The organism is Bacillus sp. NPDC060175, from assembly GCF_042728695.1.
Classification (GTDB): domain Bacteria; phylum Bacillota; class Bacilli; order Bacillales; family Bacillaceae_G; genus Bacillus_A.
In genome coordinates this window covers 1-55,911 of the sequence record NZ_JBHWYR010000031.1, presented here as the reverse complement: position 1 = coordinate 55,911, position 55,911 = coordinate 1, and the positions used below count along the sequence as shown (strand labels likewise).

Below are 55,911 nucleotides of genomic sequence, written 5' to 3'. Positions count from 1 at the left end.
GTCACACCCGTTCCCATACCGAACACGGAAGTTAAGCTCTCTAGCGCCGATGGTAGTTGGGACCTTGTCCCTGTGAGAGTAGGACGTTGCCAGGCAATTCGGAGGATTAGCTCAGCTGGGAGAGCACCTGCCTTACAAGCAGGGGGTCGGCGGTTCGATCCCGTCATCCTCCACCATTCTAGCCGACTTAGCTCAATTGGTAGAGCAACTGACTTGTAATCAGTAGGTTGGGGGTTCAAGTCCTCTAGTCGGCACCAGAAAATCATGGCGGTTGTGGCGAAGTGGTTAACGCACCGGATTGTGGCTCCGGCATTCGTGGGTTCAATTCCCATCAGTCGCCCCATTTTTTCTTTTAAAATCATAATATGCGGGTGTGGCGGAATTGGCAGACGCACTAGACTTAGGATCTAGCGCCTTTGGCGTGGGGGTTCGACTCCCTTCACCCGCACTTTTAATAAAATAACTCATACATGTCTTGCGGAAGTAGTTCAGTGGTAGAATACAACCTTGCCAAGGTTGGGGTCGCGGGTTCGAATCCCGTCTTCCGCTCCAATTTTCAATATGACATGCCGGGGTGGCGGAACAGGCAGACGCACAGGACTTAAAATCCTGCGGTGGGTGACCACCGTGCGGGTTCGACCCCCGCCCTCGGCACCATATGCGCCCGTAGCTCAATTGGATAGAGCGTTTGACTACGGATCAAGAGGTTAGGGGTTCGACTCCTCTCGGGCGCGTTTTTTATTAACGGGAAGTGGCTCAGCTTGGTAGAGCACCTGGTTTGGGACCAGGGGGTCGCAGGTTCAAATCCTGTCTTCCCGATATTTCAACATATGGGGCCTTAGCTCAGCTGGGAGAGCGCCTGCCTTGCACGCAGGAGGTCAGCGGTTCGATCCCGCTAGGCTCCACTTATTTGAATATCACTTATGGCGGTGTAGCTCAGCTGGCTAGAGCGTACGGTTCATACCCGTGAGGTCGGGGGTTCGATCCCCTCCGCCGCTACCATAAGGACCTTTAGCTCAGCTGGTTAGAGCAGACGGCTCATAACCGTCCGGTCGTAGGTTCGAGTCCTACAAGGTCCACCACTCAAAGTTCATATCTCGGAGGTATACCCAAGTTCGGCTGAAGGGATCGGTCTTGAAAACCGACAGGCGGCGAGAGTCGCGCGGGGGTTCGAATCCCTCTACCTCCTCCATTTTTTCTAAATTAAATATTATATCATCGCGGGGTGGAGCAGTACGGTAGCTCGTCGGGCTCATAACCCGAAGGTCGCAGGTTCAAATCCTGTCCCCGCAACCAAATGGTCCCGTGGTGTAGTGGTTAACATGCCTGCCTGTCACGCAGGAGATCGCCGGTTCGACCCCGGTCGGGACCGCCATTTTTTTACATAAAGGCTCGGTAGCTCAGTCGGTAGAGCAGAGGACTGAAAATCCTCGTGTCGGCGGTTCGATTCCGTCCCGAGCCACCATTTTGAAATCGCAAGCCGGCTTAGCTCAATTGGTAGAGCAACTGACTTGTAATCAGTAGGTTGGGGGTTCAAGTCCTCTAGCCGGCACCACTTTCAAAATGAGCCATTAGCTCAGTTGGTAGAGCATCTGACTTTTAATCAGAGGGTCGAAGGTTCGAATCCTTCATGGCTCACCATTTTTAATTTAATGCGGGTGTAGTTTAGTGGTAAAACAAGAGCCTTCCAAGCTCTGGTCGAGAGTTCGATTCTCTTCACCCGCTTTTTATGGGCCTATAGCTCAGCTGGTTAGAGCGCACGCCTGATAAGCGTGAGGTCGATGGTTCGAGTCCATTTAGGCCCACCATAATTATTCCGCAGTAGCTCAGTGGTAGAGCTATCGGCTGTTAACCGATCGGTCGTAGGTTCGAGTCCTACCTGCGGAGCCATATTATAGAGAAGTACCCAAGTGGCTCAAGGGGCTCCCCTGCTAAGGGAGTAGATCGCGAACGCGGTGCGAGGGTTCGAATCCCTTCTTCTCTGCCAGATTTTGGCCCGTTGGTCAAGTGGTTAAGACACCGCCCTTTCACGGCGGTAACACGGGTTCGAATCCCGTACGGGTCATACTAAAAGAGATAGCATAATCTGCTATCTCTTTTTTGTTGTGTAAAAGCGGACTTTGGATAGTCCGCTTTTTTTATGAAATGTTGTATACTTTTTTCTATTTCAATCGTCTAACTAATAGAAAGGAGAGAGCGATGGAGTATGAAAAGATCATTATAGAAACATCAAAAAGTATTTATAGATATTTGCTTAAAATTGGAGTAACACCAGCAGAAGCAGAGGATATCGTTCAAGATACGATACAAAAAAGTTATATTAATTTAAATAGGATTACCTCTTCTTATACATAAGAAGAGGTAATCCTATTTTTTGAATATGTTTTAACTCTCTGCTGAATGCCCATCCGGTTTCATAACAGCATGACTATATGCGGAGTGGAGAGTTTTGTATCCTAAAAGTGCAATAGTTAAGGCAAGGCCTCCTGCAATAATAGCCACACTAAATCCTGCGCGAGCTCCAAAGGTATCAATAACTAAACCAGCTACCGCTGATCCTAGAGAGACTCCAATACCAAGTCCTGTAATTGCCCAGGTCATTCCTTCGGTTATTTTTGATTCAGGTACGATTTTTTCCACCAGTCCCATAGTAATAATCATAGTAGGGGCAACAGATAAGCCTGCAAAGAAAACAATAACTACTAGCCAAGCAATAGTGTTTACGAAAACTAGTGGCAGCATTGTTACCATTGATAGTGTGACTGCTATTAAAAATTGATTATATGGTGGAGTACTGAGTTTAAGAGTACCGAAAATAAGACCTGCCAGGCATGAACCGATTGCATAGACGGAAAGCACAAAGCTAGCAGCTACTGTGTTTCCTTGATGCTCAGCAAAAGCCACACTAACTACATCTATTGTGCCAAATATAGTACCTATAGCGATGAGTGTGAATACAAGCACTCGTAATGTACCAATTTTAAATACTGTTCCTTTGTTTGTAATGTCGTGGGGATGTACATGTGGTTCTGTGCTTTTTTGCATGGTGAATAGGCATACCCCGATTGTAAGAAAAACACATGATAAAAGTGGTCCTGCTTCTGGGAAGAACATAACACTTAAACTGACGGATAATACAGGACCAATGATGAAGCAAATTTCATCGACGACCGATTCGAAGGAAAATGCTGTATGCAATTTATGAGATCCACGGTATAGTTTAGTCCAACGTGCACGTACCATGGCCGACATGTTTGGCATACAACCCGCACATAAGGCGGATAGAAATAGCGTCCAATAAGGAGCCTCATATTTCGTACATAGAAGTAAGAGAATCGTAAAGAAAACACTGATACCTGTAGTCGGAAGAAGTATACGAGATTGCCCTAATTGATCAGCCATACGAGAAATATGAGGAGCTAGTAAAGCTGATGATAATGTGAAGGTGGCTGCAACGGCTCCGGCAAGCCAATAGTCACCACGTAACTGAGATAACATTGTAACAATACCAATCCCCATCATTGATATGGGCATCCGAGCTATAAAGCCTGCTAATGAGAATCCTTTTGTACCAGAAGCACTGAAAATCTCACGGTAGGAATTAAACATAATAATCACCAAAGTATTTGACGTTTACATATACATTCTTCATTCTTGTAACTCCTCCTCTGTGTCGTTAATACCTTCTATAAAAAGGGACAGTGAGTCAATTTAGGGTATAAGTAAGAAGTTATATTATCTTGTAAGCTAGAAAAAATTGACATACGCACCGTATGCCAATATCATATTAACATACGGTGCGTATATCAATTGAAATATTTTATCTCTGGATGGAGAGCTAACGTTAAAAGGAGTTATTCTTTTATATAGAGAACGATACTATAATGGGATTCATTTTGAATAAAGGGAATGAATAGAAGTAGGAGGAAAAGATGGTTAAAAAAACAAGAGCAGAAATGATCATTGAAACACGCGCTAAATTGCTGAGTGCAGCAAGAGAGGCTTTCGGTACAGTTGGATATGTAAACACATCTATGGATGATTTTACTGCATCTGTCGGTTTAACGCGTGGTGCAATTTATCATCATTTTGGCGATAAAAAAGGATTGTTAGAAGCAGTTGTAAAAGAAATTGATATGGAAATGGATAATAAATTACGGAAAGTATCAGATGAGGCGGAAGGAAATTGGGAAGGATTTGTTGGGCGCTGTCGAGCTTATTTAACGATGGCACTTGATCCAGAAATTCAGAGAATCGTACTTCGGGATGCACCAGCAGTATTAGGAACTAGCTATTATCAATCATCGCAATCACAATGTTTAGCAACAATGGGTAATATGCTTCTGCAATTGATGCAGGAGCATATTATTGAAAAAACAGACTGTGAAGCTTTAGCACGGCTCATAAATGGGGGATTAGTGGACCTCGCTTGTTGGATTGCGAATTCTGAAGATGCCGAGGCACAGTTGTCTAAAGCTTTGCATAGCCTATCACTTATATTGAATAGTTTGGTGTTAGAAAAGAATGAGCGATCGTAACGGATATTTTTATTGATATGCAATAATGGTTAGAGTGGAAGTGTACCGTGTGAGGAGTAGTTGAGGCTACTCTTTATTTTTTTCTATTGACGAAAGAGTATTATCTGCTCGTTGCTAAAAATGGTGAGGAATAAAAACATTTTTAAAGTGGTAATTAAACTTGTTTATTTCGATTCACAATCTTTATAAAACATCTTCATTGGTATTGATTCCACACTTGATCTAATCATTTTACACTCTATGTGAAAAAGTTCACAAATAGGTCATAATTTGTGAAGGAATTCACAATAATCCGTGCTACAATATGTATGTAAAGAAGTTAAACAACATTAAATTAGTATTTTAATTAATTACTTAAACAATAATATAAAATATATGTGAACAATAGAGAGGGGAAATTATCATGAAAAAAGGTATCAATCGTGTAGTATTAGTAGGAACAGGAGCTGTAGGTTGTAGTTATGCTTACTCAATGATCAACCAAGGTGTAGCTGAAGAATTCGTACTTGTAGATGTAAATGAAGCAAAAGCAGAAGGGGAAGCAATGGACTTAAGCCATGCGGTACCATTCTCTCCAGCACCAACAAAAGTTTGGAGCGGTAGCTATGCAGATTGTAAAGATGCAGATCTAGTTGTTATCACTGCTGGATTACCACAAAAGCCAGGCGAAACTCGTTTAGACTTAGTTGAAAAAAATACAAAAATCTTTAAACAAATCGTTCGCGGTATTATGGATAGCGGATTCGATGGAATCTTCTTAATCGCAACTAACCCAGTTGATATTTTAACTTACGTAACTTGGAAAGAATCTGGCCTACCAAAAGAGCGCGTAATTGGTTCTGGTACAACTTTAGACTCTGCTCGTTTCCGTTACATGTTAGGCGACTACTTAGATGTAGATCCACGTAACGTTCATGCTTATATCGTTGGTGAGCACGGTGACACTGAACTTCCAGTATGGAGCCACGCTACTGTAGGTGTACAAAAACTAGAAACAATCTTAGCGAACAACGAACAGTATAGCCAAGAAGATTTAGATAAAATCTTTGAAAATGTACGCGATGCAGCTTACCACATTATCGAGCGTAAAGGCGCAACTTACTACGGAATCGGTATGTCATTACTTCGTGTAACTAAAGCGATCTTAAGCAACGAGAACAGCGTATTAACTGTATCTGCATACCTTGAAGGTCAATATGGTGAGAAAGATGCTTACGTAGGTGTTCCAGCTGTTATTAACCGCGAAGGTGTACGTGAAATCGTAGAACTTGAATTAAACGAAGAAGAAAAAGCGAAATTCGCTCATTCTGTAAAAGTGTTAAAAGAAACAATGGCACCAGTACTATAATAATTGTTAAATAATTCAGAGGCGGGAAACTGCTTCCTACCTCTGAATTAATATAAATTAATATAAATTCCTTTTCCGGTTTCCCTTGTATATCCCCAATATACCCCTTTTGCTGGATAAGGGTCGTTTATAGAAAAAGCACTCTATTTTTGAATAGAGTGCTTTTGTGCGTTATCCCACTATTTGCGAGCAGAATTTCACTTTATTCTTTAGGAGTTAACCTTGTGGCAATTTTTCCTAAACGCCATTCATCTCCTGCATACTCATTAGACCATGTCCTACCTATTCCTTGAGGTGGGAGTTTTCGTCGGGAAATGATAAAATTTGTGACGAAAAATGTTGAGAAATATTTTTAAACAATAGATTATTTCGCTTGTATTTTACGTGAGAAATAGCGTGAAAAATGGAGAGAAACCAATAAAATAAATATTGAGCAACAATGAAGGGCGAGAAATAGTAAGGAAAATGAAGCGTTTACAATGAATATTCGTCAAAATTCGATATTTTACACGATAAATGTAAACATTTTAAGTGAAATTTAAGAAAAAAACGAATATTTTTTAAAAAACAACAAGGATATTTCAGTTTTTTGCAGAAATGATAAAGAGTAAAAAATTTCTGTCATCTTAGTGAGGTGAACATATTGGATGTAATAAATTGTGAAGAAGTGAAACGAGATGAGTTTCATACAGAAAAGTACTATGACAGTTATAACATCTTTGGGGCACATATTGTGACGGAAGATGGGATGCGAGGTGTACGATTCACAGTATGGGCTCCTCATGCGAAAGCAATGAGTGTTGTTGGGAATTTTAATGAATGGGATTATGAGCAACATAAGATGCTACAAGTGACAGAAGAGGGGATTTGGTCCTTGTTTGTACCGCATATTGAAGAGAATGAGATATACAAGTATGCAATTGAAACGATGGGCGATGACGTTATTTTAAAAGCAGATCCTTACGCAGTATATGCAGAAGTAAGACCAAATACGGCATCTGTAGTTTTTGATATAGAGGGATATGAATGGAATGATAAAAACTGGATTCGTAAGAGAAAGAAAAAATCGATTTATAAAGAAGCGATGACAGTTTATGAATTACATTTCGGTTCTTGGAAAAAGAAAGAAGATGGCGCTCTGTATTCTTACAGAGAAATGGCCGAGGAGCTCATTCCGTATGTGGTGGAACATCAATTTACACATATTGAAATTATGCCGCTTGTTGAGCATCCATATGATCGTTCTTGGGGATATCAAGGAACGGGATATTATGCAGCTACAAGTAGATTCGGCACGCCACATGATTTGATGTATTTTGTCGATGAATGTCATAAATATGGAATCGGTGTCATTTTAGATTGGGTGCCGGGGCATTTTTGTAAAGATGCTCACGGTTTATATTTGTTTGATGGGACACCGACTTATGAATATAAAGATAGAGATGTACAAGAAAACCTTGTATGGGGAACTGTTAATTTTGATTTAGGGAAGAGGGAAGTACGTAATTTCTTAATTTCAAATGCGTTATTTTGGATGAGGTATTTCCATATTGATGGTTTCAGGGTAGATGCAGTTGCGAATATGCTGTACTGGAATAAAGAAGGAAAAGAGCAAAGCAATGAACACGCTGTCTCTTTCTTACGAGAGTTAAATGAAGCTGTGTTTGCAGAAGATGAAGAGTTTCTTATGACAGCGGAAGATTCAACAGCTTGGCCACTTGTAACAGCTCCAACATACGAGGGTGGACTTGGATTCAATTATAAATGGAATATGGGTTGGATGAATGATGTGCTGAAATATATGGAATGTGCGCCAGAGTACCGGAAATACATTCATGAGAAAATGACTTTCTCTTTAATATATGCTCACTCTGAAAACTTCATATTGCCGCTTTCTCATGATGAAGTCGTTCATGGGAAAAAGTCGTTATTAAATAAAATGCCGGGAGATTACTGGGATAAGTTCGCCCAACTTCGTTTATTATATGGATATTTCTTTACTCATCCAGGTAAGAAATTACTCTTTATGGGTGGAGAATTCGGTCAATTTGATGAGTGGAAAGACCTTGAAGATTTAGATTGGAATTTACATGATTTTGAAATGCATCGTTACATGCATGATTACTTTAAAGAGCTCATAGCATTGTATAAGCGCTCAAAACCACTTTGGCAGTTAGATCACTCGCCTGAAGGATTTCAGTGGATTGATGCTAATAATAATGAGCAAAGTATTTTCTCGTTTATCCGCCAAGGGGATAAGCAGGAAGATGCGTTAGTTATCGTATGTAATTTTACGAAAGCTACATATGAAAAATATAAAGTAGGTGTACCAGATTTCGAGTATTATAACGAAATTTTAAACAGTGACTCGGCGCAATATGGCGGATCGGGGCAAGTTAATAAGAAACGTCTCAAGATGATTCTAGAGCCATATCATAATCAAGCGGGACATATAGAAATTACAATTCCACCATTTGGCGTATCCATATTACGACCAGTGAAGACGAGAAAGGGGAGCAAAAAACAAGATGGCTCAAAAACAAAAGTGCGTAGCAATGTTACTAGCAGGGGGAAAAGGTAGTCGTTTAAGTGCATTAACAAAAAATTTAGCCAAGCCAGCTGTTCCATTTGGTGGTAAATATCGCATTATTGATTTTACGTTAAGTAACTGTGCAAACTCCGGTATTGAAACGGTGGGGATTTTGACGCAATATCAACCGTTAGAACTTCATAATTATATTGGAATCGGAAATGCTTGGGATCTTGATCGTGTAAACGGTGGAGTCACTGTGTTACCTCCTTATGCGGAGTCTTCAGGTGTGAAGTGGTATACAGGTACGGCAAGTGCTATTTATCAAAATTTAAACTATTTAAGTCAGTACGAACCAGAATATGTCCTTATTTTATCAGGTGACCATATTTATAAAATGGATTACAGTAAAATGCTAGATTACCATATTGAAAAAGAAGCAGATGTTTCGATTTCTGTTATTGAAGTCCCGTGGGATGAAGCAAGTCGCTTTGGCATCATGAATACAAATGAAGAGATGGAAGTTGTTGAATTTGAGGAGAAACCGCAATTTCCAAGAAGTAATCTTGCATCAATGGGAATTTATATTTTTAACTGGGCCATTTTAAAAGAATATTTAGAGATGGATGCAAGAAATCCTGAATCTAGTAATGATTTCGGAAAAGATGTACTTCCGCTTTTATTAGATGAAGGGAAGAAGTTGATGGCGTATCCGTTTGAAGGATATTGGAAAGATGTTGGAACGGTGAAAAGCTTATGGGAAGCGAATATGGATTTACTTCGCGATGAAACATCGTTGAACTTGAACGATCGTAATTGGCGCATTTATTCTGTGAATCCAAACGAGCCGCCTCAATATATTGCAGAACAGGCAAAAGTAGAAGAATCACTTATTAATGAAGGATGCGTCATTGAAGGGGACGTGAAGCATTCTGTTTTATTCCAAGGAGTGACGGTGGAAGAAGGTAGTATGGTAATCGATTCTGTCGTTATGCCGGGGGCAAAGATTGGTAAAAACGTTGTGATTGAAAGAGCGATCGTTGGATCGGAAATGGTTATTGAAGATGGGACAATAATTCGTCCAGAAAAAAATGTTGATGATGTAGTACTAATTGCTGAAGGAAAATAGAAAAGGGGGATGAAATGAATGGGAGAAAAAATGTTAGGAATTATTAATGCAACGGGAAGTTTTCCTTCCTTAAAGAAAGTAACAGGGCATCGTTCATTAGCGGCATTACCGTTTGGAGGCCGTTACCGCCTCATTGATTTCATGCTTTCAAATATGGTGAATTCTAATATTCATAGCGTGGCGGTTTTTACAAGTCATAAAAATCGTTCTTTAATGGATCATGTCGGTTCAGGAAAACAGTGGGATTTAGATAGAAAGCGTGATGGACTGTTTTTATTCCCACCGAACTGCCAATGTGATCATGACGAATTTGGATCTTTTGCACATTTTAGAAGACATATTGATTATTTTCTAAGAAGCAGAGAAGAATATGTTGTTATTACGAATAGCCATCTTGTAACAGCGTTAAACTTTCAAGCGGTGTTAGAGCGACATATACATACGTCTGCAGATATTACTGAAGTTTGTTATGAAGGGGTTTCGCTTCAAACATATGTGTTAAAGAAACAATTATTGCTAGACTTATTTGAGACATATAAAGATGTGGAGCAATACAGTTTATTTGATGTAGTGAGAGAAAAGAGCGGGAAATCACTGCATATTGCTACGTATGAGCATACAGGATATGTAGCTATCATTGATTCGATTGAAAGTTACTATAAGCATAGTCTAGAAATTTTGCAGCCTACTATTTGGAAGCAATTATTTAAGAAAGAAACACCAATCTTTACGAAAGTAAAAGATGAGCCGCCAACTCGTTATATGAAGGGTGCAGTAGTGAAAAATACGATGATTGCAAACGGTAGTATTATTGAAGGTGAAGTGGAAAATAGTGTTATCTCCCGTTCTGTTAAAATTGGAAAAGGATCAATTGTTCGTAATAGTATTATTATGCAAAAGAGCAAAATTGGAGATAATTGCATAATAGACGGTGTTATTATTGATAAAGATGTGAAACTTGGCGACGGCGTAGTGTTAAAAGGAAGTGCTGATGAGCCATATGTTGTAGAAAAAGGTAGTGTACAAAATAGTACAATCAACAGTTATTCGTAAATAGCAGGTGCATAATTAGTGGGGGATTTAGAAAACCCCCACTAATTAAGGTTTTACTCTATATGAAAACTTGAAGGGAGGAAGCTGTAAGAAGAGCGATTTATGATGTATACGCTTTTCGTGCAGTGGAACAACAGGTGAATATTTTATTTGCAGTATCAGAATGTGTACCGTTTATTAAATCCGGAGGTCTAGCTGATGTAGCAGGCGCGCTCCCAAAAGAATTAAAAAAATTAGGAGTGAATGTTCGCATTATACTTCCAAACTACAGTCTTATCCCGAAAGAGTTAAGAGAAGGATGTACGCTTCATAAAGTAATTAACGTTCCTCTTGGATGGAGAAACCAATATTGCGGGATTTTAAAAGGTGAGCAGGATGGGATTACGTATTACTTAATAGATAATGAATATTATTTTAAGAGAGATTCTCTCTATGGCCATTATGATGATGGAGAGCGTTTTTCTTATTTTTCAAAAGCAGTTTTAGAGTGTATTCCGCATCTTGATTTCGAAGTAGATGTTCTTCATAGCCATGATTGGCATACAGCTATGGTTAATTTCTTACTTCGTGAAAAGTATCAAGATAACCCGTTATATGAGCATATTAAAACGGTATATACGATTCATAATTTGCAGTTCCAAGGTGTATTTCCTCCTGAAGTGATGTACGACTTACTGGAGCTTGGTCATGAATATTTTCATAGTGAACAGCTTGAGTTTTATGGAAACGTGAACTTTATGAAAGGCGGTATTATCGCATCTGACCAAATTACAGCGGTTAGCCCGACATATAAAGAAGAGATTCAATATGAGTTTTTCGGTGAGAAGTTAGATGGATTGCTACGAAAGCATAACGATAAGCTTAGTGGCATTGTAAATGGAATTGATACGAGTGTATATAATCCAGAAACAGATCCATATATTCCGGCTCAGTATAGTGCAGAGTCATTAGAGGAAAAGAGTGAAAATAAACGCGCATTGCAGCGTTATTTTGGTTTACCAGAAAAAGAAGATACACCAGTTATTTCGATGGTAACACGATTAACGAAGCAAAAGGGGCTTGATCTAGTACGTACTGTATTCCGTGAAATAATGGAAGAAGATGTACAATGTATTATTTTGGGGTCAGGCGATTCTGAATACGAGCAGTTCTTTGAATGGATGGCATACGAATATCCAGAAAAGGTAAAAGTATATATTGGATTTAATGAAGCGTTAGCGCACCAAGTGTACGCGGGAAGCGATCTGTTTTTAATGCCATCGCTGTTTGAACCGTGTGGACTTGGACAACTTATTGCGCTAGCATATGGCACGATTCCAATTGTAAGAGAAACAGGCGGATTAAATGATACTGTACATTCTTACGATGAGGAAACTGGAATTGGGAATGGCTTTAGCTTTACGAATTTTAATGCGCATGACATGTTACATACAATTCTTCGTGCAATTGAGTTTTATCAAGATAAACCGGTATGGGATAAGCTTGTAAAGCAAGCGATGACTGAAGATTATAGCTGGGGGAAATCTGCTCTTGCATATAAGAAATTGTATAAAAGTCTCATGGAATAACATTGAGGTGGTGAAAAAATGTTTACTCATGTTGAAAGCTTTAAATCCGCTTTTCTAGAAAAATTAGAAATGATGTATGGGAAAAGTTTCAAAGATTCTACAACTCGTGATCAGTATAATACGCTTGGTCATATGGTACGTGAGTATATGAATAGTCAATGGATTGCAACGAATGAAAGTTATCGTTCTGGAGATCAAAAGCAAATGTATTATTTATCCATTGAGTTTTTACTTGGGCGTTTGCTAGGCAGTAACATATTAAATTTAGGTATTCGAGATGTATGTGAAAAGGGGCTTTCTGAACTTGGAATTTCTTTGCAAGAGTTAGAAGAGATTGAAGCAGATGCTGGCCTTGGTAATGGTGGCCTTGGACGTTTAGCAGCCTGTTTCCTCGATTCACTCGCTTCTTTAAACTTACCAGGACATGGCTGTGGTATTCGTTATAAGCATGGCTTGTTTGATCAAAAAATTGTTGACGGCTATCAAGTAGAATTTCCAGAACAGTGGCTTCTTCATGAAAACGTTTGGGAAGTAAGAAGGTATGACCAAGCCGTAGAAGTAAGTTATTTTGGAAACGTTGAACCACTAGAAATTGATGGACGTTTAGAGTTCAGGCATACAAATGCAGAGGTTATTATGGCAGTACCATATGACGTTCCAGTTATAGGGTATGAAACAAGTACTGTAAATACGCTTCGGCTTTGGAATGCGGAGCCAGTTCCTTTCCCGCAAAATTGTAAAGATATTTTGAAATATAAGCGTGAAACAGAGGCCGTATCGGAGTTTTTATATCCAGATGATACGCATGATGAGGGGAAAATACTTCGTTTAAAACAACAGTATTTCCTCGTATCAGCAAGTTTGCAAAATATCGTTCGTATGCATAGGGAGAGGCACGGTAGTCTTCGTCAGTTACATGAAAAAATTGCGATTCATATAAACGATACACATCCGGTTCTAGCAATTCCAGAACTTATGCGTATTTTATTAGACGAAGAAAAATTGACATGGGAAGAAGCTTGGCACATAACAACGCAGACGATTTCCTATACGAATCATACAACGTTATCAGAAGCGCTTGAGAAATGGCCAATTCACATTTTTAAACCGTTATTACCGAGAATTTATATGATTATTGAAGAAATTAATGAACGTTTCTGTCATGAGCTTTGGGACCGTTATTCGTACGATTGGAAGCGCATTGAGGACATGGCCATTATTGCGCATGACCTTGTGAAAATGGCTCATTTAGCGATTGTTGGTAGCCATAGCGTTAACGGTGTGGCGAAAATTCATACAGAAATTTTAAAGCAGCGTGAAATGCGATTGTTCTATGAATTTTATCCAGATAAGTTTAATAATAAAACGAATGGAATTGCTCATAGGCGCTGGCTAATGAAGGCGAATCCGCAGCTGACGAATCTTATTTCGGAAGCGATTGGTGAAGAGTGGAAGAAAGAGCCAATTAAGCTGCAAGCACTGCAAAACTTCATATATGATACTAGTTTTCAAGAAAAGCTTGCAGGGGTAAAACAAGAGCGTAAAATTATTTTAGCGGAGCGCATTCATAATAAAATGGGGATCACTATTGATCCAAATTCTATTTTTGATGTGCAAGTGAAAAGGCTACATGCCTATAAACGACAGTTATTAAATGTTCTTCATATTTTGTACTTGTATAACCGTTTAAAAGAGGATACTAGTTTTTCATTTTACCCGCGTACTTTTATTTTTGGAGCGAAAGCATCACCTGGCTATTATTATGCGAAGAAAATTATTAAATTAATAAATGAGCTTGCAAGAAAGGTGAATACCGATCCGTACGTAAGTCAATTTATGAAAGTTATCTTTCTAGAAAACTACCGAGTTTCTTTAGCGGAAGATATATTCCCGGCGGCAGATGTAAGTGAACAAATTTCAACTGCGAGTAAAGAAGCATCGGGAACAGGTAACATGAAATTCATGATGAATGGTGCAATTACACTCGGAACGTTAGATGGAGCTAACATTGAAATAAAAGACCGGGTCGGTGATGATGCCTGCTTCATTTTCGGCTTAACAGCGGATGAGGTTCTTCATTATTACCAAAATGGTGGATATCGTGCAAGTGACTATTATCACCACAATATGCACATTAAAAAAGTAGTAGATCAGTTAACGAATGGTTTCTTTGCACAGTCGGGAGCTGAATTTGAAGCGATTTATGATTCTCTCGTTATTCAAAATGATGAATACTTCGTTCTTCGAGATTTTAGCCCATATGCTGAAAGACAAGAAGTTATCGGAAGGGCCTATGAAAATAGGAAGAAATGGCTGGAAATGTCGATTTTGAACATTGCACAATCTGGGCATTTTGCGAGTGATCGAACAATTTTGCAGTACAGTAATGAAATTTGGGGTATTGGTAATACTGTTAAACTTTTTTAGATGAAAGCCTCTTTTGAAGGGGCTTTTATTTATTCACTTTTAAAGCAGGGATACGCTTACTTAGAAAAATAAAACGAGCTTAAGGATATTAAGCTCGTTTTACTTATTTTGCTTAAGAAAGAAATGGGATAGTGGTATATATTATACCTGTTCCACCGTATTCTCCTGTCGCAAAGTATGAAAATGTAAAGAAACCTGTAACCGAAAAAATTACAATGAGAAAAAGTGCAAAGATAAATTTTAACATGTAAGGTCCCCTCATCCAAAAGTAAATTCATATATTATTATAGTATACGAATGTTTAATTTCCAATTGTTTACTGGTTAAAAATGAGAGGTCAGACATGTTTTGTATGTTGTAATGGAATGATTATTCGTAATGGATTTTGTATTTTTCGTAAATGTCATGTTGTGATGGACGTGTGCATATTCCCAATCCTTCTCATTAAAATGGACATTTCTTGGAGGGAGAAGAGGAACGACATCGAATAAATTGACAAAACGAAAGCTACTAGCTACTTGCAGTTTATAATAATTTCGAAAAGCGATATCTCCAACTTTTGGAGAGGCAAATGTATAAAGACCGTACTGTGCGAAGGCAGTATTTATACGGGCATCTAGTATGTGTAGTGTAGCGAGTGCACCGCCTAAGCTATGGCCTGTTGCAAGAAGTTTCTTATGGGCTGGTAATGACACGAGCATATCCATAATAGGATCCCGGCAAGATTCATAAATTGAAAGAAAGCCGTTATGGACATTTCCGCTATTTAAAGCGTATGGGTATGGCCTTTGGTTGACGAGTGAATCGATAATCCAATCTGTATCTGTTTGTGTGCCCCTAAAAGCTACAATAATCGTATCCTCAGATTCTAATATGAACCCAAACCATTCCATCGTTTGAATTGCTTTTCCTTGAAAGCCTTGTACATATTGGAATCCATCAGGTATTTCAAAAATCCCATTTTGTTTATATTGTTCATACGTTAGATCGCAGCAAGAAGCTAACAATATGGCAGTATCTTTATCAAAGGATAAAGGAGTACGCATCAAGAAAGCCCTCCTTAAGAAAAGGTATAGTTCAATATATGCAGTGAGGGACTTGATTCATTCTTTTGAAAAAAGGCTTGAACCTACAGTTACGCGAGGGAGTATGATTTTTGTAAACATATTGTTAGGAGGAGTGTAGGATGAGCAAAAAGGAAGGCTATTCAATTGGTGAGTTTTCAAAGAGAACAGGCACATCAATACGGACACTACAGTATTACGATGGAATTGGATTGCTTAAACCTGAAAAAAATATGAGTTCAGGACACCGTGTATATAAAAATAGAGATATATTAGCGCTCCAAAAAATAGTGAGTCTTAAAGTATTAGGATATAGTTTAGAAGAAATTCGTGTCATGCTCAATGTGAAAAGTTTGAATATAAGCTTAAAAGAAACATTACAAAATCAAAGAGTAGCTTTTGAAGAAAAGAAAAAACAAATTGAAGTTTCGATAACAGCAATTGAAAGAACGATAATATGTCTTGAAGAAGAAGAGCAGGTAGATAGTGACATATTAATGAGTCTAATTAACAGTATTCAAAAAGAAAACGAACAACGCTTATGGCTGGAAGAATATATACCGAAGGAAATGGTTGATGGATTATATAATAAGCCTGAAGAAGAGATGATAGAACTAGATAAAGAGTTTGTACGCTTATCAAAAGAAGTAAAAAGGCTATTTGGAAAACATGTTGATGATCCAGAAGTACAAAAGCTTGCCAATCAGCATATGAAGGCAACCCTTAAGTATGTCGGAGAAGAAACGATGTATTCTTTAAGTGAAGAAATAGAGGATATAGAAGAACAATATAATAAGATAATGCCCTCTCCTTATACAGTGGAGGAAGAGTTATGGCTTAATGAAGTGATGGAATATTATATGATTAAAAATGATTTATACAGTCCAAAAGAAACAGATAGTTCCCTATGAAGGGGACTATCTGTTTTTAGTGTTTTACTCTTTCCCATCTAAAAGGCGACCAAGTCCACCTAATACACTACCTTCACCAGTACTTTGCGCTGCTGGGCTTGTAAGGCGTGCTGCTAAGCGGCTAAGTGTTAAGGACTGAATCCAAACAGTTCCAGGACCTTCTAACGTTGCGAAGAATAAACCTTCGCCGCCAAATAGAGCTGTTTTTACTTTTCCAACGAATTCAACATCATAGTTAACGTCTTTTGTCATTGCAACGAGACAACCTGTATCAATGCGAAGTTTCTCGCCAGGTTTTAATTCGCGCTTATATACTGTTCCGCCTGCGTGCATGAAAGCTAGTCCGTCACCTTCAAGTTTCTGCATGATGAAACCTTCACCACCGAAGAAACCAGTTCCAATTTTCTTTGTAAATTCGATTCCGATAGAAACACCTTTTGCTGCACAAAGAAATGCATCTTTTTGGCAGACTACTTTTCCTTGATATTCTGTTAAATCAACAGGAATAATTTTTCCAGGATAAGGAGCGGCGAATGATACGTGTCGTTTGCCATGACCTGTATTTGTAAATACAGTCATAAACATACTTTCACCTGTAACGAGACGTTTACCTGCGCCCATTAATTTACCGAATAGACCACTAGATGGTCCAGAACCATCACCGAAAATCGTTTCCATTTCTATATGATCTTCCATCATCATCATTGCGCCAGCCTCTGCGATAACGCTTTCTTCTGGATCCAACTCAATTTCAACAAACTGCATATCATCGCCATATAATTTATACTCGATTTCATGTGCTTGCATTTTTTCACCTCATCATATGTAGTAATTATATTGTACAGAAATCAAAGGAATTAGAATACTGTAGTTTTGTTAATTTTTGAATAAAAGTAGAATGGAAGTTTAAGGTTATACTAGAATTATAAAAAACGATGGGACGAAAGTGTTCTCATTTGACGTTTTTGATATAGCATGATATAGTGAAAACACTATTGAGCTACATAATGTGGTACGGAAATAAAGCACGTTGTATTAAAGGCTGTAAGCTTGTTATACATTCATGTCCTTTATATCCACCTTTTCATGTGGATTCATAGTTTCATTTTTATTTAGGAGGTACATGACATGCAAACAGGTAAAGTTAAATGGTTTAACGGCGAAAAAGGTTTTGGCTTCATCGAAGTTGAAGGCGGAGAAGACGTATTCGTACATTTCTCAGCTATTCAAGGCGACGGCTTCAAAACTTTAGAAGAAGGTCAAGAAGTTTCTTTCGAAATCGTTGATGGAAACCGCGGACCACAAGCAGCTAACGTTACAAAAAACTAATTAGCTAGCGAAAAAAAGCATTCCGAACTTCGGAATGCTTTTTTTATGCTTTAGAACCAGACTCATCTGAAGATAATTCACCTTTAAAGGTGCGCTCTTCAAAGTCATCAAGCAATTGTTCATATTCTTCATGTTCTTCTGTTGCGAAAACTTGTGGGTTTTTTCCATACATATCTGTTCCGATAAAGTTTTCGAAATCCTCTACATAACCAACATTTTCTTCACTATTTACGTACATTCCATTATAGTTTTTTGAATCCTGTCGTTCTAAATCGGATGGTGTTTCTGATGTTCCGTAATTTGCGACGTCTTGCCAAGCGTCTTCAGCATCGTATTCAACAGAATGATCTTCGTCGTGCTTGTGAAACGAAGGAGCTAGCACCTCTTCTTCAACTGGGCGCGTGTTCATATCTAATTTATTTGTAGTGTGCCGAATACACGTTGTAGCAGTTGGCATTGCTTCTAATCTTTCAAATGGAATTTCCTCACCAGACACTTCGCAAATTCCGTACGTACCAGCTTCAATTTTTTGCAGAGCATGTTTCGTATCTTCTAACTGTTTATGCCAAAATTCGATGAGTCCGAAATCTTTCTCACGTTCGTACAATTCTGTAGCCATATCACCTGGATGGTTGTCATAGCTAGACAATTCTCCTACTGAATCACGTTCAGATGCACGGTTTTCATTTTCATGAGTTTGTATTGTTTGTTCAACTTCTTGCTGTTGTTTTTCTAAAATAGATTTAAATTGATTTATTTGTTGTGGAGTTAACATAGTCGTCCACCTTCCTACAATTCAGTTTCTTTACATAGTATGAGCGTTGAGAGTAGGAATTATGAGATGAATTTCAGCTGGGAAGTTGGTATATGAAAAAAGGAGCTGCGTAAGCAGCTCCTTTCTATCCCGCTATTTGCCGGGCAGTAAAACTCCCACCTTAAAATTTGGCTGGAGCAAAGAAGTTAGGTGGGAGTCGGGCTGCCCGTAAACGCCCGATTAGTGCGGGCTAATAATCAGTGGGGATGAACAAAATCCCCACTGATTAAAGTTTCACTTTATAGGAAGTATCCAAGTAATAATCCGATTCCCATTAGGAGACCGAAAATTGTATTTGTTTTTGCTGTTGAAATCATCGCAGGTACCATTTCCATTGGAATGCTTTTGCCGATAAAGCCTTTCGTCGCTTTAAATGCTTTCGGTGCACTTAAGAATACGATAAGCATCCATGGTGATACGATGTTAACGATGATTAAAGCGATTGTCCAAATGTAGGAAACGATGAACATAGAAGCAAGTACACCAACTGCTCTTTCGCGTCCAACGAGAATCGCCAATGTTTTACGGCCATTTTCTTTATCACCATCTAAATCACGAATGTTGTTAGATAGTAAAATCGCACCAATTAAAATGGAGCTTGGGATAGATAGTAAAATCACTTCTGATGTTACTGCTCCTGTTTGGATAAAGAATGAAATACCGATAATAATGACACCCATAAATAATCCTGCTGTTAGCTCTCCAAATGGTGTGTACGCAATTGGAATGGGGCCACCAGTGTAAAGGTAAGCAACGGCCATACAAACAAGACCGATTGCGGCAAGCCACCAGCTAGAGTTCATACAAATATAAACACCTAATAGCGTTGCGATGCCTAAAAATCCGAATGCTAAGTTAAGCACGGTTTTTGGTTTAATGCCATCGCGGACGATAGCACCGCCAATTCCAACTGAACCTTCATGATCGAGTCCTCTTTTATAATCAAAGTATTCATTAAACATGTTCGTTGCTGCTTGAATGAGAAGGCAAGCAAGAAGCATCATAAAGAAAAGAGGAAGATGTATTTGATTTATACCTCCGACCTGCATTGCATAAGCTGTTCCGATGAAAACAGGAACGAAAGCTGCTGTTAATGTATGGGGACGTAATAAACTCCACCAAATGCGCCAGCCTGTTTGTTTACTTGGCTTTTGCGCTGTAGGAGAGGAATTCGTTGCGACGTTCATTTCCATGTTGAATCCTCCTTAGGTCACATATTGTACACAATTAAGTGTAGAAAAAGCATCATTTAGTGTCAACGTTTATTTTCTAGGAAGAGAAGGCGAATTTCTCAGAAATGCTAAACGTTGACAGGCCTTTCCTTTGAGGTGTATCTTAAAATCAAGCGTAATTATGACTATTTTTCGCCCATAGGGGGGAGACAATTGTGATTCAAACGAAACAAAAAGGCTTACAAGAAGTTCTTGTTACAGCTATTAAGCGTGCGACTGATGAAAAAACATTAGTTAGTTTTGTAAAACAAATAGATTGGGTGGATCCACTTCTGTTTTATGCAGCAGGAAAAAGGGTCTCATTCGAGAATAGATGTTATTTTGCAGACCCAGCTCAGCATGTAATATTTGCTGGAATTGGCTCTGTTTTCACTATAGCAAATTCTTCTCATAAACGCTTTCAAACTGCTCGTGACGAGTGGGATAAAGTAAAAGAGAAAGCATTCGTACAAAGAGAAGGATACGAATTTGGAACAGGTCCTCTTTTATTTGGTGGATTTTCATTTGACCAAGAAAAAGAAAAAACGGATCTTTGGAAAGAATTTGATGATACCACATTTTCACTACCAGCATTTTTATTAACGGTAAAAAATGAAAAAGCGTGGTTAACGATTAATCAGTTCGTTTCAGCTGAAGATTGTGCAGAAACTCTTTATAACGAAATTATTTCTGTAGAAGAGGGAATTTTACAAGAGAGTAAATGTGCACTAGAAGGATCAAAATTAACAGTTACTTCTAAAGTAGAAGTTGATCCGAGTGGCTGGATGAACGCGATTGGAAAAGTGCAAGATGAAATGAAGCAAGGGAACGTGCAGAAGGTTGTATTAGCAAGGGAGCTAAAAGTAACGATGGATCAGCATATTGATTCCGTTCTTGTTTTAGAAGCGCTTCGCATTGGGCAACCGGATTGTTACGTATTTTCTTTTGATTATAAAGGAGCATGCTTCTTAGGGGCGACACCTGAGCGATTGATTCGAAAAGAAGGCGAGAAGTTTACATCGATGTGCCTTGCTGGTTCAATTGGTCATGGCAATTCTATAGAAGAAAGTAAACAAAATGGTGAGACGCTTCTTCATGATGAAAAGAATTTGGCTGAACACGGTTATGTAGTTAACATGATTCGAGGTGTGTTAAGTGAGCATTGCGAATCTGTTAATATTCCGGAGAGCCCAGGCTTATTAACGACGAAAAATTTAATCCATTTATATACGCCAGTAGAAGCAAAAGGTGATGCAAGTCTTTTAACGATGGTAGAAGAATTACATCCAACACCAGCTCTTGGTGGTACACCTCGTCATGAGGCGTTGAAATTAATCCGTGATGTAGAGCTTTTAGATAGAGGATTATATGGCGCACCAATTGGCTTTATAGATGATGAAGGAAATGGTGAATTTGCGGTTGCACTTCGCTGCGGATTATTAAATGGCGAGAGGGCATCCTTATTTGCCGGCTGTGGTATCGTAATTGATTCAGTAGCTCAGCTTGAATATGAAGAAACAAGTTTGAAGTTTAGACCGATGCTTGGTGCTTTGGAGGAATTAATGAAATGAACAATCATATAGAAGCATTATCATATTATTTAGGCGCGTTCGTGGACGAACTGACGCGTTTAAATGTATGTGATGTTGTCATTAGTCCTGGTTCACGGTCAACGCCGATTGCCTTACTAATGGAACAACATGAAGGAATGAAAACATATTTACATGTAGACGAAAGATCAGCAGGATTCTTTGCGCTCGGTATTGCGAAAGTAAAAAAACGTCCTGTTGCGCTATTATGTACGTCAGGAACGGCAGCAGCGAACTATTATCCTGCTGTATGTGAAGCGTTTCATTCACGAGTGCCGCTTATCGTATTAACAGCGGATAGACCGCATGAATTAAGAGATGTGGGTGCACCACAGGCGATGAATCAATTTAATTTATACGGTACTTTTGTAAAGCAATTTACAGAGATGGCACTTCCTGAAGCGAGTGAAGCAATGTATCATTACGCTCGAATGACAACTCAGCGTACGATAGCAAGTGCCTGTTTAGCGCCGCAAGGACCTGTTCATCTTAATTTTCCAGTTCGCGAGCCGCTTATACCGGATTTCTCATTAGAAAGTTTATGGGATAAAGGGCGTGGTGAATATACAGGAGTAGTTCAGCAAGGGAACGTGACGATGCCGAGTGAATATGTAGATTCTCTTGTAGGGCGCCTTTCACATATGGAAAAGGGGCTTATTATTTGTGGAGACGGCAGTCATCCAGAAATCACAGAAGTTGTTATGAAAGTAGCTGAGAAAACAGGGTATCCAATTTTAGCAGATCCACTTTCTAACCTCCGTAGTGGTAATCATGATAAAACGATGGTTATAGATTGTTACGATACATTTTTACGAAATGAATTGTTAAAAGAAACGTGGAAGCCGAATGTTTTAATTCGTTTCGGCGGAATGCCTGTCTCTAAAGCATTAACGCAGTTCATCAAAAAACAAACGAAAGCTGTTCATATCGTTGTTGATGAATCTGGACAATGGAGAGATCCAGCTCTAGTTGCGACAGAAGTTGTACAAGCTAGTGACATTGAATTTTGCAGAGCATTATTAGAGAAAATGCCAGTTATGAAAAAGAATGATTGGTTTGGAATGTGGAAACATATAAACAAGAAAACGAGAGAAACACTTCGTGAAATGGAAACATATGAAACGGCATTTGAAGGAAAAGTAATTACGGATATTGTACGTGTATTACCAGAAGGGGCAACGTTATTTGCGAGTAATAGTATGCCAATTCGCGATACCGATTCATTTTTCTTCACATCGGATAAAAACATTCAAGTAATGGCGAACCGCGGTGTAAATGGTATTGATGGAATTATTTCAACAGCTTTAGGAGCGAGCGTTATTTGTGATCCGCTCGTATTAGTAATCGGTGATTTATCATTTTATCACGATTTAAACGGATTATTAGCTGCAAAATTACATGAATTAAATATAACGATTGTTGTTGTGAATAATGATGGTGGAGGTATTTTCTCATTCTTACCACAATATGAGAAAAAGGAACATTTCGAATCATTATTTGGGACACCAATTGGGCTTGATTATGAACATGTTGTCAAAATGTATGGTGGTTCATTTAGCCGTGTGAATGGATGGGAAAACTTCCGAGAAGAAGTACAAACTGGAACGAAAACGAATGGATTACACGTTGTGGAAATTTGTACGAATCGCGAAGAAAACCTGAAATTACATCGTGAATTATGGGCAAAAACAATGGACGTTATTACTACATTTTTGCAAGGTGAATCAAAATGAGAGTAACATTGCAAGGTGTATCGTATGAATATGAAGTAGCCGGAAGCGGGGAACCACTTCTACTTCTTCATGGTTTTACGGGAAGCATGGAAACATGGCGTTCTTTTATCCCTTCATGGAGCGCGCGGTTTCAAGTAATTGTAGTGGATCTTGTTGGGCACGGAAAGACAGAGAGGCCTGAAGATGTCACGCACTATGATATCCGAAATGCGGCGCTGCAAATGAAAGAACTACTAGATCATCTTCATATTGAAAAAGCACATATACTTGGTTATTCAATGGGCGGTAGACTGGCGATTACGATGGCATGCTTATATCCAGAGTATATACATTCTCTTTTATTAGAAAATTGTACAGCTGGGATTGAAAGTGAAGAGGCTAGAAAGGAACGTCGTGAAAAAGATGAGCGACTTGCCGATAAAATTGAGCGAGAAGGCACCCGAAGTTTTGTATCGATGTGGGAAAATATTTCGCTTTTTGAAACGCAAAAACGTTTAGCAAAAAACGTGCAAGAAGCGGTGCGAAAAGAACGACTTGCTAACAATCCAAAAGGACTTGCTAATAGTCTTCGCGGCATGGGAACAGGGGCTCAGCCTTCATGGTGGAAAGAATTGCACAACTTGCAAATGCCGGTTCTTTTAATGAATGGGGAATATGATGAAAAGTTCTTTCGCCTATTAAAAAACATAGAAAAATGCATCCCTCGCGCGAATTTTGTCAAAATTGATGGTGCTGGCCATGCAATTCATGTGGAACAACCGGAAAAGTTTGATACAATAGTAAAGGGATTTCTAAAAACTATGCAGTGATGCTTTTTTCAGCAAGAAGGAAGTTGCACTTATAGAGGAGATCAGAAATATAAAAGGAGGTAATAGTAATGACTATTGAATGGGTAAAAGAAGGCAATTACGAAGATATTATTTATTCAACATACAATGGCATCGCAAAGATTTCGATTAACCGCCCTGAAGTACATAATGCATTCCGTCCTAAAACGGTAATGGAGTTAATCAATGCTTTTGCGCACGCTCGTGATGATGCAAATGTTGGCGTTATCATTTTAACAGGTGAAGGTGGACGTGCATTCTGTTCTGGCGGCGATCAAAAAGTTCGCGGTCATGGTGGCTATGTAGGTGACGACCAAATCCCACGTTTAAACGTATTAGACTTACAACGTCTAATTCGCGCAATTCCTAAACCGGTTATCGCAATGGTAGCAGGTTATGCAATCGGTGGTGGACACGTACTTCATATCGTATGTGACTTAACAATCGCTGCAGACAACGCTGTATTCGGACAAACTGGTCCTAAAGTAGGAAGCTTTGACGGTGGATACGGAGCTGGTTATTTAGCTCGTATGGTAGGCCATAAGAAAGCTCGTGAAATTTGGTACCTATGCCGTCAATACAACGCACAAGAAGCGCTTGATATGGGCTTAGTAAACACAGTAGTACCATTAGAAGAACTTGAAGCAGAAACAGTGCAATGGTCACAAGAAATTTTAGCAAACAGCCCAATGGCACTTCGTTTCTTAAAAGCTGCATTCAACGCAGACACAGACGGTTTAGCTGGTATACAACAACTAGCTGGAGACGCAACGTTATTGTACTACACAACTGACGAAGCAAAAGAAGGCCGCGACGCGTTCAAAGAAAAACGTACTCCGGACTTCGGTCAATTCCCTCGTTTCCCGTGATCAAACCAAAAGCGGAAGCGGCTCGCTTAGAACAAGAGGGCGTTGGAACGCCTGACGTAGAGGCGCTTTTTGCCTCATAGGAAGGCGTGAAACGACCGACTGTTCTAGCCGCTGTAGCTAGATGAGATCAAAACCGGAAACAAAACAACTAAGAGACTTGATGTCACATCAAGTCTCTTTCTTTCATGAAAGGAGAATGAATAATGGAGACGATGCCGAATTGGTTAATGCAACGTGCATTTTTAACACCAGATCGCACTGCAATTGAAATAGAGGATGAAAAGGTTACTTTTATGCAGCTGCATGAAAAAGTAGTATCTGTTTGTGAACAACTTTCACATGTAGGAGTGAAGCGGGCGCAAAAGGTGGCTGTTCTGATGAAAAATGGTATGGAGATGATTACAGTTATTCACGCCTTATCTTACGTAGGTGCAGTAGCTGTGCTTTTAAATACGCGTCTTTCAAGAGAAGAGCTACTTTGGCAAATGGATGATGCTGAAGTTGTTTGTTTAGTGACGGATCAAGATTTTGGGGCTAAAGATGTTCCTGTATATTCATTTGCTGAAGTGATGAATGGACCGAAGGCGGAAGCATCTATTCAAGAAGAATTTTCTTTAGAAGAAGCGATGACAATTATTTATACGTCTGGGACGACAGGGAAGCCGAAAGGCGTTATTTTAACGTACGGTAATCATTGGGCAAGCGCAGTCGGTTCTTCGCTTAATTTAGGGCTTCGTGATGATGATTGCTGGTTAGCTTGTATGCCGATGTTCCACGTTGGCGGGCTATCTCTTTTAATGAAAAATATTATGTACGGTATGCGCATTTTACTCGTTCCGAAATATGATGCTAATTTTATTCATAAAGCACTTCAAACGAGAGGCGTTACGATTATTTCTGTCGTTTCTAAAATGTTAACAGATCTTTTAGAGCGACTTGGGGAAGGGACATATCCATCTTCTTTACGATGCATGTTACTAGGCGGAGGGCCAGCGCCGAAACCGTTATTAGAAACATGTGTAGAAAAAGGAATTCCTGTGTATCAAACGTACGGTATGACAGAAACGTCTTCGCAAATTTGTACGTTATCAGCAGATTACATGTTAACGAAGGTAGGATCAGCTGGAAAACCACTATTTCAATGTCAGCTTCGTATTGAAAAAGACGACGTAGTAATGCCGCCATATGCTGAAGGAGAAATTGTTGTAAAAGGACCGAACGTAACAGGTGGCTATTTTAATCGTGAAGATGCGACGCATGGGGCGATCAGAAATGGCTGGCTTCATACGGGTGACCTCGGTTATTTAGATGAAGAAGGATTTTTATACGTGTTAGATCGCCGCAGTGATTTAATTATTTCTGGCGGAGAAAATATATATCCAGCTCAAATTGAAGAAGTATTACTTTTTCATCCGGCGGTAGTGGAAGTGGGTGTTGTCGGTATGAAGGATGAAAGTTGGGGACAAGTGCCAGCTGCTTTTGTTGTAAAAAGCGGAGAGGTAACAGAAGAAGAAATTCTTCGTTTTTGCGAGGAGAAATTAGCGAAATATAAAGTGCCGAAGAAGGTATGTTTCTTAGAGGAATTACCACGAAATGCTTCAAAGAAATTGTTAAGACGAGAGTTAAGACAATTAGTGGAGGAGATGTAGGTGGAAATAAAAAAAGCGACATTTTATATAACGGAAATGCCACTCGTCATTCCGTTTGCCGCAAGCTACGGGACTTACGAAAAACGTGAAAGCATCGTCATTGAATTAGAAGATACGGATGGATACGTTGGTTTTGGTGAAGTCGTTGCATTTTCTGAACCGTGGTATACGGAAGAAACGGTGAAGACAGCGCTACATGTACTTCAGGATTTTTTAATACCTGATTTATTGAAAGCTGAAATTTCTCATCCGAATGAGGTACCTGATTTGTTCCAGCATATAAAGAGAAACCGAATGGCAAAGGCGGGAATTGAAGGAGCTGTTTGGGATTTATATGCGAAGCGTAAAAACAAATCTTTAGCGACATTACTTGGTGGAACTAGACCTGAAATTGAAGTCGGAGTTGTGATTGGGATCAATACGATTCCGGTTATGTTAAAACAAATCGAGAAGTACGCGGAAGAAGGATACGAGCGCTTTAAAGTGAAAATAAAGCCAGAACATGACTACGAGTTATTGAAAGAGATTCGTAAAGAGTTTCCGCACATCCCGTTAATGGCTGATGCAAATTCAGCGTACACGTTAGCTGATGTAGAGAAGTTAAAACGGTTAGATAAATTTCAATTGATGATGATTGAACAACCGTTAGCGGATTACGATTTTCTTGATCATGCACAGTTGCAAAAGAAAATTGAAACACCGATTTGTTTAGATGAAAGTATCCATAGTTTAGAAGATGCACGTGTTGCGATTACGCTTGGCAGTTGCCAAATCGTTAATATTAAACCAGGGCGAGTGGGCGGATTAACAGAATCGGTGCAAATCCATAATTATTGTATGGAGCATAACATAGCAGTTTGGTGCGGCGGTATGGTAGAGATGGGGATATCACGCGCACAAAATGTTGCCCTCGCTTCATTGCCGAACTTTACGATTCCTGGAGATATATCTGCTTCTAGTAGACATTGGGAAAAGGATATTATTTCGCCGGAAGTGATGCTTAAAGATGGGAAAGTGATTGTACCGCAAAGCATTGATGCTGAGTATGAAGTTGACCGCGGAAGATTGGAAGAAATAACGAAGCAGCGGATTGTGTTTGAAAGATGAAATAACAAAGGTTACTCTTATGAGTAGCCTTTTCTTATTGTACAAATTGGATAGACTAGTTTAAAATCGAGCGTATGAAAACGGAATGAAGTAGGGGGAGTAAAATGAAGCGCATTTCAATTTTAATAGCGGATGATGAGGCAGAAATTGCTGATTTAATTGAGATACATTTAGAAAAAGAAGGTTACCACGTCGTGAAAGCAGCCGATGGGGAAGAAGCGGTGCATATTATTAAAACGCAGCCGATTGACTTAGTGGTTTTAGATATTATGATGCCGAAAATGGATGGATATGAAGTGACGAGACAGATTCGTGCCAAATATCATATGCCGATTATTTTCTTAAGCGCGAAAACATCTGACTTCGATAAGGTGACAGGTCTTGTACTGGGTGCAGATGATTACATGACAAAGCCTTTCACGCCGATTGAATTAGTCGCGCGCGTAAATGCACAGCTGCGTAGGTTTCTTACGTTAAATCAGCCGAAAGTAGAAGAGAGTAAATCTGCTTTAGAGATTGGCGGAGTTGCTATTGATCCTGAGCGCCGAACGGTAAATGTATATGGAGAGCAAATTGAGTTAACACCGAAAGAGTTTGACATTTTATATTTATTAGCGAGTCATCCGAAGAAAGTGTACAATGTGGAAAATATTTTTCAGCAAGTATGGGCAGATGATTATTATGAAGGTGGAAATACAGTAATGGTACATATTCGTACACTGCGGAAAAAGCTTGGGGAAGATAAACGAAAGGATAAGTTGATAAAAACAGTATGGGGAGTAGGGTATACTTTCAATGGCTAAAAAGATGAGAAGTTTTCGTTCGAAGATGGTTATGCTATTTGCGTTAAGTATGATATTAGCTGGTGGGGTAACGTATTTGATGTATGAGGGATTACGGCTCTATTATAAATTAGCAGTTCGTTATGAGGATCCTTTAGCTCAATTTCGTTCAATGGTAAGACAAATTGGGGATATTAATTTCTTTTTAATTATATTTATCCCTCTATCCATTATGTTTTTCTTCTTCCTTACTAGACCATACTTAAAATATTTTGATGAGATTTCGAATGGGATTCATCATTTGGCGAACGGTGATTTTACAAATCAAGTTCGCGTTTCATCAAATGACGAGTTTGGATATATTGCTCGTGAAATAAATGTAGCGAGTGAGAAATTAAAAGAAGCAGTTGAACGAGGAGACTTTGCGGAAAGTAGTAAGGATCAGCTCATTGTTAACTTAGCTCATGATTTAAGAACACCATTAACTTCTGTTTTAGGTTATTTAGATTTAATTCTTAAAGATGAGAATTTGACGAAGGAACAAATTAAACATTTTTCCACAATTGCTTTTACGAAATCGGAAAGGCTTGAAAGCTTAATTGATGAATTATTTGAAATAACGAGAATGAATTATGGCATGTTGCAGCTGGAGAAAAGACCAATTGATATAAGTGAATTACTCATACAGTTAGAGGAAGAATTGTATCCGTCATTAGAAAAAAAGGATTTAGAAGCGAGATTGAATATTGCGCCCCACTTACATATTAATGGTGATGGGAAATTATTAGCTCGAGTCTTTGAAAATCTTTTAACGAATGCGATTCGTTACGGATATGATGGGAATTTTGTTGATATGAACGGATATATTGATCATGAAGAGGTAGTTGTACAAATTATTAATTACGGAGATAGCATTCCAGAAGAGGATTTACCATATTTATTTGATATGTTTTATACAGGTGATAAGGCAAGATCAGAGCAGCAAGGTAGTACAGGCCTTGGGTTATTTATTGCGAAAAATATTGTCGAGCAGCATAACGGTACCATTTCTGCTGAAAGTAATGTAATTAGAACGATATTTGAAGTGAGATTACCAAAAGAAGAGAATCAGGCGATTTAATAAAAATTTAAACTTTACCCCACTTTTTATTTTAATAGTTTTTTCTATTCTATACGTAAGTTACGTTAAGGAGGAACTAGAAATGAAAAAGTGGGTATTTATTTCTCTTTTTATATTATGTACAGTCTGTGTAGGCTTTTATATATCACCATTATTTCAAAAGGATATCGATGTTAAAATTGCAGAAAAAGATAATAAGGTAAAATCGGCGAATATTGAAAAGGTAGAGGTTACAAAAGAAGAGATTTATAAGGGAAATCTATTATTAGTTAATAAAGATTACCCAGTTAAAAAAGATAGCATTAGGTCCGACATTATAAATGTAAATCACAATAGTGAATTAGTAAGAGGATATGTTGTATTTGATAGAAATCTTCGCTTATCAAAGGATATTGTAAAAAAGTTTTTAAACGTTGTCGATGCAGCTGGCAAAGATGGAGTACAGCATTTCTTAATGAGTAGCGGTTACCGAGATTTTCAAGAACAAAGTAAATTATATAAAGAAATGGGATCCGATTATGCACTTCCAGCAGGATATAGTGAACATAATTTAGGGTTATCACTCGACGTTGGGTCTACTCAAAAGAAAATGGAGAAAGCTCCTGAAGGAAAATGGATTGAAGAGAACGTATGGAAGCACGGATTTGTTTTACGTTATCCGAAAAATAAAAGTGATATTACGGGCATTCAATATGAGCCGTGGCACATACGTTATGTCGGCTTACCACATAGCGCAATTATGCAAAAAAAGAAAATTACTTTAGAGGAATATTTGGACTTCTTAAAAGAGGAAAAAGAAATTTCGACTGATGTTGAAGGGAAGAAATACACGGTTTCTTATTATAAAGTTTCAGGTCGTATGAACGTAAATGTCCCAGTAAATAAGCAGTATGAAATTTCGGGGAATAATATGGATGGGGTTATTGTGACGGTTCAAGAATAGAGAAGAAAGCTATCTGAAGTAGATAGCTTTTTTAATTATTTGTTTTCAAACATTATAACGTTATATTTACTTTTCGTTTTTTTCGTGATACTCTAAATATGTGAAAGAGATATAAAAATGAAATTTTAATGTAAGCGTATTCTTGTGGCTTCTTATAGAAAAGGGTGGAAATACAATGACAGAACGATTCGTGCTACGTAATGTGAAACGTGTGAACGGGGAAGAGATTGACATTGTAATTGAAAATAATAAAATCGCTGAGGTGACGAAAGCTGGTGTTGGCGAAGGTGGAAAGGTTCTTGATTACTCAGGTACTTACGTATCGAGTGGCTGGATTGATTTGCACGTTCATGCTTTTCCAGAGTTTGATCCGTATGGCGATGAGGTGGATGAAATTGGCGTTAAGCAAGGGGTAACGACAATTGTTGATGCGGGTAGCTGCGGGGCTGATCGTATTGCAGATTTAGTATTAAGTAGAGAACAGGCAAAAACAAATTTATTTGCCTTTTTAAATATTTCTCGCATCGGTTTGAAACGAATTGATGAACTATCCAATATGGAATGGATAGATAAAGAGAAAGTAATAGAAGCAGTAGAAAAGTATAAAGATGTAATCGTTGGGTTAAAAGCGAGAATGAGTAAAAGTGTCGTGTGTGATAGCGGAATTGAACCGCTGCATGTAGCGCGCTCTTTATCTCGCGAAACATCATTACCGATTATGGTACATATCGGCTCAGCACCTCCTCGTATAGAGGAAGTTGTACCTCTTTTAGAAAAAGCTGATGTCATTACACATTATTTAAACGGGAAAGAAAATAATTTATTTGATGAAGAAGGAAAACCGCTACCTGTGTTATTAGATGCAGTGAAACGTGGTGTCCATTTAGATGTTGGGCATGGTAATGCTAGCTTTTCTTTTAAAGTAGCAGAAGCAGCGAAGCGTTACGGCATTGCTCTTAATACGATTAGTACAGATATTTACCGGAAGAATCGTATACATGGTCCAGTTTACAGTATGGCTAACGTTCTTTCTAAATTCCTTTACTTAGGTTATACACTCGAAGAAGTAATTGATGCGGTTACGAAAAATGCAGCGGATTGGTTAAAGAAACCAGAGCTTGGTCGCATTCAAGAAGGGGATATTGCCAACTTAACTTTGTTTACGGTTAAAGATGAGCCGATTACGTTAATTGATTCAGAAGGGGATCAGCGCATTGCTGAAAGAAGAATTGATACGAAAGGGGTTGTAATCAATGGGTCATTCATTGAATGCTAAGTACGGATTAAAAAGAGTTATTAATGCGAGTGGAAGAATGAGTATTTTAGGTGTATCCGCTCCTACAGATACGGTAATGGATGCGATGAAGCATGGTGGACAAAATTATGTGGAAATTGCGGATTTAGTAGATAAAGCGGGGGACCATATTGCGAGAATTCTAGATTCAGAAGCGGCAGTTGTTGTGAACTCAGCATCGAGTGGAATTGCGCTTTCTATCGCTGGTATCGTTACAGAAGGAAATCGCCGTAAAAGTGAAAGACTTCATCAAGAAGTAATCGCGAAAAACGAAGTGATTATGCTGAAAGGTCATAACGTTCAATACGGTGCTCCAGTTGAAACGATGATTTATTTAGGCGGCGGCAAACTAGTGGAAGTGGGTTACGCAAATGAAGGGAAAGCAGAACATATTGAAGATGCAATTGGTGAAAATACAGCAGCGATTCTTTATGTGAAATCCCATCATGCAGTGCAAAAAAATATGATTTCTGTTGAAGAAGCGTGGGAAGTAGCGCAGCGAAATAAGATCCCACTTATCGTCGATGCGGCAGCTGAAGAAGATATTCAAAAATATGTGAAGTATGCAGACCTTGCCATTTATAGCGGTTCAAAGGCAATTGAAGGACCTACTTCTGGTATTGTCGGTGGTAAACGAAAATATATTGAATGGCTGAAAGTGCAATTACATTGCATCGGAAGAAGTATGAAAGTTGGGAAAGAGACGACTTTCGGTTTACTTCAAGCGCTTGATGAATACGGAGTAAAAGAAGATAAGAGTGAACAAGAAAAAGACTTGTTACAAGTACTTATGCCGCTGAAAGAATTAAATGGTGTAAATGTAACAATCGTTCAAGATGAAGCAGGAAGAGCAATTTTTAGAGCGCGTATTCATATTAACGAGAAAGAATTAAATAAATCAGCAAAAGATGTTGTGACAGCATTACGCGAAGGGGAAATCGCAATTTACACACGTGATTACGGAGTAAGACAAGGCTTCTTTGATATCGATCCACGTCCACTTCAAGGTGATGATATACATGTTATTGAAGAAAAAATGAGAGAAATTGTAGGGGGAAACTAAAATGACAAACATTCAAAAACGTTTTTATAAGGGGCGCGTAGCATTAAATGTATTAGCGAACAATATCCGAAATGCGAAAGATATTTTTGAAGCAGCAGAAGGTTATGTAGTAGTCGGCGTTTTATCAAAAGATTATCCGACAGTAGAAGAAGCAGTAACTGCGATGAAAGCATACGGAAAAGAAATTGATGATGCTGTATCAATCGGACTAGGAGCAGGAGATAATCGCCAAGCAGCAGTTGTAGCTGAAATTGCGAAGCATTATCCTGGTAGTCACATTAACCAAGTGTTCCCTTCAGTTGGAGCAACGCGCGCAAATCTAGATGGAAAAGATAGCTGGATTAATAGTTTAGTATCGCCAACAGGAAAAGTAGGCTACGTAAATATTTCTACTGGTCCAATTAGTGCAGCTGGGGAAGAAAAAGCAATCGTTCCAATTAAAACAGCAATCGCACTTGTACGTGATATGGGCGGAAATTCATTAAAATACTTCCCGATGAAAGGCTTGGCTCATGAAGAAGAATATCGCGCAGTTGCGAAAGCATGTGCGGAAGAAGGATTTGCATTAGAGCCAACAGGTGGAATTGATAAAGAAAACTTTGAAACAATTGTACGTATTGCGTTAGAAGCAAACGTAGAGCAAGTTATCCCGCACGTATACTCTTCTATTATTGATAAAGAAACTGGCAATACGAAAGTAGAAGATGTACGCGAATTATTAGCAGTAGTGAAGAAGTTAGTTGATCAATATGCGTAAGAAAATTGCAGCGTTCGGTGAAGTAATGATGCGCCTGCAAGTGCCAGGATATGAATTGTTGTCGCAAGCTAACACACTAAATTACTCATTTTCTGGTACAGGTGTGAACGTTGCAGCAGCACTTTCTCATCTAGGGCACGAAGGATTTCTTATTTCAACTTTACCGGAAAACTCAGTTGGAGATGCTGCGGTAGCGCATATTCAAAAATTAGGCATTCAGGCACCGTTTATTTCAAGAGGCGGTAAATATGTCGGCATGTACTTTTTAGAAAATGGATTTGGAGCACGTGCAAGCCGAGTTACATATTCGAATCGACTAGAAAGTAGTTTCAATACGGCATCTGAAGAGATGTACCAATTTGAAGAAATCGCAAAAGAAATTGATATCGTTCATTTTTGCGGTATTACACTTGCGATGAATGATACTGTTCGCCATCATATGAAATCTTTAGCGAAAGCAATTAAAGAAAATGGAGGCACTGTCGTTTTTGATTGCAACTATCGTCCATCGCTTTGGGGAGAAGATGGATATGAACAGGCGAAGCCGCATTATGAAGAGATGCTTGGGCTAGCTGATATTGTAATGATGAATGAAAAAGATGCAATGTTTATTCTAGGAATGAAAACAGAAGGGACGGAGCGAAAGGCACAACTGATGGATCTCATTCCAAAGGTCGCTGAAACGTATCATATCACTACAATTGCTGGTACACATCGCTCTATTAATAGTGATAATACACACTCACTTCGCGGATTCATATGTAAAAATGGAGCGTTCACTTTTGCAAAAACACTTACGTTTTCTGTGTATGATAGAATAGGTGCTGGAGATGCTTATACGAGCGGAATTATTCATGGCGAGATAGAAGAGTTTGCACCAGAGAAAGCTGTTTCATTTGCGTCAGCAGCTGGAATGCTTGCACATACAATCGTCGGTGATACGCCAATGTCATCAGAGAAGGATATACTTCGGGCAATGACGGCATCAGTAGGTGATGTAGAAAGGTAGTGGGTGTAACAGTGAACGTAACGAGAAAAAAAGGACCATTATATTTACAAATAAAAAATATTATTCGCGATCGAATATTGCATGGTGTATATGCGATTCATACGAATATTCCTTCTGAACCACAATTAGAGGAAGAGTTCAAAGTGAGTAAAATTACAGTGCGAAACGCAATTAAAGAACTCGCTCAAGAAGGATATTTAGAAAAGAAAAGTGGTAAAGGAACGAAAGTCATTCGTAATACTTCTGCGACAAAACTTTCAAAAGGTAAAAAATTTACAGAAGTGTTAGTGGAAGAAGGCTATAAAGTACAAAAGAAATTGCTAAAGGCAGAAGTAGTTCATAATGAAGAAGGGACAGTGCCATTTCGTTTATTTGGAAAAGAGAGTTTCAGAATCGAGCGTCTATACTCTTTAAATGATGCCCCGTACATTCATTATACGCACTATTTTTCAGCGCGCATGGCAAGTACAGACTTATCGGACTTTGATTTACAATCGCTTTACGATCTAGTCGAGGAACAAGGTATACATTTAGAAAATTTCAGAGATGAATTTGCTGTTGGGGCTGCACCTAGTTTCGTTGCGGAAGCGTTAGGGGAAAAAGAAGAGACAGCATTATTAAAACGTATGCGTTATTCTTACGATGAATTAGGTGAAGTAATTGAATATAGTGAAGGCTACTACAATACGGAAATGCAGCATTATGTAGTTAATTATGATGTGTAAAAAGTGAAGAGGGACTAATTCTCTCTTTTTTTGTAAAAATTTTTCATATCGAAGGGGAATGGGATATGGATATATACTTATTAATCGTCACGTTAATTGCAATCGCAATTGTTATTTTAGGAGTATCGTGGTGGAAGTGGCATGCATTTATTAGTTTAACAGTTGCTAGTTTGTTTTTAGCTATTATGTCTGGATTGAACTTGACCAAAATTGTTACTGCCTATGAAACTGGTGTTGGAAGTGTACTAGGGCATTTAGTCGGTATTTTAGCTCTCGGTACGATTTTGGGTAAAATGATGTCTGATTCAGGGGCTGGCATGCAAGTAGCAGATTTCTTCATTCGATTCTTCGGGGTGAAAAAATTACCTTGGGCAATGTTATTTGCTGGATTTGTAATCGGGATTCCAGTGTTTTTTGAAGTAGGGATCGTCATCTTATTACCACTCGTTATTTCTATTCGAAAAACAACGAAGCAAAATATATTATTAATTGCTTTGCCTGTTATTGCGGGATTATCCATAGTACATGGGCTAGTGCCGCCGCATCCAGGTGCGATGACAGCAATCGGTATTTATAATGCGAATTTAGGGAAGGTACTATTGTATTCATTAATTATCGCGTTACCAACAGCAATTATCGCAGGACCGGTATTTGCAAAGTGGGTACATAAGCGAGTTATACCTGAAAATGAACCAGAACTTGTTCGTGTTACAACAGTATCTACCGATTTACCAAGTCGTAAAGCTTCATTTTTTATCATTTTATTACCAGTAGTCTTAATGATTTTATCAGTAGTCGCACCATATATTTCATTACCGGAAAAAATGACGGAATTTTCAATCTTTATCGGAAGCCCAGTGATTGCTTTACTTATTTCATGTTTCGCAGCGTTTTATTTATTAGGTATACGACAAGGTATTGATAAAAAGATGATTAAAAAATTAACAGATGAAAGTTTATTACCGGTCGGTTCAATTATTTTAATTATCGGTGCAGGTGGTGGATTTAAACAAATATTAATTGAAAGCGGTGTCGGAACAGCAATCGCTCAAATGGCAGAGCATATTTCATTATCACCAATTGTATTAGCTTTCATGGTAGCTGGATTAATTCGAATTGCAACAGGATCAGCTACAGTAGCATTAACGACAGCAGCAGGAATTGTATCACCAGTCATTCAGCATATGTCTGGCGTAAATCTAGAATTGCTCGTTATTGCAACAGGGGCAGGATCATTAATGTTTTCTCATGTAAATGATGCAGGATTTTGGCTTGTAAAAGAGTATTTAGGATTAACAGTGAAGGAAACGTTTAAAACGTGGACTGTACTTGAGACATTATTATCATTTATTGCATTCGGCTTTGCTCTTTTATTAAATATGTTTCTTTAGAAGATACCTTAACAGGTATCTTTTTTTTGTAGCCCTTTTCACGAAACAAGCCCGTTTTTAGGAAAGCCAAGCTTCCGATTCGCCCTGAAAACATAATATAAATGGAATCCCCTCATTTAGAACAAGAAGAACTTGTTATGAATGATACTAAAGGAGGAATAGAATAATGGGCGAAAAGTGTGAACACAGACATGATGATTGCGACCGCAGATGTGATGATTTCGATCGCAGACGTGGCTGCGGAGGCGGTTTTGCGCTTCTAATCGTATTGTTTATTTTATTAATCATTATCGGTGCTAGCTGCTTCGGCGGAGGCGGCGGCGGTGGTTGTGGTTACGGCGGTTATGGTGGATATGGCGGCGGCTATGGTGGATACTGCTAATTATTAAAAACTATTGAAAATGGCCTTGTGCAATACGCACAAGGCCATTTTATTCATGTTCTAATATGCTGTGATAATTTATTGATGTAAAGAGAACGGATTAAGAGGAAGAAAATAATCTCGATGATCCCGAACAAAGTGAGTACGATTAATAACTCTTTTAGTAAGGAGAAAGCAAACATGCTTTGTAAAAACTGAATCGCAAATACTGTATGAATGCCAGCAACGATATAAGGAACGAAAAATAAAATTCCTAATTGAATCGTTGCAGAACGAAACATTTCTGATTCAGTTAATCCAAGTTTGGTAATTGTAATATACTTTTGTTTCTCGCTCGTTAAGTCATTATACATACGGAAATATAAAACGCTAGCGGCTCCAATAAAGAAAATAAAGCCGAGAAATGCCCAAATAAAGAATTGAGCGACCGCATTTTCTTTACTATTAATGAGTTCATCAGTAGCTGTATGAATATGAAATGGCTTGATGAAATTTTCTTCATCCTTATGTGCTTCATACAAGTTTTCTGCATCATGATCTAAGCTTTTTAATATATTTTTTGTTGGGACAATTGCATCTTCCCAATTTTCCACGAAATAGTTATAAACTGTAATTGTTTCAATATGAGGAATCATATTTTCGATGACATTATCTTGCATCACGATTAAATGAGGTAATGCAAAGGTTGGTTCGATTCCTTTATTGATAAAACCTTTAATATGAAATTCCTTTTTATTTGAGCCAAGTGTAATCGTGTCTTGTTTCGCAAATGGGTTTGAGACGAGATTTACCAACTCTGGCGAATAACGAGAAATACTATAAACTTGTACAGAATTAAGGCTGATTTCTGGCCTGTTTAATTGTTTAGCTATCGCGTTATAATCACTCATTTTCATAATGGCAATTTCCTCTTTTAAAGCCGTATCTTTTAAAACGGTAAACTTATATTTGTTAGATTGAAAATTAGCATTTGTAAGTTCAGTTTCAATAGTAGTAATATGCTTTTGTTCAAATGTATTATCACCTTCTGATGTATATGTGAAGGGGATTGGATATCGTTCTAATATCGATGTTTTCGTGTGGTTATTTGCAGCAAATAGTCCGATAATAATCGTAAATGCAAGTGCAGATAGCATAGAAACGATAAAGAGTACATTAATATTACTACGGGTACGAGCAACTAAATCTGAAATCCATAACATATTTATTTGTTTCAAATAAAACTTTCTGCGCTTCTTTAAAATATAGATAAAGAGAAGAAAGGTTTGTGAAAAGAATAAATATGTCCCAACTACTACGAGCGGTAAAATAGATAACATAATAAAGAAGACAGATCCATTTTGTACATTTTTTTCTGTTACGTAGCCTTGTGGGTAACCGGCAATATAATAGCATAGCCCTAAACAAATTAAAGCGAATAAAGAGATGGGTATAGATGGCCTTTTTTCGGCTGTCACTTTTTTGTTACCTTTAATGAGATGGGCTGTTTTACGAGTGCGAATAAACATCGGCGTAAACGTAGAAACGATTAAAAATAAAATGATAAAGGTAACGGTTGTAACGATAATCGCTTCTGTTGGCCAATATAAATAAAGGCCTTTAGCACTTGTTAATTTCGAAGTAACTAATAAGAAAAAGTTAGAGAACACAAGGCCACCTTGAATACCGATAAAGATAGATAACATCCCGATTATCATGTTTTCAGTAAATAAAAGTCTTTTTAACTGTTTCTGTGAGATACCAAGAATAGTGAGTATCCCGAATTGTTGCTTTCGTACATTTAAAAATGTTCCGATTGAATATAAGAGAAAGAAGAACGAGAACAGAACGATAACAAACTGTGCTGTACTCGCTAAATTCATTAGAGGATCCCGTTCTTGAAAGCTTTGTACATTTTGTAAACGCGGGTGATATGCATATACAGTAAATGAAAAGAAAACCATAATGGAAAACGCACTGCTTACAAAATAAGCGAAATATGCTTTAGAATTACGCGTGACATTTTTAAATGCAAATTGCCAAAACGTCATCCACGTCTTCCTCCTAATAATGCTAAAACATCTAATATTTCTTGATAAAACTTCTCGCGATATAGTCCGCGGTGCAGTTCATTGTAAAGTCCACCATCTTTAATGAAGATGACGCGGTTACAATAACTTGCTGCAAACGGATCGTGCGTAACCATTAAAATTGTGGCATCTTCCTCTTTATTTAACTTCGTAAATAACTCCATTACATCAATTGCTGCTTTAGAATCTAAGTTCCCTGTTGGTTCATCCGCGAGTAAAAGTGACGGATGATGAATAACGGCACGTGCTACTGCAGTACGCTGTGCTTGTCCTCCAGAAACTTCAAAAATACGTTTGTCCAAAATATGATCAATTCCAAGCTTCTTTGAAATGTTATCGAGTTTTTCGTCCATTTCTTTTAAAGGAACATTGTCTAGCGTTAAAGGTAATACGATATTTTCACCAATTGTTAGTGTATCTAATAAGTTAAAGTTCTGGAAAACAAAACCTAACTCTTGGCGGCGGAAAATAGCTAACTTTTCTCTACGGAATGTATGCGGTTGTTTTCCGTTAATAACGACTTCTCCAGAAGTAGGTGAATCGATAGTCGAAATAACGTTTAAAAATGTGGATTTCCCACTTCCGGATGGTCCCATAATCGCAACGAATTCACCTTTATCTACGTGTAAATTTATATTTTTTAAAGCAGTATGAGGGACTTTTCCTTCATACACTTTTGAGACGTTTTTTATGTGTAATACCTCTTCCATAATAATCACCTTTCTATTTTTAAAACTTAATATGTTGTGATAATTTTTGCATATAAAAGGAACGAATTAAAAGGAAAAAGAGAATTTCAACCGTTCCAAAAATCATAAGCACGACTGTAATTTCAGCGAAGAACGAGAGATTTAATACATCTTGTAGCATCTTTGTCGCAAACATCGTATGGATGGATGCCATAATGTAAGGGACGAAGAATAAAATAGCAAGCTGAATTGTCGCTGAACGCTTCATCTCGGCTTCTGTTAAGCCGATTTTCGTAATCGTTATATACTTTTCTTGCTCATTTGTTAAATCTGTATACATTCGGAAGTAAAGAACACTGCCAGCACCGATAAAGAAAATAACGCCAAGGAAAGTTCCGATTAAGAAAAAGGAAGATACATTTAGTTTCGTTTCATATAGTGAGTTACTCGCTTCACTTGCATGGAATGGTGGATGCTCTGCTTGAATCGTTGCATTGTCGTTGTTAATTTTAGTTATAAATGATGAGCCAATATTATGTGCCTTTTCCCAATCTAGAACTTTAAAGCTATATACACTCATTTGTTTTGAAATGGTTGATAAGGCTTCTACATGTTCATCAGATAGTACGATTAATTGAGGTACTAAGCCAATTGGGAACGGGCTATAACTTGTATAGTCTTTCACCTGCAATTGTAAAGAGTTTTGAGTAAGTGTAAGAGTGTTTTTCTTTTCCTTATTATGAAGCGTTCCAATGACTTGAGCATCTAAATCTTTAATTAATATATAAGACTCGTCTTTATTCACTGTGAGAGTTTCCCAATTTAACGCCTTAGCCAGTATATTATAGTCACTTTGTTTAATGGCATAATAGAGCTGCGTGTTATCTTCAGCTGAAGATACTTCATATATATCCGTTTTATATTTTTTATAAGTAAAGTGTTCTTCATTAAATTTTTGCTCTAACCAGTTTAAATGCTCATCAGCTAACGTATTTTCAGTATGTGATAAATAAGTAAACGGGAAAGGGTTTTGCCTAATTTCATCAAACTTTGTAAATTTCCCGAATCCATATAAAAATATAATCATTGTAAAAGCGAGCGTCGATAGCATCGCTACAATAAAGAGCATGTTAATATTCGTTCGAATACGAGTTGCTAAATCAGAAACCCAAAGCATATTAATCCGTTTCATATAAAACTTTCTTCGTGTTTTCAATATACGAATGAGCAAGAAGCTAATTTGTGAGAAGAAGAAGTATGTTCCGGCTGCAATGAGAGACGGAATGACAAGTATACTAGAGATGATATATAAAGGCCCAATGATGTCACCTAGCGACATAAAATATAGCGGATTTGCTGCTAATACGTATCCGGATATTAAACATAGCGCACCAAATAAAGAAATAAGCACGGATGCTTTTCTTTCTTTTTGCTGTTTTCCTTCTTTTAAAAGTCGTACAGCTTTTCTCGTACGGATTAGCATCGGAGTAAAGGACGATACGAGAATAAAAAGTCCGAGAAAGATTACCGTTGTTAAAATAATAGCGGCTGTCGGCCAATATAAATATAAACCAGGTACATGTGTAATTTTGGCGGTAACTAATAAAAAGAACTGTGAAAAGACAAGTCCGAGTTGAATGCCAAAAAATATAGAAAGAGTACCAATTAACATATTTTCTAAAAAGACGAGCCTTTTTAATTGTTGTTGAGAGATGCCAAGTACTGTTAAAATTCCAAACTGTTTTTTTCGTACTTTTAAAAACGTACCAATCGAATATAGTAAAAAGAAAAATGAAAAAAACGCAATGACAACTTCTGAAATTGTCATTAATATGTTTAGAAAAAAATTAACGTCTGTCATATGCAATTTAGGATGGAATAAGTAAACTGCAAATGAGAAAAAGATGGCGATAGAAAACGAACTGCTTACAAAATAGGCGAAATAAGCTCTGGCGTTCCGTGTTACGTTTTTAAATGCAAACTGCCAAAATGTCATTCACCTGGACCTCCTAATAGAGTTAACGTGAAAGGAGTACGGGGAGAGGTTCCCTCATACTCTTTTCATAAAGCTCACCTTTTTATTATTTAAAATTTAATATGTTGCGATAGCTTTTGCATATAAAGTGAACGAATTAATAGGAAAAAGATAATCTCAACCGTTCCAAAAATCACAAGTACAACCGTAATTTCAGCAAACAACGATAAATTTATAACATCTTGTAGCATCTTTGTCGCAAACATCGTATGAATGGAAGCCATAATGTACGGAACAAAAAATAAGATTCCAAGTTGAATGGTCGCTGAACGCTTCATTTCTGATTCTGTTAAGCCAATCTTTGTAATCGTTACATACTTTTCTTGTTCGGTTGTTAAATCTGTATACATACGGAAGTATAGTACACTGCCAGCACCAATAAAGAAAATAATCCCAAGGAATGTCCCAATGAGGAAGTAGGAAGCACTTCCAGATTTGATTCTGTATAGGGAATTGCCCGCTTCGAAAACACGAACTAGTACTCCTTCGTGCTCAACACTCGCACGGTCTTTATCAACTCGTTTTACAAACTCATCAGCAATTGCATATGTATTTTCCCAGTTCTCTACGTTGTAATTATAGGCTGTTATATGTTTTGTGTTATTTGGTAAATTGTTAACGACAGCATCAGATAATACTAACGTTTCATACGCGAAAGAAGCAGGGAGCGGATTATTTATTTCGAATCCTTTTACTTGTAGCTTATAATTTGTGCTAGCGAGTGTAATATGTGTTTTAGTGTAATTTTGATCGAATGCACTAAACAATGGGAAATATGCGGCTCCAGATAATATATATGTTTCATTATCATTTATAAATAGTTGTTTTAATTGTACGGACGTAGCAAGTTTATTATAGTCACTTTGTTTTATGGCGTATGTGCCATAATAAATTTCCGTACCGCTTTCCGCTTTTACAGGTGTATCATATAAATCTACTTTTGTTTTTTTATAAGAAAATTTCCCATCTTTTAATTGCTCTTCCAGCCAATTTAAGTGCTGGGAAGTAAACGGGTTCTCATCATATGAGAAATAAGAAAATGCGAATGATGAATTTCGTTCAACATCAAGTTTTGCAAATTTCCCGAAGCTATATAAAAATGTGATCATCGTAAAAGCAAGCGTAGATAACATCGCTACAATGAAAAGCATATTAATATTTGATCGAATGCGGCTAGCCAAGTCTGAAATCCAAAGCATATTAATACGCTTCATATAAAACTTTCGTCTCTTTTTCAAAAGATGAATGAGCAAGAAACTAATTTGTGAAAAGAAGAAATATGTTCCAATTGAAACGAGTACCGGAATGACAAAAATACTCGAAATCATATAGATCATCCCTATTTGCGGGTTTAATGATATGAAATATGTGGGGTTACCAGCTAAAGCGTAGCCACCTAATAAACATATAGCGCCAAATAGAGAAATCAGTATGGAGGGCTTTCGTTCTTTTTGATTCCCGCCATTTGCTTTTAAAAGATGTACCGATTTTTTTGTTCGAATGAGCATTGGTGTAAATGCAGATACAACGATAAAAAGACTAAGAAAAACAATTGTCGTTAAAAGGATAGCGTTAGTAGGCCACCAGTACAAATATATCCCTGGTACGTGCGCAATTTTCGCGGTCACTAATAAGAAAAATTGTGAAAAAACGAGTCCAAATTGCATGCCGAAAAAGATGGATAAAATACCGATTAACATATTTTCTATGAAAACGAGACGGTGTAATTGTTTTCTCGATATTCCTAAAACGGTTAAAACCCCGAATTGTTTTTTTCGAACTTTTAAAAAGGTACCGATAGAATATAGTAAAAAGAAGAAAGAGAAGAATACAATTACTACTTCTGAAAATATCATTAATCCTGAAACTTCAGAGATCATAGTGAAGTTTTGTAATTTCGGATGGAATAAATAAACGGCAAACGAAAAGAAAACAGCAATGGAAAAGGCACTGCTTAAAAAATAGGCAAAATAAGCTCTCGAGTTGCGCGTTATGTTTTTAAATGCAAATTGCCAAAATGTCATAATACATACCTCCCGTTACAAGGGTAATATGTAGTCTTATTGCAAAAAATGTATGAGAGTAAATTCTCATACATTTTGCTAGCATATGTTACGATCATGCTTCGGCCACCTTCTCCGTATTTTCTGCTTGATTGTTTGCAGCGTTGTGGAAGATGATTTTAATCGTCGTTCCTTTACCAACTTCAGAGTCCAGTTTTACAGAATGACCTAAATAATCACAAATTTTACTTACGATATAAAGTCCCATACCAGTAGATTCTCCGAATGTACGACCATTTTTTCCAGTGTAAAACGGTTCAAATACTCTTCGAACATCTTCTTGCGGAATACCAACGCCCTCATCACGAACTTCCAAAATGATATCTTTTCCATTTCGATAAGCTGATAAGAAAACCTTCTTTCCGCGTTCACCAGAATAACGAACAGCATTTGTCATCAACTGATAAATGATGAACTTTAGCCATTTCGCATCAGAAGCAACTTTTAAATCTGAATGAACTTCTAAAACAGGGAAGACCCCGTTTCGAATGAATAGTTCTTTTAATCCGTTAATATTTTTTGTTACAGCATCTTTTAATGAAACCGTCTCAACATGGAAGTCTTCATGGAAGTTGTTTAATCTTGCCATGTATAAAGCCATATCAAGTCCTTGATTTAGTCGCTCTAACTCTTTTTTAAATTGCGGGATTAAATGTTCATCTTCCATTTCAAGCACCATAAGTTGCATAATAGAAACTGGCGTTTTCATTTGATGTACCCAGTGGTTAATAAATAATTGGTGTTCTTGTTGTTTTACTTCAAATGCTTGTAGGTCTTTTTGGAATAGACGATATTGCGTACGAACGAGCTCATTTACACCGTGGGGCATAGGAGCAGTCGCTCTTTCAATAAATGCATCTTCCATTTTCTCTGGTGGTTCACTTAATCTGTGGTACATTCTACGGTTACGAACGTAACGATAAGCGAGGAAACAGATGAATAAGTATAAGCTTAAAACGATGAAGTAAAACTTATTATTTTGAAATCCGTCTACTGCATCATAAAGAACGAAAATGATTCCGAAGTTTAATACATATAGTAGGAAAAATGCAAAATGATCACGTAAAAATAGCTTCATGCTTATTCACTCCAAGTTGCGTTAAAACGATACCCAAGTCCACGTACTGTTTCAATAGCATTTTCAATACCAAGCTCATTGAACTTTTTACGAAGACGCGTGATGTTTACGTTTAATGTATTTTCCTCAACGAAGCTTTCGTCGTCCCAAAGAGCGGCTAGTAAATCTTCACGACTCGCTGTACGAGGGAATTTAGATAATAACATTTCTGCTAAAATAGCTTCTTTCTTCGTTAAAAGAACTTGCTCAGCTCCAAAATGAATTTCTGGACGCTCAGGGAATAGTTTTAGTCCTTCAATCTCAACGATACGCTCAGAAATATTTGGTGCATAATCACCGTAAATACGGCGTAATTGCCCTTTAATTTTTGCCATTACAACGTCATAGTGGAACGGTTTCGTAATATAATCGTCCGCACCGCTTTCAATCGCCATAATTTGCTCCATTTCACCAGCACGTGCTGAAATGAAAATAATCGGACAAGTAGATTCATGACGAATTTGACGGCACCAGTAGAATCCATCAAATTTCGGTAAGTTTACATCAAGTAAAACAAGATGTGGTTTCACGGCATTAAACGATTCCATAATATCATCGAAGTTCTCTGCAACAACAGCATCATAGCCGTATTTTTGAATGTGAGATTGCAGTAATGATGAAATATTTGGATCGTCTTCAACGATTAAAATTTTATACATATGTATATTCCTCCTCAAAAAAACAATTGTAGCTATAGTGTACCATGTGTTTCACGTCTTTTCATTATGTTGAAATATAAGCTAGTAAACAGTATAGGTCAAAAGTGGAAAAAGTAAAAAGGGCCGTATATATAATTGACAATTAACTGAAATCATTTTAACATTTAGATAAATATCTAAATGTCTAATTATCGAAAGGAAGAAAGACATTGAACCAAGCATTCAAAGCATTAGCAGACCCAACAAGGCGAAAAATTTTAGATTTATTAAAAGAAGGCGATTTAACTGCTGGCGAAATTGCTGAACAGTTCAATATGACAAAGCCAAGTATTTCTCATCACCTAAATGCGCTTAAAAATGCTGAACTTATCCAAGATGAAAAAAGAGGGCAATTCGTTATGTATTCTTTGAACACAACTGTATTTCAGGATTTATTGACTTGGGTGTTTACGTTTACGAATAAGGGGGAAGAGGGGAAATGAGGAAGCATCTTTTTGCAATTATATTGATTCTTATAACTGGTTTAGCTTGGGCATATGCTTGGCCGAATTTGCCTGACACGATGGCAATTCATTGGGGGACTGAAGGTGTGAATGGCTTTGCTTCCAAATTTAATGCAATGCTGTTGCTACTTGGGATTATGATTTTCACCTATGTTTTATTAACAATTACTCCTAAAATTGATCCTAAGAAAAAGAACTACGATAAGTTTTCTAGAAGTTATACGATAATGAATTATAGCGTATTAGTAGTATTGTTTTTAGTAAACATGCTCGTGATTGGGGTAGGATTAGGTTATGACATTCCGATGAATAGTACACCATATATTCTTGTTGGTCTGTTATTTATAGTCATCGGCAACTATTTACCACAATGTAAGCCAAACTACTTCGTAGGTATAAAAACACCGTGGACGTTAAGTAACGAAGAAGTGTGGAGAAAGACGCATCGTTTTAGCGGAAAGGTGTTTGTTGTACTAGGAGTTATTATGATTTTAAGTGTTTTTGCACCTGCAGCATGGAAAGCTTTCTTAATGGTTGGAATTATTATTGGGGCGGTAGGATTAACGATGGGATATTCTTATGTGGCTTATAAGAAAGAGATAGGGTCTTAATAGAATAATATAGAATTTGTGTTGGCTGGAGTGATGTGAATATGTACCTTCATACCAACAATAAATTCATATGTTATTTATAAAAAGAAATAGTATAGAATGAGTGAATTAAAAACAGGGGAGTGCAGGAAAGGTGAAAAAACATCTTTTTGCAATTATATTAATTGTTACAACTTGTTTAGCTTGGGCGTTTGCTTGGCCTCATTTGCCGGATACAATCGCGACACATTGGAGTGGTGGTAAGGTAGATGGCTATTCTTCTAAACTTTACGGAATGATTTCTATGGTTGGAATTATGATTGCATTATATGTATTTCTAAATGTGATACCAAAGATTGATCCAAGGAAAGCAAATTACGAGAAATTTGCTAAAGCTTTTATGATGATGAATAACGGGATACTCCTGCTACTATTTGTAGGAAATATAGATATTATTACAAGTGGACTAGGATATAATTTATTCATTAATCGAATTCCAGAATTATTAGTTGGTGTTTTATTTTTAGTGATGGGTAATTATTTACCGCAGTGTAAGCCTAACTTTTTCGTTGGGATGCGTAATCCTTGGACGTTAAGTAATGAAGAAGTATGGCGGAAAACACATCGATTTAGCGGAAAAGTATTTGTGGCTTTAGGACTTATTATGATTATAAGCGTTTTCGCTCCAGCTGATTGGAGATCTTATATGATGCTTGGGATTATAGTAGTTGCTGTTCTCATAACGAATTTATATTCTTACGTTTTATATAAAAAAGAAATGCAATTGTGAGCAATAAGAGATTGAACTACACTAATCAAATTTTATATTTATAGTTTTTATGTGTTAACAGGTTCTAATACTCAGTGAGGATAATAAAAAACTTGCTGAGTAAAATTAAAGGCTTTACAGTCTGAATATTTCGTTTTTTAACCAAAGATAGTTTGGGGGAAATCACATGTTAGAAATTATAAATTTTAGCAAGACATACAAAGGTGGCAAGAAAGCAGTAGATCATTTAAATATTACTGTTCAAGCAGGAGATATCTTTGGATTTATTGGACATAACGGTGCGGGGAAAAGTACAACAATTAAGTCGTTAGTAGGAGTTATAGATTTTGAAGAGGGCGAAATTTTTGTTGATGGACATTCAGTAAAAAAGGATCCGATTGCATGTAAGAGAGTAATGGCGTATATTCCTGATAATCCAGATTTATATGAGCAATTAACAGGAATTCAATATTTAAACTTTGTTGCGGATGTTTTTAAGGTGTCTGCAAAAGATCGGGAAAAGGAGATACAAAAGTATGGAGATGCTTTTGAGATTACACCGTACCTAGGTGATTTAATATCTTCTTATTCACATGGTATGAAACAAAAAGTGGCGATTATATCAGCGGTTTTGCATAAACCGAAATTATTAGTTTTAGATGAACCTTTCGTTGGTCTTGATCCAAAGGCTGCTGTAGTATTGAAAGGTATTATGAAGGAGCTTTGTGAAAAGGGAAGTGCGATTTTCTTTTCTACTCATGTTTTAGATGTGGCGGAGAAGTTATGTAATAAAATAGCGATGATTAATAGAGGGAAATTAGCACTTTCAGGGGAAGTGAATTCTTTAATAAAGGAAGGCTCATTGGAAGAGCTCTTTATGAAGGAGCTTGCTAATGAATACTAATAGTCTAGAGCTTTTAAAAATCCGGTTGATAACGCAGCTCGGTTTAAATACTTTTAAATACGAAAAAGATAAGAAAAAGAAGCAGAATAAGATTTTACTGTCAGCATCTATTGCCTTAGTTGGTGTCATGTTAATGTTATATTGCGGAGCCTCAGCATATGGGTTGGTGAGCTTGGGAATAAGTGAAATTATTCCAGTTTATGCACTAGTTATTAGCAGTGTATTGACGTTGTTTTTCACTATATTTAAGGCAAATGGAGAAATTTTTGCTTTTAAGGACTACGATCTTTTAATGTCATTACCGATTCGTGTAAGTACTGTTATTACAAGTAGGTTTTTGTATTTATATTTGCTGAATACAATCTTTTCAATCATAATCATGCTACCAATGGGAGTTGTTTATGGCATACATGAGAATCCATCAGTTTCTTTTTACTTTATGTGGTTCATCGGTATGTTTATAGCATCTCTAATTCCAACAACAATCGCAGCGATCTTTGGAGCTATGATTACGGCAATCGCTTCTAAATTTAAAAATACGAATAAAATAACTACGGTTTTAAGTTTTATAGTAATTATTACATTCGGCTTCTTTATGCTAAAAAACGGAAATGCTCAATATAGCCTTAATGATATGAATGGGATTGGTGCAATTGTTTCAGAGAAACTAACTAAAGTGTATCCATTAGCTAACATGTTTCAAAAAGCAATTGTTAATGCTGATATTGTAGCTTTCGTCCTATTCGTTGGGATATCGGTTATTTGGTATTATCTTTTTGTAAAAATACTTTCGTTAAAATATAAGCAAATAAATACAGAGATTACCACTTATCATATGCTTTCAAATTATGAGATTAATAGTATGAGAAAAGAAAGTGTATTGGTCGCGTTATATAAAAAAGAACTGAAACGTTTCTTTTCTTCTACAGTGTATGTCATAAATAGTGGAATGGGAGTTGTGATGGCGCTAGCTTTTGCCCTAGCTATAGTTGTAGTAGGACCAAGTCAATTAATAGCGTATCCTGGAATTGAGCCGTTGTTGCAGAAGGTTGCGCCATTTGCTATTGCAGCAGCGATTTCGATGACGTGTACAACATGTGTGTCATTGTCATTAGAAGGAAAAAATGTATGGATTATTAAGTCGTTGCCTATAGCGCCAAAGATGATTTATGACAGTAAAATTCTTATGAATCTTTCATTAAGTATACCTGCATCACTTATCAGTGCCGTATTACTGATAATAGGGTTAAAACTAGATGTTTGGAGTTCTCTTTTAATCGTAATAACACCGATAGCATATTCATTCTTTTCGGCAGTATGGGGGATTTTTATTAATAATCGATTTGGTTATTATGATTGGGTATCAGAAACTCAAATAGTAAAACAAAGTATAGGATCGTTTGTCGGTATGTTTGGTGGCTTAATTACGGCTGTTATACCTGCCTTGTTAATCGGTACTGCTACGATCTCGAATTACAGAGTGTTTACTTTTGTAGTTGTTATAGTACTTACGATTATTACTATTTTCTTGTATAAGAACGAGTCGAGAAGAAGTATAAAGTGAAACTTTAATCAGTGGGGGGGTGTACATCCCCCACTGATTATCAGCCCTCACCAATCGGGCATTAACGGGCAGTTATCTCCCACCTAACTTCCTCGCATTTGCTGAATTTTGAGGTGGGAGTCTTACAGCCCGCAAATAGCGGGATAAAAAGCTGCTTTTCCTGTAAAGAGGAAGAGCAGCTTCTTATTTTGAAACAGTTTAGACCCTTATATTACTTTTTCAAAATAGGTACCCATATCTCGCTTCTGAAATTCGGCGAGGATACGTCTTTACTTTCATTCCATAAAATTTCTGGTCCTTCTGCTAATTCATAGTTTGAAGAAGGAAACCATTCGGAATAAATGCGTCCCCATACATTTTGTAATGCATAAAGAAGTTTTTTTATTTAGTAGCCAATCTTGAAGCTGCCTCTTCAACTTCTTTATATGCTTTTTGTAATACTTCATTTTGATCTAGTAAAGCAGTTCCTTGTGCTCGAATGATTTGAAAATCTTCAATACCAAGGAAGTTAAACATTGATTTCAAATATTTATGAGAATAATCAACTTCTGTATACCAATCATCATCTGTATAGATTGATCCGCTTGCTTGTATGACAAGCATTCTTCTTCCATCGTTAAGTAATCCAACTGATCCAGTTTCAGTATATTTAAATGTTTCACGTGCAATCATGATATTGTCCATATAATCTTTTAATTTTGATGGAATATTAAAATTGTGCAAAGGTAATACGATAATATACGTATTGGCACTTTTAAACTGCTGTAAAATTTCACCCATTCGCTCCGTTACTTTTTTCTCTTCGTTAGTTAATTCTATTTCATTTCGTTGTTTGTCCCATGCACTTAAAACTGTTTGATCTATCATAGGGACTACGTCACTGTATAGATTAATTTGTTCAACTACTTCACTGTTAGAAATTACTTCTTTATATGATTCTAAAAAGTGATTGAAAACTTGTATGCTAACTGATGATGTATCATCTATTTTTGGATGCGCATTTATGATAAGTGTTTTAGTCATTTATATTTCCCCCTAAAAACAATTTGTTTATTTTTAATTAAAGACTAACTTGATCGTCGATTAAGTTAGTCTTTAATATAATCATTATAATTATTTTTGTCAAATGTAGTACACGCGAGACTTGTTTTATTTGACTAAAACTTGAAATACTCCTAAGATACAATTTGATAACCCTTAAAATTAGAAGCAGGTGAGTATATATGCAATATAGTGTTGGGGTTGAATATGCTTTACATTGTTTAGTTTATTTAGTTACTGCTCCTTCAAAAGAAAGCGTTGGAATAAAAGACTTAGCAGAGTTCCAAGGACTTTCGGAAACGTTTCTTTCAAAAGTTTTCGGTAAATTATCTAAGGCTGGTATTGTAAGCTCTGTCCCTGGGGTAAAGGGAGGTTATAGATTAGCTAAATCTCCAGAAGATATTTCTTTTTGGGATGTAATAGAGGCTGTCGAAGGACCAAAACCAATTTTTCAATGCAAAAATATTGTGCAGAACGGTCTACTATATCGAGACAAGACCTGTAATTCTTGTGAATCGAGCAATTCTTCTTGCACAATTAATTTAGTAATGCTTGAGGCGGAAGAGCATATGCGGGAGTTTCTTCGTAAAAAGACCCTTGCGTGGTTAGATAAAGAACTTGATATTGTTTTACCAGAAAAGCTAAGAACAGATACTAGAGAATACTTTACAAAAGAAGGCTCTAACTAACCGATATTGACGAGTTAGTTAGGGCTTTTTTGCTATGCGCCTTGAAATTTTGTCTCTTAATTCTTCTAAATACCTTTGAAACGATGATATTTTTTCACCTTACAAAATTGTAATGTTCCTGTAAGGAGAATGAATGGATGGTATGATATCCCAATGTTATAGTAACAAAGTACTTTAGCTCATTGGGTTAAATTTTGATTTCTCTGCTTATATGCCTTCTTACATAACTGTCATGTTTGTGTAAGAAACATCGATAGTGGCAAGAGTAGAGAGTGTATATAGTGAAAATAGAGAATAGAAGAAATGAGGGATGTCGAGATGAAAACAGTGTTAGAAGCGAAAAATATTGAAAAAGTGTATGACACAGGTGGGAATAAATTTGTAGCTTTAAAAGGTATTAATTTACAAGTAAAAGAGGGAGAGTTCGTTGGAATTATGGGACCTTCTGGTTCTGGTAAGACGACTCTTTTAAATGTTCTTTCCACAATTGATAATGCAACGGACGGTGAAATTTTAATTGATGGAAAAGATATCGTGAAGATGAATGATGATAAGCTGGCGTTGTTCCGCCGTGATCATTTAGGTTTCATCTTCCAAGATTATAACTTATTAGATACATTAACGGTAAAAGAAAATATTGCGTTACCTCTTGCGTTATCAAAGGTGAAAGCGAGTGAAATTGATCGCCGTGTTCTTGAAATCTCAAAGAAATTCGGTATTGATCATATTTTAAGTCAGTTCCCATATCAAGTATCTGGTGGGCAGAAGCAGCGCTGCGCAGCATCGCGTGCGATCGTTACAAGTCCTAGTATGATATTTGGAGACGAGCCGACTGGAGCGCTTGATTCTAAATCAGCGACAGATTTATTAGAAAGTATGAAGTCGTTAAATGAATATGATAACTCAACAATTTTAATGGTAACGCACGATGCATTCGCGGCAAGTTACTGTAAACGAGTTATTTTCATTAAAGATGGTGAGTTATATAAAGAATTGCACCGCGGTGAATTAACACGTAAACAATTCTTCCAAAAAGTCGTTGACGTAATGTCTTCCATTTCTGGAGGTATGGCTGATGACCTTATCTAGCATTGCCCTCCGCAACATACAGCGGAACTTTAAAGACTATTTTGTATATTTTGCATCTATGATTTTTAGTATTGTAATTTACTTTACATTTAAAGCACTACAATATAATTCACAAATGGAAAAAGCTGCGGAAGGTTCTAAAAAAATTAGCGGTGCGTTTCAAGTTTCAAGTGTCATGCTAATCATCTTCGTAGCGGTGTTCATTATATATTCGAACGGTTTCTTTACACGGAAGCGTAAAAAAGAAGTTGGGCTATATTCGTTACTAGGTATTCGAAAAAGACAGATCGGTAAAATGCTCTTTTATGAAAATATGTTAATGGGATTAATGTCTTTAATTATCGGAATTGCGATTGGTAGCGTTCTTTCAAAACTATTCCTTGAACTACTAGTAAGTATGATGGGATTAAATTTAAATGTTCATTTTGAAGTACCGATGGCTGCAATTGTTGATACAGCAATTATTTTCTTTGTGATTATATTGTATACATCACTTCAAGGATATCGTTTAATTTATCGATTCAAGCTAATTGAACTTTTCCGCGCAGAACGCGAAGGAGAAGCAATGCCAAAAGGATCTGTAATTATGGCGTTAATTTCAATTTTCTTAATCGGTTCAGGTTATTTCTTAGCATTAATGTTCATGAAGGCAGTTAAGTATGCAGACTTTATGGCAGTTGCACTTTATATTTTACTTGCGACAGTATTAGGTACGTACTTACTATTTATGTTCTTTACAGTATTCGTATTAAAACGTGCAAGAAATAATAAATCATCGTTTTATAACGGTATGAATATGATAACGACATCACAGCTACTATATCGTATTAAAGGGAATGCAAAGTCACTTGCAACAATTTCTATTTTAAGTGCGGTAACATTAACAGCAGTTGGTACGTCAGTTACGATGTATTACAACACATTTACACAATCAAAAGCATTCGCGCCATACAGCTATTCTTATGAGAAAAAAGATGCAGAACTAGATAAGAAAGTAAATGCGATTTTTGCTGAAGAGGAAGAGAATCATCCTGTAAAAGATCAATTTGAAGTTGAGATGGTTCCTGTAAAAGGAAAGTTTGAAGGAGATAAAGTTGATTTCATCCTTAATATGAACTACAGTATCTCAGAGAAATATCAATTTATGTCTCAATCTGAATTTAATAAACTTGCTAAAAAAATCGATGCAGAAACAGTGAATGTAGCTGCTGGTGAAGCATTTATATATGATAGTTCTTATATGGAAGGGCATGAGTTTAGCCCTCAATATAAAGGAAATAAAGCGGTATTCCAAATTGGAAATGAAACGAAGAAATTAGCGATTCAAGGCGCAAATGATAATGCAATTACGAACCTAGGTGAACTAGTTGTTGTCGTTTCAGATGAAACATATGAACAAGCGAAGCAAGCATTTGGAACACGTGTTGTAAAAAATATTGATGTAAAAGATGAAAGAAACAGTAAAGTATTAACAGAAAAATTAACAAAATTGATGCCAGCTGGTGAATCAGAAATGGTACCATCATTTAGAGATTTCTACACTGGTTTCCAAATGGGGCTTGAAGGAACTGGACTCATGATGTTCATCGGAATGTTCTTAGGACTTGTATTCTTACTAGCAACAGGTTCTATCATTTACTTCAAGCAATTAACAGAAGCAAATGCTGATCGTGAGCGTTATGTTGTACTTCGTAAAGTCGGGGTAACGAAACAGGAAATGAAAAAAGCTATCGCAAAACAAGTAAGCTTTATCTTTGCGATTCCGTTAGTAATCGGAATTTTACACAGCTTGTTTGCATTAAAAGGTTTAGGGAACATATTACCATTTGAAATTATGATTCCGCTCCTAATTAGTATCGGGGTATACGGTGTCATTTATATCGGATATTACTTCTTAACAGTTCGCTCTTATTATAAGATTGTGAGCGCGAAGTAATAGACGGTAGCTGTAAGAGAATAGAAATTAGAAAAATAGCCATTTACCTGATTTTTTATGAGGTGGATGGCTATTTTTTATTTTGCAATATTAGTACTACTAAGAGGAGGACAGAATTAACGTACATCTATTATGTCAATAAAGTTAAAAGTATGTTTACGGTCAAAGGTATCTATGCATATTACAGAACGCTTCAAAGGATTTATTTCAATTACAGTCATACAACTTGTAGGAAAATAATCATCTTTATAATAAGTAATCAATATTTCTTTTTCTGAAATGTATGAGCGTAATAGATGATCTTCAATTCGCTCTCTATCATCGTATGGTGATAGAGAGCGGTCAGCAGGTTGTTTAGACATAATAGTCAGTTGCATCGATTTTGATTTATTTGTACTACTCATGCTTTCTATTCTCCTAACAATATGTTTTCTATATCTTTCTGACTTAGGAAGTTATTAGTTAATCACTATGGAAGTAGCTATTATCAATAATTCAAGTGCCACATTGTATAAACATCCTATTTTAGCTTTCACATGTATATAGCGAAGAAATTATGGATTAGTTGAAAGACTAATTTGCTTAGTACTAAAAAATTACCAAATTCATTAACTTATTTATAGTAATTTATTTGTCATTTTTGTACTTTTTTGAATGTGGTTAAAAATTTATTGAAATCAATTTGGTTGAAGGAGAATAAAGGTATGGAGATATTAGAAGAGTATAAAATCGAGGTACATGTTTATTAAATTAAGAAGAAATAAATCGTGATGGTATTACTAATTGAATGGATGAAGGTGAGCTAGTATTCCATCTATCTCACCTCATGTTAAGAAGGTGTTGTTATATTAAGGTATGATTTTCACGATATTGTCTAGGAGTCATACTAGTGATTTTTTTGAAGACCCTTGTGAAATAACTTTGATCATTGAAATTAAGCCAGGTACAAATATCTGATAATGGATATGTCGTTAATGTTAATAATTTTTTTGCTTCCTCTACTCGTTCTCTTTGAACGTACTCACTTAAAGG

At 37.2% G+C, this 55,911-nt stretch carries 49 protein-coding genes, 22 tRNA genes, 1 rRNA gene and 1 pseudogene; 57 read left to right on the top strand and 16 right to left on the bottom strand.

Annotated features, from left to right (window positions below; genetic code table 11):
• From rrf to ACFWDE_RS16565, 24 genes are all read left to right on the top strand, one after another.
• Nucleotides 1-95 (top strand): 5S ribosomal RNA (rrf, locus tag ACFWDE_RS16680); the annotation flags it as partial.
• Between the two features lie 5 nt (nucleotides 96-100).
• A tRNA-Val gene (locus tag ACFWDE_RS16675) sits at nucleotides 101-176 on the top strand.
• 5 nt (nucleotides 177-181) lie between these two features.
• Nucleotides 182-257, top strand: a tRNA-Thr gene (locus tag ACFWDE_RS16670).
• Nucleotides 258-267: 10 nt separating this feature from the next.
• Nucleotides 268-343 (top strand) — tRNA-His (locus tag ACFWDE_RS16665).
• A 24-nt stretch (nucleotides 344-367) separates the two neighbouring features.
• Nucleotides 368-448, top strand: a tRNA-Leu gene (locus ACFWDE_RS16660).
• A gap of 29 nt (nucleotides 449-477) precedes the next feature.
• Nucleotides 478-552, top strand: a tRNA-Gly gene (locus ACFWDE_RS16655).
• Between the two features lie 16 nt (nucleotides 553-568).
• Nucleotides 569-657 (top strand) — tRNA-Leu (locus ACFWDE_RS16650).
• Between the two features lie 3 nt (nucleotides 658-660).
• Nucleotides 661-734, top strand: a tRNA-Arg gene (locus ACFWDE_RS16645).
• An 11-nt stretch (nucleotides 735-745) separates the two neighbouring features.
• A tRNA-Pro gene (locus ACFWDE_RS16640) sits at nucleotides 746-819 on the top strand.
• A 13-nt stretch (nucleotides 820-832) separates the two neighbouring features.
• Nucleotides 833-905: transfer RNA gene (locus ACFWDE_RS16635), tRNA-Ala, on the top strand.
• Nucleotides 906-925: 20 nt separating this feature from the next.
• Nucleotides 926-1,002: transfer RNA gene (locus ACFWDE_RS16630), tRNA-Met, on the top strand.
• Nucleotides 1,003-1,005: 3 nt separating this feature from the next.
• Nucleotides 1,006-1,082 (top strand) — tRNA-Ile (locus ACFWDE_RS16625).
• Nucleotides 1,083-1,099: 17 nt separating this feature from the next.
• Nucleotides 1,100-1,192 (top strand) — tRNA-Ser (locus tag ACFWDE_RS16620).
• A gap of 27 nt (nucleotides 1,193-1,219) precedes the next feature.
• Nucleotides 1,220-1,296, top strand: a tRNA-Met gene (locus ACFWDE_RS16615).
• Nucleotides 1,297-1,299: 3 nt separating this feature from the next.
• Nucleotides 1,300-1,375 (top strand) — tRNA-Asp (locus ACFWDE_RS16610).
• Between the two features lie 14 nt (nucleotides 1,376-1,389).
• Nucleotides 1,390-1,465, top strand: a tRNA-Phe gene (locus ACFWDE_RS16605).
• A 14-nt stretch (nucleotides 1,466-1,479) separates the two neighbouring features.
• Nucleotides 1,480-1,555, top strand: a tRNA-Thr gene (locus tag ACFWDE_RS16600).
• A 10-nt stretch (nucleotides 1,556-1,565) separates the two neighbouring features.
• Nucleotides 1,566-1,641: transfer RNA gene (locus ACFWDE_RS16595), tRNA-Lys, on the top strand.
• A 13-nt stretch (nucleotides 1,642-1,654) separates the two neighbouring features.
• Nucleotides 1,655-1,725 (top strand) — tRNA-Gly (locus ACFWDE_RS16590).
• A 6-nt stretch (nucleotides 1,726-1,731) separates the two neighbouring features.
• Nucleotides 1,732-1,808: transfer RNA gene (locus ACFWDE_RS16585), tRNA-Ile, on the top strand.
• A gap of 7 nt (nucleotides 1,809-1,815) precedes the next feature.
• Nucleotides 1,816-1,890 (top strand) — tRNA-Asn (locus ACFWDE_RS16580).
• Nucleotides 1,891-1,896: 6 nt separating this feature from the next.
• Nucleotides 1,897-1,987, top strand: a tRNA-Ser gene (locus ACFWDE_RS16575).
• Between the two features lie 6 nt (nucleotides 1,988-1,993).
• Nucleotides 1,994-2,065, top strand: a tRNA-Glu gene (locus tag ACFWDE_RS16570).
• Nucleotides 2,066-2,199: 134 nt separating this feature from the next.
• Nucleotides 2,200-2,355, top strand: coding sequence for a hypothetical protein (locus ACFWDE_RS16565; protein ID WP_377893403.1), 156 nt, complete (start codon nucleotides 2,200-2,202; stop codon nucleotides 2,353-2,355).
• 30 nt (nucleotides 2,356-2,385) lie between these two features.
• Here the strand turns inward: ACFWDE_RS16565 and ACFWDE_RS16560 are convergent, their stop codons facing one another.
• Nucleotides 2,386-3,609, bottom strand: coding sequence for an MFS transporter (locus ACFWDE_RS16560; protein WP_377893402.1), 1,224 nt, complete (start codon nucleotides 3,607-3,609; stop codon nucleotides 2,386-2,388).
• A 323-nt stretch (nucleotides 3,610-3,932) separates the two neighbouring features.
• On the opposite strand from ACFWDE_RS16560, the gene ACFWDE_RS16555 reads away from it, so the two are divergent.
• From ACFWDE_RS16555 to glgP, 7 genes are all read left to right on the top strand, one after another.
• Nucleotides 3,933-4,538, top strand: coding sequence for a TetR/AcrR family transcriptional regulator (locus ACFWDE_RS16555; RefSeq protein WP_377893400.1), 606 nt, complete (start codon nucleotides 3,933-3,935; stop codon nucleotides 4,536-4,538).
• A gap of 403 nt (nucleotides 4,539-4,941) precedes the next feature.
• The gene (locus tag ACFWDE_RS16550; protein ID WP_219920692.1) at nucleotides 4,942-5,886 is read left to right on the top strand and encodes an L-lactate dehydrogenase; all 945 of its coding nucleotides are present in this window, start codon (nucleotides 4,942-4,944) and stop codon (nucleotides 5,884-5,886) included.
• A gap of 643 nt (nucleotides 5,887-6,529) precedes the next feature.
• Nucleotides 6,530-8,467: a 1,4-alpha-glucan branching protein GlgB gene (gene glgB / locus ACFWDE_RS16545; RefSeq protein WP_377893399.1), complete on the top strand. Its 1,938-nt coding sequence runs from the start codon at nucleotides 6,530-6,532 to the stop codon at nucleotides 8,465-8,467.
• Nucleotides 8,415-9,545, top strand: a complete 1,131-nt coding sequence (glgC, locus tag ACFWDE_RS16540) for a glucose-1-phosphate adenylyltransferase (protein ID WP_000057600.1) — start codon at nucleotides 8,415-8,417, stop codon at nucleotides 9,543-9,545. The genes glgB and glgC overlap by 53 nt, the downstream gene beginning before the upstream one ends.
• An 18-nt stretch (nucleotides 9,546-9,563) precedes the next feature.
• The gene (gene glgD / locus ACFWDE_RS16535; RefSeq protein WP_377893397.1) at nucleotides 9,564-10,598 is read left to right on the top strand and encodes a glucose-1-phosphate adenylyltransferase subunit GlgD; all 1,035 of its coding nucleotides are present in this window, start codon (nucleotides 9,564-9,566) and stop codon (nucleotides 10,596-10,598) included.
• 137 nt (nucleotides 10,599-10,735) lie between these two features.
• Complete coding sequence (gene glgA, locus ACFWDE_RS16530) at nucleotides 10,736-12,166, top strand: glycogen synthase GlgA (protein WP_377893395.1); 1,431 nt, start codon at nucleotides 10,736-10,738, stop codon at nucleotides 12,164-12,166.
• Nucleotides 12,167-12,184: 18 nt separating this feature from the next.
• Nucleotides 12,185-14,593: a glycogen phosphorylase gene (glgP, locus tag ACFWDE_RS16525; protein WP_377893394.1), complete on the top strand. Its 2,409-nt coding sequence runs from the start codon at nucleotides 12,185-12,187 to the stop codon at nucleotides 14,591-14,593.
• A 112-nt stretch (nucleotides 14,594-14,705) separates the two neighbouring features.
• On the opposite strand, the gene ACFWDE_RS16520 is transcribed toward glgP, so the two are convergent.
• Entirely contained in the window at nucleotides 14,706-14,840 is a 135-nt protein-coding gene (locus ACFWDE_RS16520; protein WP_002145142.1) for a hypothetical protein, read from the bottom strand.
• A gap of 76 nt (nucleotides 14,841-14,916) precedes the next feature.
• Nucleotides 14,917-15,639: a lipase family protein gene (locus ACFWDE_RS16515; protein WP_002145144.1), complete on the bottom strand. Its 723-nt coding sequence runs from the start codon at nucleotides 15,637-15,639 to the stop codon at nucleotides 14,917-14,919.
• Nucleotides 15,640-15,779: 140 nt separating this feature from the next.
• On the opposite strand from ACFWDE_RS16515, the gene ACFWDE_RS16510 reads away from it, so the two are divergent.
• Nucleotides 15,780-16,568, top strand: coding sequence for a MerR family transcriptional regulator (locus tag ACFWDE_RS16510; protein WP_377893391.1), 789 nt, complete (start codon nucleotides 15,780-15,782; stop codon nucleotides 16,566-16,568).
• Nucleotides 16,569-16,592: 24 nt separating this feature from the next.
• Here ACFWDE_RS16510 and ACFWDE_RS16505 read toward each other — a convergent pair whose 3' ends face one another.
• Nucleotides 16,593-17,375, bottom strand: coding sequence for a TIGR00266 family protein (locus tag ACFWDE_RS16505; protein ID WP_002067868.1), 783 nt, complete (start codon nucleotides 17,373-17,375; stop codon nucleotides 16,593-16,595).
• Between the two features lie 321 nt (nucleotides 17,376-17,696).
• On the opposite strand from ACFWDE_RS16505, the gene cspD reads away from it, so the two are divergent.
• A complete protein-coding gene (gene cspD / locus ACFWDE_RS16500; RefSeq protein ID WP_001193051.1) occupies nucleotides 17,697-17,897 on the top strand; it encodes a cold-shock protein CspD in 201 nt (66 codons plus the stop codon).
• A 43-nt stretch (nucleotides 17,898-17,940) separates the two neighbouring features.
• Here cspD and ACFWDE_RS16495 read toward each other — a convergent pair whose 3' ends face one another.
• Together ACFWDE_RS16495 and ACFWDE_RS16490 are read right to left on the bottom strand one after the other, a co-directional pair.
• Complete coding sequence (locus ACFWDE_RS16495; protein ID WP_377893389.1) at nucleotides 17,941-18,672, bottom strand: yteA family sporulation protein; 732 nt, start codon at nucleotides 18,670-18,672, stop codon at nucleotides 17,941-17,943.
• Nucleotides 18,673-18,950: 278 nt separating this feature from the next.
• The gene (locus ACFWDE_RS16490) at nucleotides 18,951-19,904 is read right to left on the bottom strand and encodes a 1,4-dihydroxy-2-naphthoate polyprenyltransferase (protein WP_377893387.1); all 954 of its coding nucleotides are present in this window, start codon (nucleotides 19,902-19,904) and stop codon (nucleotides 18,951-18,953) included.
• 194 nt (nucleotides 19,905-20,098) lie between these two features.
• On the opposite strand from ACFWDE_RS16490, the gene ACFWDE_RS16485 reads away from it, so the two are divergent.
• The 16 genes from ACFWDE_RS16485 to ACFWDE_RS16410 all read left to right on the top strand — a co-directional run bounded on the left by ACFWDE_RS16485 (nucleotide 20,099) and on the right by ACFWDE_RS16410 (nucleotide 37,162).
• Entirely contained in the window at nucleotides 20,099-21,493 is a 1,395-nt protein-coding gene (locus tag ACFWDE_RS16485; protein ID WP_377893385.1) for an isochorismate synthase, read from the top strand.
• Nucleotides 21,490-23,244: a 2-succinyl-5-enolpyruvyl-6-hydroxy-3-cyclohexene-1-carboxylic-acid synthase gene (gene menD / locus ACFWDE_RS16480; RefSeq protein WP_377893383.1), complete on the top strand. Its 1,755-nt coding sequence runs from the start codon at nucleotides 21,490-21,492 to the stop codon at nucleotides 23,242-23,244. The genes ACFWDE_RS16485 and menD overlap by 4 nt, the downstream gene beginning before the upstream one ends.
• Complete coding sequence (menH, locus tag ACFWDE_RS16475; protein ID WP_377893381.1) at nucleotides 23,241-24,053, top strand: 2-succinyl-6-hydroxy-2,4-cyclohexadiene-1-carboxylate synthase; 813 nt, start codon at nucleotides 23,241-23,243, stop codon at nucleotides 24,051-24,053. The genes menD and menH overlap by 4 nt, the downstream gene beginning before the upstream one ends.
• Before the next feature lie 68 nt (nucleotides 24,054-24,121).
• The gene (menB, locus tag ACFWDE_RS16470; protein ID WP_377893379.1) at nucleotides 24,122-24,940 is read left to right on the top strand and encodes a 1,4-dihydroxy-2-naphthoyl-CoA synthase; all 819 of its coding nucleotides are present in this window, start codon (nucleotides 24,122-24,124) and stop codon (nucleotides 24,938-24,940) included.
• 203 nt (nucleotides 24,941-25,143) lie between these two features.
• Nucleotides 25,144-26,589: an o-succinylbenzoate--CoA ligase gene (locus ACFWDE_RS16465; RefSeq protein WP_377893377.1), complete on the top strand. Its 1,446-nt coding sequence runs from the start codon at nucleotides 25,144-25,146 to the stop codon at nucleotides 26,587-26,589.
• A complete protein-coding gene (menC, locus tag ACFWDE_RS16460) occupies nucleotides 26,590-27,696 on the top strand; it encodes an o-succinylbenzoate synthase (protein WP_377893374.1) in 1,107 nt (368 codons plus the stop codon).
• Nucleotides 27,697-27,800: 104 nt separating this feature from the next.
• Nucleotides 27,801-28,499 carry a response regulator transcription factor gene (locus ACFWDE_RS16455; RefSeq protein WP_002145159.1) on the top strand — a complete coding sequence of 233 codons (699 nt, stop codon included), beginning with the start codon at nucleotides 27,801-27,803 and terminating at the stop codon, nucleotides 28,497-28,499.
• Nucleotides 28,492-29,598 (top strand): HAMP domain-containing sensor histidine kinase, encoded by a 1,107-nt coding sequence (locus ACFWDE_RS16450; protein WP_377893372.1) that lies wholly within the window; start codon nucleotides 28,492-28,494, stop codon nucleotides 29,596-29,598. The genes ACFWDE_RS16455 and ACFWDE_RS16450 overlap by 8 nt, the downstream gene beginning before the upstream one ends.
• Nucleotides 29,599-29,680: 82 nt before the next feature.
• Nucleotides 29,681-30,541, top strand: coding sequence for a M15 family metallopeptidase (locus ACFWDE_RS16445; RefSeq protein ID WP_377893370.1), 861 nt, complete (start codon nucleotides 29,681-29,683; stop codon nucleotides 30,539-30,541).
• 175 nt (nucleotides 30,542-30,716) lie between these two features.
• Complete coding sequence (locus ACFWDE_RS16440) at nucleotides 30,717-31,817, top strand: amidohydrolase/deacetylase family metallohydrolase (protein WP_377893369.1); 1,101 nt, start codon at nucleotides 30,717-30,719, stop codon at nucleotides 31,815-31,817.
• Nucleotides 31,795-32,898, top strand: a complete 1,104-nt coding sequence (locus tag ACFWDE_RS16435; protein ID WP_377893367.1) for a DgaE family pyridoxal phosphate-dependent ammonia lyase — start codon at nucleotides 31,795-31,797, stop codon at nucleotides 32,896-32,898. Before ACFWDE_RS16440 ends, ACFWDE_RS16435 begins: the two co-directional genes overlap by 23 nt.
• 1 nt (nucleotide 32,899) lies before the next feature.
• Entirely contained in the window at nucleotides 32,900-33,655 is a 756-nt protein-coding gene (gene dagF, locus ACFWDE_RS16430) for a 2-dehydro-3-deoxy-phosphogluconate aldolase (protein WP_377893366.1), read from the top strand.
• Nucleotides 33,648-34,664 (top strand): sugar kinase, encoded by a 1,017-nt coding sequence (locus tag ACFWDE_RS16425; protein ID WP_377893365.1) that lies wholly within the window; start codon nucleotides 33,648-33,650, stop codon nucleotides 34,662-34,664. Before dagF ends, ACFWDE_RS16425 begins: the two co-directional genes overlap by 8 nt.
• The gene (locus ACFWDE_RS16420) at nucleotides 34,664-35,389 is read left to right on the top strand and encodes a GntR family transcriptional regulator (RefSeq protein ID WP_264539366.1); all 726 of its coding nucleotides are present in this window, start codon (nucleotides 34,664-34,666) and stop codon (nucleotides 35,387-35,389) included. Before ACFWDE_RS16425 ends, ACFWDE_RS16420 begins: the two co-directional genes overlap by 1 nt.
• 65 nt (nucleotides 35,390-35,454) lie before the next feature.
• Nucleotides 35,455-36,780 (top strand): gluconate permease GntP, encoded by a 1,326-nt coding sequence (gene gntP, locus ACFWDE_RS16415; protein ID WP_377893363.1) that lies wholly within the window; start codon nucleotides 35,455-35,457, stop codon nucleotides 36,778-36,780.
• 166 nt (nucleotides 36,781-36,946) lie between these two features.
• Nucleotides 36,947-37,162, top strand: coding sequence for a YjcZ family sporulation protein (locus ACFWDE_RS16410; RefSeq protein ID WP_002145169.1), 216 nt, complete (start codon nucleotides 36,947-36,949; stop codon nucleotides 37,160-37,162).
• 53 nt (nucleotides 37,163-37,215) lie between these two features.
• Here the strand turns inward: ACFWDE_RS16410 and ACFWDE_RS16405 are convergent, their stop codons facing one another.
• The 6 genes from ACFWDE_RS16405 to ACFWDE_RS16380 form a co-directional block, all read right to left on the bottom strand.
• A complete protein-coding gene (locus ACFWDE_RS16405; RefSeq protein ID WP_377893361.1) occupies nucleotides 37,216-39,192 on the bottom strand; it encodes an ABC transporter permease in 1,977 nt (658 codons plus the stop codon).
• The gene (locus ACFWDE_RS16400) at nucleotides 39,189-39,941 is read right to left on the bottom strand and encodes an ABC transporter ATP-binding protein (protein ID WP_002145171.1); all 753 of its coding nucleotides are present in this window, start codon (nucleotides 39,939-39,941) and stop codon (nucleotides 39,189-39,191) included. The genes ACFWDE_RS16405 and ACFWDE_RS16400 overlap by 4 nt, the downstream gene beginning before the upstream one ends.
• A gap of 19 nt (nucleotides 39,942-39,960) precedes the next feature.
• A complete protein-coding gene (locus tag ACFWDE_RS16395) occupies nucleotides 39,961-41,916 on the bottom strand; it encodes an FtsX-like permease family protein (RefSeq protein WP_377893358.1) in 1,956 nt (651 codons plus the stop codon).
• 89 nt (nucleotides 41,917-42,005) lie between these two features.
• Complete coding sequence (locus ACFWDE_RS16390; protein WP_377893357.1) at nucleotides 42,006-43,979, bottom strand: FtsX-like permease family protein; 1,974 nt, start codon at nucleotides 43,977-43,979, stop codon at nucleotides 42,006-42,008.
• A 94-nt stretch (nucleotides 43,980-44,073) separates the two neighbouring features.
• On the bottom strand, nucleotides 44,074-45,096 hold the full coding sequence (locus ACFWDE_RS16385) for a sensor histidine kinase (protein WP_377893355.1): 1,023 nt from the start codon (nucleotides 45,094-45,096) through the stop codon (nucleotides 44,074-44,076).
• A gap of 2 nt (nucleotides 45,097-45,098) precedes the next feature.
• Nucleotides 45,099-45,794, bottom strand: a complete 696-nt coding sequence (locus ACFWDE_RS16380) for a response regulator transcription factor (protein ID WP_377893353.1) — start codon at nucleotides 45,792-45,794, stop codon at nucleotides 45,099-45,101.
• A gap of 209 nt (nucleotides 45,795-46,003) precedes the next feature.
• Between ACFWDE_RS16380 and ACFWDE_RS16375 the strand changes: the two genes are divergently transcribed.
• The 5 genes from ACFWDE_RS16375 (at nucleotide 46,004) to ACFWDE_RS16355 (ending at nucleotide 50,124) form a co-directional block, all read left to right on the top strand.
• Nucleotides 46,004-46,276, top strand: coding sequence for an autorepressor SdpR family transcription factor (locus tag ACFWDE_RS16375; protein WP_002089211.1), 273 nt, complete (start codon nucleotides 46,004-46,006; stop codon nucleotides 46,274-46,276).
• A complete protein-coding gene (locus tag ACFWDE_RS16370; RefSeq protein WP_377893351.1) occupies nucleotides 46,273-46,908 on the top strand; it encodes an SdpI family protein in 636 nt (211 codons plus the stop codon). The genes ACFWDE_RS16375 and ACFWDE_RS16370 overlap by 4 nt, the downstream gene beginning before the upstream one ends.
• 133 nt (nucleotides 46,909-47,041) lie before the next feature.
• On the top strand, nucleotides 47,042-47,677 hold the full coding sequence (locus ACFWDE_RS16365) for an SdpI family protein (RefSeq protein ID WP_377893349.1): 636 nt from the start codon (nucleotides 47,042-47,044) through the stop codon (nucleotides 47,675-47,677).
• Between the two features lie 166 nt (nucleotides 47,678-47,843).
• The gene (locus tag ACFWDE_RS16360) at nucleotides 47,844-48,560 is read left to right on the top strand and encodes an ABC transporter ATP-binding protein (RefSeq protein WP_264539359.1); all 717 of its coding nucleotides are present in this window, start codon (nucleotides 47,844-47,846) and stop codon (nucleotides 48,558-48,560) included.
• On the top strand, nucleotides 48,550-50,124 hold the full coding sequence (locus tag ACFWDE_RS16355) for a permease (RefSeq protein WP_377893347.1): 1,575 nt from the start codon (nucleotides 48,550-48,552) through the stop codon (nucleotides 50,122-50,124). The genes ACFWDE_RS16360 and ACFWDE_RS16355 overlap by 11 nt, the downstream gene beginning before the upstream one ends.
• Nucleotides 50,125-50,335: 211 nt before the next feature.
• Here ACFWDE_RS16355 and ACFWDE_RS16350 read toward each other — a convergent pair.
• Nucleotides 50,336-50,488: pseudogene (locus ACFWDE_RS16350) on the bottom strand (GyrI-like domain-containing protein); the annotation flags it as partial.
• Nucleotides 50,489-50,505: 17 nt separating this feature from the next.
• Nucleotides 50,506-51,147, bottom strand: a complete 642-nt coding sequence (locus tag ACFWDE_RS16345) for an FMN-dependent NADH-azoreductase (protein ID WP_377893345.1) — start codon at nucleotides 51,145-51,147, stop codon at nucleotides 50,506-50,508.
• A gap of 200 nt (nucleotides 51,148-51,347) precedes the next feature.
• Between ACFWDE_RS16345 and ACFWDE_RS16340 the strand changes: the two genes are divergently transcribed.
• The 3 genes from ACFWDE_RS16340 to ACFWDE_RS16330 all read left to right on the top strand — a co-directional run bounded on the left by ACFWDE_RS16340 (nucleotide 51,348) and on the right by ACFWDE_RS16330 (nucleotide 54,879).
• Nucleotides 51,348-51,854: an RrF2 family transcriptional regulator gene (locus ACFWDE_RS16340; RefSeq protein WP_016095911.1), complete on the top strand. Its 507-nt coding sequence runs from the start codon at nucleotides 51,348-51,350 to the stop codon at nucleotides 51,852-51,854.
• A gap of 318 nt (nucleotides 51,855-52,172) precedes the next feature.
• Nucleotides 52,173-52,943 (top strand): ABC transporter ATP-binding protein, encoded by a 771-nt coding sequence (locus ACFWDE_RS16335; RefSeq protein ID WP_377893344.1) that lies wholly within the window; start codon nucleotides 52,173-52,175, stop codon nucleotides 52,941-52,943.
• On the top strand, nucleotides 52,930-54,879 hold the full coding sequence (locus tag ACFWDE_RS16330; protein WP_377893342.1) for an ABC transporter permease: 1,950 nt from the start codon (nucleotides 52,930-52,932) through the stop codon (nucleotides 54,877-54,879). Before ACFWDE_RS16335 ends, ACFWDE_RS16330 begins: the two co-directional genes overlap by 14 nt.
• A gap of 116 nt (nucleotides 54,880-54,995) precedes the next feature.
• Here the strand turns inward: ACFWDE_RS16330 and ACFWDE_RS16325 are convergent, their stop codons facing one another.
• Nucleotides 54,996-55,283, bottom strand: coding sequence for a YolD-like family protein (locus ACFWDE_RS16325; protein WP_377893341.1), 288 nt, complete (start codon nucleotides 55,281-55,283; stop codon nucleotides 54,996-54,998).
• A 439-nt stretch (nucleotides 55,284-55,722) separates the two neighbouring features.
• The coding region (locus tag ACFWDE_RS16320; protein ID WP_377893339.1) for a helix-turn-helix domain-containing protein at nucleotides 55,723-55,911 on the bottom strand (189 nt) is incomplete at its 5' end.

What these genes read in the sequence shown, in the direction of transcription:
- ACFWDE_RS16565 (WP_377893403.1), top strand. Translation starts at nt 2,200, where the DNA reads ATGGAGTATGAAAAGATCATTATAGAAACATCAAAAAGTATTTATAGA.
- ACFWDE_RS16560 (WP_377893402.1), bottom strand. Translation starts at nt 3,609, where the DNA reads ATGTTTAATTCCTACCGTGAGATTTTCAGTGCTTCTGGTACAAAAGGA.
- ACFWDE_RS16555 (WP_377893400.1), top strand. Translation starts at nt 3,933, where the DNA reads ATGGTTAAAAAAACAAGAGCAGAAATGATCATTGAAACACGCGCTAAA.
- ACFWDE_RS16550 (WP_219920692.1), top strand. Translation starts at nt 4,942, where the DNA reads ATGAAAAAAGGTATCAATCGTGTAGTATTAGTAGGAACAGGAGCTGTA.
- glgC (WP_000057600.1), top strand. Translation starts at nt 8,415, where the DNA reads ATGGCTCAAAAACAAAAGTGCGTAGCAATGTTACTAGCAGGGGGAAAA.
- glgD (WP_377893397.1), top strand. Translation starts at nt 9,564, where the DNA reads ATGGGAGAAAAAATGTTAGGAATTATTAATGCAACGGGAAGTTTTCCT.
- glgP (WP_377893394.1), top strand. Translation starts at nt 12,185, where the DNA reads ATGTTTACTCATGTTGAAAGCTTTAAATCCGCTTTTCTAGAAAAATTA.
- ACFWDE_RS16520 (WP_002145142.1), bottom strand. Translation starts at nt 14,840, where the DNA reads ATGTTAAAATTTATCTTTGCACTTTTTCTCATTGTAATTTTTTCGGTT.
- ACFWDE_RS16515 (WP_002145144.1), bottom strand. Translation starts at nt 15,639, where the DNA reads ATGCGTACTCCTTTATCCTTTGATAAAGATACTGCCATATTGTTAGCT.
- ACFWDE_RS16510 (WP_377893391.1), top strand. Translation starts at nt 15,780, where the DNA reads ATGAGCAAAAAGGAAGGCTATTCAATTGGTGAGTTTTCAAAGAGAACA.
- ACFWDE_RS16505 (WP_002067868.1), bottom strand. Translation starts at nt 17,375, where the DNA reads ATGCAAGCACATGAAATCGAGTATAAATTATATGGCGATGATATGCAG.
- cspD (WP_001193051.1), top strand. Translation starts at nt 17,697, where the DNA reads ATGCAAACAGGTAAAGTTAAATGGTTTAACGGCGAAAAAGGTTTTGGC.
- ACFWDE_RS16495 (WP_377893389.1), bottom strand. Translation starts at nt 18,672, where the DNA reads ATGTTAACTCCACAACAAATAAATCAATTTAAATCTATTTTAGAAAAA.
- ACFWDE_RS16490 (WP_377893387.1), bottom strand. Translation starts at nt 19,904, where the DNA reads ATGGAAATGAACGTCGCAACGAATTCCTCTCCTACAGCGCAAAAGCCA.
- menD (WP_377893383.1), top strand. Translation starts at nt 21,490, where the DNA reads ATGAACAATCATATAGAAGCATTATCATATTATTTAGGCGCGTTCGTG.
- menH (WP_377893381.1), top strand. Translation starts at nt 23,241, where the DNA reads ATGAGAGTAACATTGCAAGGTGTATCGTATGAATATGAAGTAGCCGGA.
- menB (WP_377893379.1), top strand. Translation starts at nt 24,122, where the DNA reads ATGACTATTGAATGGGTAAAAGAAGGCAATTACGAAGATATTATTTAT.
- ACFWDE_RS16465 (WP_377893377.1), top strand. Translation starts at nt 25,144, where the DNA reads ATGGAGACGATGCCGAATTGGTTAATGCAACGTGCATTTTTAACACCA.
- ACFWDE_RS16455 (WP_002145159.1), top strand. Translation starts at nt 27,801, where the DNA reads ATGAAGCGCATTTCAATTTTAATAGCGGATGATGAGGCAGAAATTGCT.
- ACFWDE_RS16450 (WP_377893372.1), top strand. Translation starts at nt 28,492, where the DNA reads ATGGCTAAAAAGATGAGAAGTTTTCGTTCGAAGATGGTTATGCTATTT.
- ACFWDE_RS16445 (WP_377893370.1), top strand. Translation starts at nt 29,681, where the DNA reads ATGAAAAAGTGGGTATTTATTTCTCTTTTTATATTATGTACAGTCTGT.
- ACFWDE_RS16440 (WP_377893369.1), top strand. Translation starts at nt 30,717, where the DNA reads ATGACAGAACGATTCGTGCTACGTAATGTGAAACGTGTGAACGGGGAA.
- ACFWDE_RS16435 (WP_377893367.1), top strand. Translation starts at nt 31,795, where the DNA reads ATGGGTCATTCATTGAATGCTAAGTACGGATTAAAAAGAGTTATTAAT.
- dagF (WP_377893366.1), top strand. Translation starts at nt 32,900, where the DNA reads ATGACAAACATTCAAAAACGTTTTTATAAGGGGCGCGTAGCATTAAAT.
- ACFWDE_RS16425 (WP_377893365.1), top strand. Translation starts at nt 33,648, where the DNA reads ATGCGTAAGAAAATTGCAGCGTTCGGTGAAGTAATGATGCGCCTGCAA.
- gntP (WP_377893363.1), top strand. Translation starts at nt 35,455, where the DNA reads ATGGATATATACTTATTAATCGTCACGTTAATTGCAATCGCAATTGTT.
- ACFWDE_RS16410 (WP_002145169.1), top strand. Translation starts at nt 36,947, where the DNA reads ATGGGCGAAAAGTGTGAACACAGACATGATGATTGCGACCGCAGATGT.
- ACFWDE_RS16405 (WP_377893361.1), bottom strand. Translation starts at nt 39,192, where the DNA reads ATGACGTTTTGGCAATTTGCATTTAAAAATGTCACGCGTAATTCTAAA.
- ACFWDE_RS16400 (WP_002145171.1), bottom strand. Translation starts at nt 39,941, where the DNA reads ATGGAAGAGGTATTACACATAAAAAACGTCTCAAAAGTGTATGAAGGA.
- ACFWDE_RS16395 (WP_377893358.1), bottom strand. Translation starts at nt 41,916, where the DNA reads ATGACATTTTGGCAGTTTGCATTTAAAAACGTAACACGGAACGCCAGA.
- ACFWDE_RS16390 (WP_377893357.1), bottom strand. Translation starts at nt 43,979, where the DNA reads ATGACATTTTGGCAATTTGCATTTAAAAACATAACGCGCAACTCGAGA.
- ACFWDE_RS16385 (WP_377893355.1), bottom strand. Translation starts at nt 45,096, where the DNA reads ATGAAGCTATTTTTACGTGATCATTTTGCATTTTTCCTACTATATGTA.
- ACFWDE_RS16380 (WP_377893353.1), bottom strand. Translation starts at nt 45,794, where the DNA reads ATGTATAAAATTTTAATCGTTGAAGACGATCCAAATATTTCATCATTA.
- ACFWDE_RS16370 (WP_377893351.1), top strand. Translation starts at nt 46,273, where the DNA reads ATGAGGAAGCATCTTTTTGCAATTATATTGATTCTTATAACTGGTTTA.
- ACFWDE_RS16360 (WP_264539359.1), top strand. Translation starts at nt 47,844, where the DNA reads ATGTTAGAAATTATAAATTTTAGCAAGACATACAAAGGTGGCAAGAAA.
- ACFWDE_RS16355 (WP_377893347.1), top strand. Translation starts at nt 48,550, where the DNA reads ATGAATACTAATAGTCTAGAGCTTTTAAAAATCCGGTTGATAACGCAG.
- ACFWDE_RS16345 (WP_377893345.1), bottom strand. Translation starts at nt 51,147, where the DNA reads ATGACTAAAACACTTATCATAAATGCGCATCCAAAAATAGATGATACA.
- ACFWDE_RS16340 (WP_016095911.1), top strand. Translation starts at nt 51,348, where the DNA reads ATGCAATATAGTGTTGGGGTTGAATATGCTTTACATTGTTTAGTTTAT.
- ACFWDE_RS16335 (WP_377893344.1), top strand. Translation starts at nt 52,173, where the DNA reads ATGAAAACAGTGTTAGAAGCGAAAAATATTGAAAAAGTGTATGACACA.
- ACFWDE_RS16330 (WP_377893342.1), top strand. Translation starts at nt 52,930, where the DNA reads ATGACCTTATCTAGCATTGCCCTCCGCAACATACAGCGGAACTTTAAA.
- ACFWDE_RS16325 (WP_377893341.1), bottom strand. Translation starts at nt 55,283, where the DNA reads ATGAGTAGTACAAATAAATCAAAATCGATGCAACTGACTATTATGTCT.